Raw genomic sequence first — 54958 nt, forward strand, 5'->3', positions numbered from 1 at the left:
CGGTAGAAAGTCTCGTAGTCGGGCAGGTGGCGGGCGGCCATGAATTTCAGGCGGTTGAAGGCGACATGCGCGGGATTGAGATCGACGGCCTCGATGCGGGCGGGATCGGCGATCAGATAGGACATCGCGTTGCAGCCGCCCGAGGCGATGGTGACGATGGTGGTGCCCGGCGCGATGTTCAGCGCGGCCATGTCAACGTCGGGATCTTCCCAGATCTGTGCATAGACGAGATTGCGAAACAGCCGCGAGAAGACATATTCCGACAGGCCCGACGCCGATAGCAGCGAGTTGCGCCGCACCGCGCGGTTAAGGCGCTTGCCGACCGCCTCCTTGCGTGCTGCGACGGGGGAGAGGGCTGGAGAAGCGACCGTTTCGATCATCGGGCTTGGTTCCTGAGCTGGACTGTCCGTAACCACCGCGCGCTGTCACCAGACAGCGGCGCGTGTGCCTGTCATGCAACGGACATTCCCGGAACGGAGCTGTCACACTTGCCCGACGGCATGGGGCAGCGTTTCAACAGATTGCGATGACACGGGAATGACATCGGCCTTTCGATCCGCTGCCGTAGGCTTGGGATGGCCCACGCAGGGCGCTAGCCGAGCCGCACCCAGTCCATGGCCTCGAGCACATAGGGCGCGAAGAGGAAATCCCGGATCGCGGTGATTCGATCGTCCGACCATTCGATCAGGACAAAATGGGCGGGGCTCTCCATCGTGCCGGTGCCGTCGAAGACCAGCATGGCCGGCTGCCCTTCGATTGCACCCAAGGCGAAGCGCCATTTCGCCACTTCGGCATAGCGCGTGAAGTAGGGGGTAATTTTCTCGCGCCCCTGCAGGCGGAGGCGGTTGACCAGTTCGAGCTTCACGTCATCGGCAAGCATGGCGCGGATCGCGTCGAAGTCGCCGCTGCGGAAGAAATCGACATAGGCCGTGATCTTCCGCCGGTCGATATCGGACATCAGCGGTAGTCTTGTGTCCTCCGGTTCTGACGCCAGCAGCCTGAGCGCACCGCGCCCACGCTGGAGCGCCGATTTGGCTGCCGCCGGCGAACATTCGGCGATATCGGCGATCTCCTCTATCGAATGTCCGAGAACGTCCTTGAGGATGACCGCGCAACGCTGGAGTTCCGCCAGGCGCAGAAAGGTCTGGAAACTGACGGCGACGGTATCGACACCGGAAAGCGGTGCGGCTTCGATATCCTCCGTCAACGGCACGACCATGTTGCGGGCTCGGCTGCGCAGGAAATCGAGACTCGTATTGTGGGCAATGCGAAACAGCCAGCCCTCGATATTCTCCACCTCGATGCCCTGGCTTCGGGCGTTGAATGCCTTGAGCAGCGTGTCCTGCACCACATCCTCGCCGCTGACGGCCGATCCCGTCATGCGCGCGCAATAACGATGGAGGCGCGGACGCAGCGTCTTCAGGTGTTCCTCGAATTCTTCCATATCCATGTTTATCGTTCCTGCCTCTCCCTTGTCCGGTGGACCTGAAGTCAGAGCACCTTACTGTCGAAGAGGTAGATTTGAACGCCTGAATCGTCAGGCGCAAACAGCCGACGATCGGCCGCGGCTGCCCGCCCTTCAGGGCTTGCAAAGGCCGCCTGGAGGGCTGTGAGGTTATCGAAAGACAGCCTCCCGATGCGATAGACATCGTCGGAGCCCGCCGGTGCGGCGATGGGGCCGTCGCTGATCTCGTATTTCCGTAAGCCTGGAAGCGTCTTGGCAAGCGGCACGTGGATATCGAAATAGTGCCGGTCGAAGGCCGCGATATCCTGCGGCGTGCGATAGATCACGACCATCTGGGCCATGGTGTTCTCCTGCTTTGATTGCCTACCGTGCCGTTTGCGACGCGATTGCACCGAGAAGCGAATCCAGACTTGCCAGTTCCGATATCTTCGGGAAACAGGCCAGTATGCGCGGATCGCTCCGCATCGCCTCGACGGCCGCAGGCGTCTCCCATTCGGAATAGATGACGACGCCGGTGCCGTCGGATGCCCCGATCACGCGGGTCGCTTTCCAGCCGTCCAGCGTGCGGATGACGGTGTCGATGTTTTCGTTGAGAAGCGCGACAAGCGCATCCTGCTGTCCGGGTTTCACCCTGAGCAGGTTGATCAGGATAACGGGCGCATCGGCCATGGCATGTCTCCTTCAGGTTCGGATGCGCCAAGGACGATGCGGAGCATGAAAACGGATCGCGATTTAGAAGATTTTTTGATGGAGCAATCGAAAGGGGAAGGTGCTCCGCACGGCGCCTTCGTGATAGAAAGGGGATAATACGCCGCAGCCAATTGAGGCATGCAGGCGAAAGACTGCCCGATATTCGCCACAACCTGCGCCAGTATAAGGCCACCAAATCAAGGCTGGGCAGAACATGTCGGATGAGAGCAGTGCGGTCGTCGATGAAACCGGAGCGTCGCGGCTTGTCCGCCTGTTCCTGATCTACCGCCTTTATATTCTTGCCGTTGCGAGCCTCTTCGTCTTCGCCCTTGTCGCCTTCGGAATCTACCGGCTGACGGCGGAGGTGCGCTACGATGATGTGCTGGCCGCACTTTCGGCGACCTCCTGGAGCGCGATTGCGCTCGCGGCGGGGTTCACCCTGCTGAGTTTCCTGGCGCTGATCCTCTACGATGCCAATGCGCTCGACTATATCGGCCGCAAGGCGCCGTTCCCGTCCGTCGCGGTGACGGCCTTCATGGCCTATGCCGTCGGTAATACGGTGGGCTTCGGCCCCTTGAGTGGCGGGGCGATCCGGTTTCGCGCCTATTCCCGTCTCGGGTTGGCGCCGGGCGACATCGCCCGTGTCATTGCCTTTGTCACACTCTCTTTCGGGCTTGGCCTGCTTTCCGTCAGCGCGCTCGCGGCGCTCGCCGTCGCCCCGCGCGTCGCCGGCATTCTCGGTGTCGATGCGTTCTGGCTGCGCGCTGCCGCCCTTCTGATCCTCATCGTCCTGATCGGGCTGTTCTACAGCGGCCGCAACGGGCATGCGTTGCGCTTCAAGGGTTTTGAACTCCGGCTGCCGGACAGCCGCACCGCATCCCGCCAGTTCCTCGTCTCTGCCTTCGATATCGCCGCCGCCGCCTCCGTGCTCTATGTGCTGCTGCCCGACACCCAGGTCGGCTGGCCGACCTTCCTTGCGGTCTATGCGGTGGCGATCGGTTTTGGCGTGCTCAGCCACGTTCCGGCCGGTCTCGGTGTGTTCGAGGCGGTCATCATGGCGGGGCTTTCCAACGCCATCAGCATCGACCAGCTGCTCGGCAGCCTCGTGCTCTACCGCCTGATCTACTATGTGCTGCCGCTTCTGCTTGCCACCGTGCTGCTGTTGATCACCGAGATGCGGCAGCTCGTGTTGCGGCCCGGCGTTGCCGAGGCGGCGCAACTCGCCGGCAAACTGGCGCCTGCGCTGATCTCCACCCTCTCGCTGATACTTGGTGCCATGCTGATCTTTTCCAGCGTGGTGCCGACACCCGATTCGGACCTCGATTTCCTCGCAGGCTACCTGCCGCTGCCGATCGTCGAGGGCGCGCATTTCCTGTCGAGCCTCCTCGGCCTGCTGTTGATCGTCGCCGCCCGCGGGCTCGGGCAGCGGCTGGACGGCGCCTGGTGGGTGGCGCTGGCGGGCGCCTCGGTCGCCTTCGCCTTCGCCTTCCTCAAGGCCATCGCCGTTTTCGAGGCGGGCCTGCTTGCACTGTTCATCGTCGCGCTGCTTGCCAATGCCCGCGCCTTCGACCGGCATTCCTCGCTGCTGCGCCAGGCGCTCGGGCCATCCTGGCTTGCGGCGATCGCCGTCATCATCGTCACAGCGACGCTCATCCTGCTCTTCGTCTATCGCGATACGGACTATGCGCATGAACTATGGTGGCAGTTCGAATTCTCCGAGGAGGCGCCGCGCGGCCTGCGTGCTCTCTTGGGGCTTGCCATTGCGTCCTCGGCGCTCGCGCTGTTCAGCCTGCTGCGGCCGGCGCATTTCCGAACAGAAGGGCCGACGCCGGAAGAGCTGGAACAGGCGGTTGCCATCACCATGGGCCAGGATTTCGCCGATGCCAATCTCGTGCGCATGGGCGACAAGCGGCTTCTGTTCTCGCCGTCGGGCAAGTCCTACATCATGTATGGCATCCATGGCCGGTCCTGGATTGCGCTAGCCGATCCGATCGGCCTGGACGAGGAGTTTCCGGAACTCGTCTGGCAATTCGTCGGCGCGGCTCGGGCCGGCGGTGGGCGGGCGGCCTTCTACCAGATCTCGCCGATCCTGCTTTCGGCCTGCGCGGATGTGGGTCTGCGCGCCTTCAAGCTTGGCGAACTCGCCATCATCGATCTTCCGCAGTTCGAAATGAAGGGCAGCCGCTTCGCCAATCTCCGGCAATCGCACAATCGCGGCCTTCGCGACGGCCTCACCTTCACCGTGGTGCCGCCGCAGGATGTCGCCGCGATCCTGCCGGCGCTGCGCGCCGTCTCCGACGGCTGGCTTGCCCATCACGACGCCAAGGAGAAGACCTTCTCGCTCGGCGCTTTCGAGGACAGCTATGTGCTCGAGCAACCCGTCGCCGTCGTGCGGCTGGAAGACGATATCGTCGCCTTCGCCACGCTCATGGTGACCGATACGAAGGCCGAAGCGACCGTCGATCTCATGCGCTTTGCGCCCGAGGCGCCGAAGGGCACGATGGATTTCCTCTTCGCCAGCATTCTCGACTATCTCAAGGCCGAGGGATACCTGCAGTTCAATCTCGGCATGGCACCGCTGTCCGGAATGGCGCAGCGCGAGGCTGCCCCCGTGTGGGACCGCGTTGGCGGCGTGCTGTTCGAGCACGGCGAACGGTTTTATAACTTTAAAGGCCTGCGCGCCTTCAAATCGAAGTTCCATCCGCGCTGGGAGCCGCGCTATCTTGCGGTTTCGAATGCCACGGGTGCGGCGCTCGCCCTGATGGACGTGACCTTCCTCATCGGCGGCGGCGTCAAAGGAGTGATTTCAAAATGAAGGTTTTTCGCCCTCTCGCGCTTGCCGCCCTGCTTGCCTGCGCCGCGCCCCTCAGCGGTTTCGCGCAGGAGGCCGACAAGACCTTTGCGACCGGCATGATCCCTGCCGATCATATTCTCCTGCCGGACGATGCGCCGAGCGCCAGCGTCTTCCTGATTTCGGATGCGAACGGTTGGGGAGCGGACGAAGACAAAGAAGCTGACGCCCTCGTCGAAAAGGGAGCGGCCGTCGTCGGCATCGATTTCCCGTCCTATCTCAAGGCCTTGCAGGCCGATGATGGCGATTGCGTCTATATGATCTCCGACGTGGAATCGCTTGCCCATCAGGTCCAGCGGGCCGGCGGAGCGACGAGCTACAATCCGCCCGTCATCGCCGGCATCGGCGAGGGTGGTGCGCTGGCGCTGGCGATGATCGCCCAGAGCCCCGCCGCCACGATCGGCGAGGCGATCGCGGTGGATCCTCAGGCCGGCATTCCGCTCGACAAGGTTCTCTGCACGCCCGCGTCCAAGACGAAGCTTGACGGGCGCACCGTCTATGGCCTCACCGACGGCGCGCTGCCGGCGCCGGTGACGGTGCTCTTCACCGGCAACGCGCCGCAGGCGGGGCGCGATCACGTCGCGGCGCTGCAAAAGGCGCATGCCGATATCGATGTGCGGGATGAGACGGCCTCCGCCACGGATGTTCTGGCCCAGACGCTCGCCGACCATATCGATGCGGCCGGTGATGCGGACAGCCCGCTCGGCCTGCCGCTCGCCGTGCTCAAGGCGACGCCGGCCTTCGATACGATGGCGGTGGTCTATTCGGGCGATGGCGGCTGGCGCGACATCGACAAGCAGGTGGCCGGCGCCCTGCAGCAGCGCGGCATTCCCGTCGTCGGCGTGGATTCGCTGCGTTACTTCTGGTCGCAGCGCAAGCCGCAGGAGACGGCGGACGACCTGTCCCGCATCATCGAGGCTTTTCGCAAGGAATGGAACGTCAAGCACGTGCTGCTCGTCGGTTACTCCTTCGGCTCGGACATTCTGCCGGCAACCTATAATCTGCTTTCGCCCGAAGATCGCGCCCGCGTGCCGCAACTCACGCTCATGGCGCTTTCCCATCAGGTCGACTACGAAGTCTCCGTGACCGGCTGGCTTGGCGTCGCGGGGGAGGGTGCCGGCGGCGATCCCGTCAATGATATCGCCAAGATCGACCCCAAGCGCGTGCAGTGCATTTCCGGCACGGAGGAAGACGACGATCCGTGCCCGACGCTCAAGGCCTCCGGCGTGGAATCGATCGCCATCGAGGGCGGACATCATTTCGACAGCGACTACGAGGCTCTGGCCGACCGCATCGTCAACGGACTCAAGGCACGGCTTCCGGCGAATTGAGCCCGCGTTAACCGGCGCCCCGCAAAGATTACAAATCCTTCATGCGGGACGGATCGTCTCCGTCCGGCGCAGGTTTTTGCAAGCCCTTGAACGGACAGCCGTTTCGCGGAACTCCGCTTGGAAGAATTCCTCAATCCGGGCAATACTTTGGCAGAAACGCGGGCCGAAACTTTATTTAATTGTAACATGACCGGGGCCGATTAGTGGGCCTATAGATGGTGACAGGCTGGATGCCGCCGGCGGGAAGCAACCGCGACGCGACGACACCGGACAGCCTGCCGGGGACGGAAATATCCCCAATTCATCGAGGATACGCATCATGCGCTCGACATTCAAAACCATCGCCTTCGCCACCATCGCGCTCTCGCTTGCCACCGGTGGCGCCTTTGCCGCCAGCGGACATGAGAGACATGAAAACCCCGCCGTCGGCATGGGCGGACACGATTCCGAACCGCTCGTCCAGCCGACGCCCGCCATCGTCACGCCGATGCAGGTCCACAAGCCGCGTCTCAGCCAGGTCCTCGCCGAGGTCCGCGCGACCGACCGGAAGATCGCGCGGGACGAGGCCATGCACAAGCTTTCGGCCAGCGCCGCGCGCAAGTTCGAAGGCGAGGCCAGCAGCATTCGCAATCACGCCATGACCGTTGCCGACATGCACAATGGCGCGATCCCGAAGGCCACCTTCCTGCGCCTGAAGGGCGACATTCGCGAACTCAACCGGGATGTGCCCCGGATAGGCTGACGCTTCCAACCGGCGGGCGACACCGCGCCCGCCGGATAAATCCCGCCGCCTCCGCTCTAGGGGCCGGCGTCAAGGCCTGGCCTCGCGCTGGAGGCCGCCGCGATTTCCATCAACCATAAACGAGATCGGCCGCCCTGCACCTGCGGTCCGGTTTCGTGCGCTCCGGCGCCGGTGCAAAGGAAGACGACCATGACCAGAATTCTTGAAAAATATCGTGTCGCAGCGCTTCTCGGCGTTGCCCTGCTGGTGGTGCCCGTGGCCGCCTCCAGCCTTCTCGGCACGCAGGCCGCGCAAGCCGCCGCGCCGCAAAGTTTCGGTTCGGCCCTTGCGGACGGCTCGTTTGCAGCCATCGTCTCGGCCGACAAGCCCGCCGTCGTCACCATCACGACCACGCTGAAGGCCGAGAACGCTTCTGCCGACGGCACCTCGCCCTTCGGCGGCGACAGCCCCTTCGACCAGCAGTTCCGCGACTTCTTCGGCGAACGGCAGATGCCGGTGCCCGACCAGCGTCCGAGCGGCAAGGCCGAGGCGCTCGGCTCCGGCTTCGTTCTGACGCGCGACGGTTACATCGTCACCAACAACCACGTCATCGACAAGGCGAGCACGATCAAGGTGACGCTCGACGACGGCACGGAACTGCCCGCCAAGCTGGTCGGCGCCGATCCGAAATCCGACCTCGCCGTGGTGAAGATCGAGACGGACAAGCCGCTCGCCACCATCGGCTGGGGACAGTCGGACACGCTACGCGCCGGCGATCCGATCCTTGCCATCGGCAATCCGTTCGGCATCGGCACGACGGTGACGGCGGGCATCGTCTCGGCTCGTGGACGCGATTTGCACAGTGGGCCCTATGACGATTTCATCCAGATCGACGCGCCGATCAACCACGGCAATTCCGGCGGTCCGCTCGTCGGCATCGACGGCAAGGTGGTCGGCATCAACACGGCGATCTATTCACCGAACGGCGGTAGTGTCGGCGTCGGCTTCGCCATCCCCTCGGATCAGGCGCAGACCGTCGTCGCCAAGCTGATGAAGGACGGATCGATCGAACACGGCTTCATCGGCGTGCAGATCCAGCCCGTGACATCGGACATTGCCGATGCGATCGGCCTTGCCAAGCCGGCCGGCGCGCTGGTGGCGCGGGTCGATGACGGCACGCCTGCTGCCAAGGCCGGCATCCGCTCCGGCGACGTCGTCACGGCGCTTGGCGGCAAGGCGGTGAGCTCGCCGCGCGATCTCTCGCGCATGGTCGCCGATCTCTCGCCCGGCGAGAAGCAGGCGCTGACGGTTTGGCGTGACGGCGCCGACAAGGACCTGACGATCACCATCGGCACGAATGACGATAGCAGCGGACAGGTTCTGGCCGATGCCGGCGGCAAGTCGGGCGAGGCCGGCCAGCGCGTGCCGACCATCGGCGTCCAACTCGGCGATCTGACGGCGGACATGCGCCAGTCGCTCGGCCTGCCCAAGGGCGAGAACGGTGCCGTCGTCGAGGGCGTCAGCCCCGACAAACCGGCCGCCGATGCCGGCCTGCAACCCGGCGATGTCATTCTCTCGGTGAACCAGAAGCCGGTCGAATCGGCACGCGAGGCGAAGACCGCCGTAGCCGAGGCCGGCAAGGCCGGGCGCAAGGCCGTGCTGCTGCTCGTCCAGCGTCAGGACGAACAGACCTTCGTTACCGTGCCCTTCTCGGTCGGATAACAGGCCGCGATCACGATGCAACACCGTCCGGTTCCACCGGGCGGTGTTTTGTGTTCAGCGCCTGGAGCCGGCCGGATCGAGCACATCCGCCATCGTATAGGCGCCCGGTGGTTTGCCGGCGATCCAGCGGGCTGCCACCAGCGCACCACGGGCAAACATGCCGCGTCCCAGCGCCGAATGGGAGATCGTGATCACCTCTTCCTCGGCGGCGAACATCACGCTGTGCTCCCCGACGATGCCACCGCCACGAACGACCGAGAAACCAATCTCGCCATCCGGCCGCAGGCCCGTCATTCCTTCGCGGCCGCACCGTTCAACGCTCTCAAGCGAAACCGCACGCCCCTGCGCTGCCGCCTCGCCGAGCATGAGCGCCGTTCCCGAGGGGGCATCGACCTTGCGGCGGTGGTGGGCCTCGGTGATCTCGATATCCCAGGCGTCGGGCGGCAGGGTTGCGGAAATATGCGAGATCAGCCTCGTCAGGAGATTGAGGCCGATGGAGAAGTTGCCGGAGCGCAGGATGGGAATCTGGTGCGCCGCCGCTGCGATCCTGTCTTCCTCGTCCTGGTCGAAGCCCGTCGCGCCAATGACCAGCGCCGGGCCGCGTCGGCTGGCACATCGCTCGGCGAGTGTGGTGGCGGATGCCGCCGTTGAAAAATCGATGATGACGTCGGCGTTTTCGAACGCCTCTTCGATAGAGAGGAAGCCTGCTTCCTCGTGCCCAGACCGGCCAATCCCACCGATATAGTGAGAGGTCTTGTCTGCCTGTAGCGCGGCAACGATCGTCTGGCCCATCCGTCCCCGTGATCCTGCGACGGCAATTTTGATCGGCATTTTGGGCTCCCTAGGCGAGGACATGCGCACGGCCGGCAATGTCCAGCTGGACGATATCGCCGGGGCTGGGAAGGGCGATGCCGGATGTGCGGATCAGCACGGGCGGCAGGGATGTGTCGGGCAGGGCGACGGCGACCGTCGAGACGGCGCCGCCGAACTGGACATCGACCACGCGGGCACCGGTCTTCGGCGCGGCGTGGTCGATGGCGATGCTGATCTGTTCCGGCCGCAGCATGATATCCGCCTTGCCGGTGTGCATGCCGTCGATGGCCACGCGTCCGAGGGCGCAATCGGCAAAACCGTCGCCGACGATGGCCGGCAGGAGAACGGCATCGCCGAGGAAGAGTGCTGTTTCCCGGTCGCAGGGCTGCCTGTAAAGGGTCTGCGGCGAGCCGGCCTGGATGAGTTTTCCCTCCCGCAGCACGGCCACCTGATCGGCGAAGGAAAGCGCCTCGGTCTGGTCATGGGTGACGAGAATGGCGGTGATGCCGGCATTGTGCAGAACCCGCGCCACCGCCTTGCGCATGGCTTCGCGCAGGCCGGTATCGAGGGCGGAGAACGGCTCGTCGAGCAGCATCAGGTGTGGCTCGCGGCCGAGCGCGCGGGCGAGCGCCACACGCTGCTGCTGGCCGCCGGAGAGCTGGTGCGGCCGGCGGGTCGCCATGCTGCCGTCGAGTTCCACCATGTCGAGCAGATCGGCGACACGCTTCGCGCGGTCCGCCTTGCCGCGCTCGAAGCCGAAGGCGATGTTTTCGGCGACACTCAGATGCGGAAACAGCGCGCCGTCCTGCGAGACGATGCCGATGCCGCGCTTGTGGGCGGGCACGCCTGCCGGCCCTTCGGCCAGCAGCGCTCCATCGCAGGAGACACGGCCGCTGTCGGGGAACTCGAAGCCGGCGATGATGCGCAGCAGCGTCGATTTGCCCGATCCCGAGGGGCCGACCACGGCGGTGCGGCTGCCCGGCCTGACCGAGAGGCTGACGCCATCCAGGGCCTGGACCTCGCCGTAGCGCTTGCTGATGGCTTCAAGGGAGAGCAGCGTCATTGGCCGGCCGTCCGTTTCGATTGGGCATGGAGGAGAAGGGTCAGCGGCAGCGAGAGCACCACCATCATCGTCGCGTAGGGCGCGGCGGCGACATAGTCGATCTCGCTCGTCAGCGACCAGAAGCGCGTCGCCAGCGTCTCGACGCCGTTTGGCGCAAGCATCAGGGTGGCGGTCAGCTCGTTGGTGATGCCGAGCGCGACGAGGGCGACGCTGGCAGCCGCACCGGGTGCGGCAAGCCGCAGCGTGACCTGCCGCAGCGCCTGCACGGGCGTGCGCCCGAGCGCCATGGCGGCGCGCTCCAGCTCGACGGGCGCCTGCGCAATGCTGGCCCGGAGGCCGATCATGGCACGCGGCAGAAACAGCAGCACATAACCGGCCAGCAGCATGGCGAAGGTCTGGTAGAGCGGCAGCAGGAAGCGCACCGTGATCGAGACGAGCGCCAGCGCCACCACGACGCCCGGCAGCGAACCGACGTAATAATGGCAGGCCTCGAGAAGCCGCTGCAACCGTCCTGGCGCACGCACCGAAAGCCAGGCCATGGGAACGGCAACGACCGTCGCGAGCACGCCGCCGGCAAGCGCCAGGAGCAGGGTTTCGCTCACCGCGCCGGTGACTTCACTGTCCCAGATGCCGGTGCCGCCGAGCCATAGCCAGCGGCCCAGCGTTATCAGCGGCACGCCGAGGGTGAGGGCGGCGAGCCCCACCGGCAGGAGGAGGGCAGGCAAAGCGAGGCGGCCGAGCCGGCGTCGTTCGGCGGGTCGCGCGGCACCTGTGCCGACGCGCGCATAACGCTCATTGCCGCGCAGCAGGACTTCCAGCGCCAGCAGGAACAGGCAGCACCCGACGAGCACGCCGCCGATCATATTGGCGGCGGGGCTGTTATAGGAGGACTGGAACTGATCGACGATCGCGGTCGCCAGCGTGTCGAAGCGGATCATAGCGAAGAGGCCGTATTCCGACAGCAGATGCAGGCCGATCAGCAGCGAGCCGCCGCAGATGGCGAGCCTGAGCTGCGGCAGCACGACGCGGAAGAAGACGGCGACAGGTGCCAAGCCGAGCGAGGCGGCGGCGTCCTCAACGGCGGGATCGAGCCGCCGGAGCGCGGCGGCGACCGGAAGATACAGGAAAGGATAATAGGCGAGCACGGCGACGAAGGTGCCGCCGGCCAGGCCGCGCATGCTGGGCACGAGGCTGACCCAGGCATAACTGTGCACAAAGGCGGGCACGGCGAGCGGCGTGATCGCCAGCCATGCCCAGAGGCGGGCGCCGGGAATATCGGTGCGTTCGGTCAGCCATGCCATGGCGACGGCCAACGCAATCGACAGCGGGACCGTCAACAGTTCGAGGTAGAGCGTGCTGAGAACGAGTTCGCCGATACGCGGGCGGAAGACCAGCGTCTTCACCGTCTCCCAGCCGACATCGTAGGTCACCCAGCCGATGAAGCCGAGCGGCACGAGGCTGAACAAGGCCACCAGCCCGGCGAGCATCGTGACGGAGACATTCGGCAGCGATGCGCGTATGCGCTGGCGCGCCGGCCAAGGCCGGGCGAATGTCTGAACTGTACTATCCTGCAACAAGGCCCATGCCTTCATGCCATGAGAACGAGCGGACTGTTTCGCACTCTGCGGATCATCCGCTCCTGCCGTAAGGATTTCTTGAGTGAAAGGCAATGGTTTGCGCTGCCAAGATGTTTACCTGCGGCGTGGTGACACTGGCGCGCGACGCGAAGCGGCGATAAGTAGAGTGCGCTTGCCCAGTTTTGCGGGCGGTATCTCGGCCTTGTGAAGGAGACCATCATGACCCTGTCGATCCGATTGACCTTTGCCGCCCTGTCGCTCACGGCACTCGCTTCCGGCGCCAGAGCGCAGGATGCCGGCGAACTCGTCATCTACAATGCCCAGCACGAGGGGCTCGGCAAGGCGTGGATCGATGCGTTCACCAAGGAGACGGGCATCAAGGTCGTGGTCCGAAAGGGCAGCGACATGGAATTTGCCAATCTCATCCTGCAGGAGGGCGACCTGACGCCCGCCGATCTCTTCCTGACGGAAAACTCGCCTGCCATGGCGTTGCTCGATGCGGCCGGGCGTTTTGCGCCCGTCGACAAGGAAACACTCGACCAGGTGCCGGCGGACTATCGTCCGGCGAACGGCATGTGGACGGGCATCGCCGCGCGCTCGACGGTTTTTGCCTATGACAAGACGAAGCTCACCGAAGACAAACTGCCGAAATCGATGCTCGACCTTGCCGATCCCGCCTGGAAGGGGCGCTGGGGCGCGTCGCCGAACGGTGCGGATTTCCAGGCGATCGTCGGCGCGCTGCTCCAATTGAAGGGCGAGGATGCAACGGCGGCCTGGCTGACGGCGATGAAGGAAAATGCGACGCCCTACAAAGGCAACAGCGTGGCGATGAAGGCGGTCAATGCCGGGGAAGTCGAAGGGGCTGTGATCTATCACTATTACTGGTTCGGCGATCAAGCGAAGACTGGCGAAAACAGCGGCAATGTCGCCCTGCACTATTTCAAGAACCAGGATCCGGGCGCCTTCGTCAGCATTTCCGGCGGCGGTATCCTGAAGACCAGCACGCATCAAAAGAAGGCGCAGGCCTTCCTGAAGTGGATCACCGGCAAGGCCGGCCAGGCAATCCTGCGCGACGGCACGTCCTTCGAATATGCGATCGCCGGGGATGCCAATCCCAAGCTCGTTCCGCTCAAGGATCTGGATGCCCCGAAGGTCGAGGCCTCCACGCTCGAAAGCAAGAAGGTCGTCGAGTTGATGACGGCCGCCGGCCTGCTCTGAGACCCTTACGGCCGCGTGGCGGCGAGGCTTAAGCCCTGCGCGTCGAAGACGTGGGGCGAGCCGGTGCAGGAAAGCGGCAGGGCATTGCCGGGGCGCAGATCGGCGCGTCCCGACGTCGCCATGATCAGCGAGTTTCCGTCGCTCGTGCGGGCATGGACAAGCGTCGATCCGCCGAGATGTTCGGTGATTTCGACCGTCGCCGTCAGAACGGGATCGGCGGCGTCGATCCGGAAGGATTCCGGGCGCAGGCCGAGCGTGACGGTGCTGCCGACGTCCGGGAGATACGCGAAGGGGCCGGAGATCGTCTGCGGGCGAGCGAAGGCGGGGGAGGAGACGCGGATTTCCGCATCGCTTGCCGCCTCGATTCGACCGGGCAGAAAGGTCATGCGCGGCGAGCCGATGAAGCCGGCGACGAAGAGATTGGCGGGCCGGTCGTAGAGGTCTGCGGGTGAGCCCACCTGTTCCACCAGGCCGCCCCGCAGCACGACGATACGGTCGGCGAGCGTCATCGCCTCTATCTGGTCGTGGGTGACATAGATCATCGTCGCGCCGATCTCCTGATGGAGCTTGGCGATCTCCACGCGCATCTGCGTGCGCAGTTCGGCATCGAGATTGGACAGCGGCTCGTCGAACAGGAAGATTTTCGGCTTGCGCACGATGGCGCGGCCGATGGCGACGCGCTGGCGCTGGCCGCCGGAAAGCTGGCGCGGTTTGCGCTCGAGCAGGGCCTCGATCTGCAGGATGCGTGCCGCTTCCAGCACGCGGGCCCTGATCTCGGCCTTCGGCACCTTGTTGATCTGCATGCCGAAAGCGATGTTGTCGTAAACGGACATATGCGGAAACAGCGCGTAGGACTGAAACACCATCGCCACATGCCGGTCGGCGGGATCGGCGTGGGTCAGGTCCTCGCCGTCGATGGAGATCGTGCCTTCGGAGGTCTCCTCCAGGCCGGCGATCATGCGCAGCAGCGTCGACTTTCCGCAGCCGGACGGGCCGACGAAGACGATGAACTCGCCCTTTTCCGCTTCGATGGAGACGCCTTTGACGACCTGGAGGTTGCCGAACTGCTTAATGACATTGTCGATCGTCAGGAAGGACATGGTGTTTCGCCTGCTCTTGCCGGTTTTCACGTAGAGGAGACGGGCCGGATGCCGGCCCGTCGCGGGAAAGGTGGTCTCAGCCCCGCGCCCATTCAGGCAGCCACGCGCCGTGGGCGGCGGTCAGCTGGTCGACGAGGCTCCAGATCTGGTCGAGATCCAGCTCGGCGGCGGTGTGCGGATCCATCATCGCGGCGTGGTAGATGTGCTCGCGGTTTTCCGTCGTCAGTGCCTTCACCGTCAGCTCCTGCACGTTGATATTGGTGCGCATCAGAGCGGTGAGTTGGGTGGGCAGCTCGCCGATATAGGTCGGTTGGATGCCGTTCTCGTCGACGAGGCAAGGCACTTCGGCGGCGCAATTGGCCGGCAGCGAGGTGATGCAGCCATTGTTGCGCAGGTTGCCGTAGATGACCGAGGGCTCGCCGGTCCAGACCGAGTTCATGATGGAGGAGGCATATTCATGGCTCTCCTTCACCTCGATCGTGTCGCTGCCGGTGAGCGCGCGCGACTCTTCCTTCCAGCGGGCGATCTGCTCGACGCAGCGCTTGGGATATTCATCGAGCGGAATGCCGAACTTCTCGATCAGGTCCTCGCGGCCCTCCTTGATGAACCACGGCGTATATTCGGCGAAATGCTCCGAGCTTTCGGTCACGAAATAGCCTAGCCGGGTCATCATCTCGTAGCGCACCTTGTTGGGGCAGCGCGGGTTCCAGTGGCTGGGCTTGGGGAAGCGGCCGTCGCGGTAACCGGCGAGAAGGTCCGGATAGAGGTTGCGGTAGCTGCCGTCGGCCTGGCGATGCTCGAACTTCAGGAAGAACGCCATGTGGTTGATGCCGGCGGCGCGGTAGCGGATTTCGCTGACGGGAATGTCGAGGTCGCGCGACAGCTCATAGGCCGTTCCCTGTACCGAATGGCACAAGCCGACCTGGCGGATGGCGGGGAATTTTTCGGCGATCGCCCAGGTGTTGATCGCCATCGGGTTGACATATTGCAGCAGGATCGCGTTGGGGCAGACCTCCATCATGTCGGCGCAGATCGCCCAGAGATGCGGCACGGTCCTGAGGCCGCGCATGATGCCGCCGATGCCGAGCGTATCGGCGATCGTCTGGCGCAGGCCGAACTTTTTCGGGATTTCGAAATCCGTGACGGTGCAGGGCTCGTAGCCGCCGATCTGGAAGGCGACGACGACGAAATCCGCGCTGGCAAGGGCGGCGCGGCGATCCGTATGGGTCTCGATCGTGGCGCGCGCGCCGAGCGTCTTGATGAGCTTGCCGGCGACGATCTCGCTTTCGGCGAGGCGCTCGGGATTGATGTCCATCAGGGCGATGACGGCCTCCTTGAAGGCGGGACGATGCAGCACGTCGCCGATGATGTTCTTCATGAAAACGGTGGAGCCAGCGCCGATGAACGTAATTTTGGGGCGTCGCATGACGGATCCTCGAAAGATGATGTTTCGGTCAAGTGTGGAATGATCCACCGGCATCCGGGAGGATGATGCCGGTGGATGCGCCTGCCGCCGATGGCGCCAGGAGCGGGAGCGTGAACGCCGGGGGAGGCCAGCGCCAGTATTTTGGGCATCGTCGCATTGTCCGACGCCGAAGCGAGGCCGCTTCGGCTGAAAATGCTTTAGAACATGCCGTTGACCTGGTCGTTGGCGTCCTTCAGCAGGGTCGCCGGATCGCCCTTGTCGAGCAGCACGTTTTCCACCGCCGTGGTCAGAACAGTGGAGATTTCCGAAGCGTAGTCCGAGATCGGGAAGGGGAAGGTCGTCTCGGGTGTTGCCAGCATGACGAAGGCGGAAACGTCGAGATTTTTCGCCTTGTGCGCCTCTTCGGCCGCCGTCACGCCTTCCGGGCGCGCCGGGAAGACGACGCCGGCCTTGCCGACGATGGTCTGGCATTCCGAGCCGCTCAGATACTTCACCCACTTCCAGGCCTCGTCCTGATGCTGCGAGCCGGACCAGATGCTGTCGGCCAGACCGTTGAACATCGAGCGGCGGCCTTCCGGACCCTTCGGCACCGGCGCGAAGCCGATCTCCATCTTGGAGGCATCGCGATAGGTGCCGATGTTCCACGAACCATCCGGCACGATCGCCGCCTTGCCGGCCGCGAAGATGGCGGTGGCGTTCAGCTTGCCGGTCTGCTCCTGGCTCAGCGCAAAGCCCTTCTTCAGCGCGAGGTCGCGCTGCCAGGTCAGCGTTTCGGCAAGAGCCGGGCTGTCATAGCCGTATTGCGTGCCCCAGGCCTTGTCGATCGGCTTGAAACCATCGGAGACCGCGAGGAAGCTCCACTGGGTCTGGCCGTAGCCGTCCGTCCGGTCGGTCGCCCAGCCATAGACGGCGACCTTGGACTTGTCGAAGCCGGGCTCGTCGCCGCGCTTGCCGTTCTGGTCGAGCGTCAGATGAGCCAGCAGCTTCTCCAGCGAACCGCCATCCTTCGGGTTCCAGTCGAGGTTTTTCAGATCCTCTTCCTTGATACCGGCATCGGCGATCATCTTCTTGTTATAGACGAGCGCGATCGTGTCCCAGTCCTTCGGCATGCCCCATTGCTGGCCGTCCTTGGCCCAGACTTCGGCGAGGCCCGGCAGATAGACCTTCATGTCGACCTGATCGGCGGCGATGCGTTCGGACAGATCGACCATAACGCCGTTCGTCAGGAATTCCGGGAAGCGGCTCAGGTGGTTGACGAAGACGTCGGGGGCGGTGCCGGAGACGAAGGACGTTGTCAGCGTGGTCCAGTAATTGTCCCAGGCGTCCTGCGAGATCTTGATCTTGATGCCGGGATTGGCCGCCTCGAACTTGTCGGCGCACTGGCGATAGACGGGCGCCTGGTTGCCGTCCCACATCGTGTAGGTCAGCGTGATGTCCTCGGCATGTACCAAGGAAGGGCTGAGGCTGGTGAGGGCCGTCGTGGCGGCGATCGCGCCGATCAGGTATCGTTTCATTGGTGTCTCCTCCTTTTGATTGTCGACTTATTTCATGCCGCTCGTCTGGAGCGATTCCACGATCTGCCGGCCGAACACGACGAGCAGGGCGATGACCGGGATGATCGAGAGCACGATGGCCGCCATCAGCCCGCTCCAGTCGGGATTGCCGCGGCCGGTCTGGCTCATGAAGTCCGAGAGCGCGACGGCCATGACGCGCACGCTGGCATCGCGGCCGACGAGAAAGGGCCAGAAGAACTCGTTCCAGGACTGGATGGCGAGCAGGATGCCGAGTGTCGCAATCGGCCCTTTCTGGATCGGCAGCGCGATGCGCCAGAAGATCTGGAACTGCGAGGCGCCCTCCAGCCGCGCCGCCTCGTCCAACTCCTTCGGCGAGGACAGGAAGAACTGCCTGAGGAAGAAGACCGCGAAGGGCGTCATCAGGATGGTCGGCGCGACGAGGCCGGTGAAGGTGTTCAGAAGGCCAAGCTGCTTGACGAGAATGAAGTTCGGGATGAACAGCACCATGCTCGGGATCATGGTCGCGGCGAGAAAGGCGAAGAACAGCAGGTTGCGGCCCGGAAAGCTCATGCGGGCGAAGGCGTAAGCCGCAAGCGCCGAGAAGAAGATCTGCCCGGAGACCGTCAGCGCCGTGTAGATCACGCTGTTGCGCAGCGCGAGCATGAAGTCGATCGGCGAGGCACGGGAGGCCGTGAGCTCGATATCCGAGGGCAGGCCCATGACGCGCAGGAAATTGCCGAGCGTGAAGGTTTCGGGCGTCAGGCTCGCGGCGCTGGTATAGACGTCGCTGGGATAGGTCAGGGCGATCTTCAGCGCCATCCACAGCGGCAGCAGCGAAAGAAAGACGAAGACGGCGAGCACGAGATAGCCGAGTGCGGCCTGCGGGGTGATGGTCTTCATGGCCGCCTCCTCAGGTGAGATCCGACTGATCCGCCTTCAGCAGCCGCATCTGCAGCAGCGTGACGAGGATCAGGGTGACGAAAAGCACGACGGAGATTGCGGAGGCATATCCCATCTTGTTGAATTTGAAGGCGTTCTCGTAGATGTACCAGAGAATGACGCGCGTCGAGTTGGACGGTCCGCCGGCCGTTGCCACCGCGATGACGTCGAAGACCTGGAAGGAGCCGATGAGGCTGGTTACCAGCACGAAGGCGAGCACGGGGCGCAAAAGCGGCAGCGTGATGCGGCGGAACATCGTCCATTCGCCGGCCCCCTCCAGCCGCGCGGCCTCATAGAGATGGCGCGGGATGGCCTGCAGGCCGGCATAGAAGAGCAGCGCGGTCAGGCCCGTATGGCGCCAGGTCGAGATGGCGGCCACCGAGACCATCGCCTGGTCCGGCGAGGCAAGGAAACCCTGGCGGCCGATGCCGACCATTTCGAGGAAGCCGTTCACCAGGCCGAGGATCGGGTCCAGCATCATCAGCCAGACGAGGGCGGCGACGACATTGGAGATGAGATAGGGCGCGATGATCACGGCACGCAGCGATACAGCGCGGGCGAGCCTGTCGGACAGTACGGCGAGCAGCAGGCCGAGCACCGTCTGGATCGGAATGTTGTAGAGCACGTAAGCGAGCGTAACCCAGGCGGAATGCCAGAAATTCTCGTCGCCCAACAGCTTCGCATAGTTGGCAAGGCCGATGAATTTCGGTGCGCGCATGAGGTTCCAGTCGGTCAGGCTGATCTGGACCGCGCGGAGCGTCGGCAGGAGATAGAAAACGAGGAAGCCGACCAGCGCCGGGGCGACGAACAGGAGGCCCGTCAGGGTTTCCTTTCGCCGTCTCCGGGCGCGTGACATACCGGTGCCCGCCTTCGTCATGGTTTTCCTCCACTGACTGACACGTGTTACTCCTCAAGAAATTCATTACTAACACGTGTTAGCTTTGAATAGCTGGAGGATATTCCTGTTGTCAAGCACGCAGACAGGCGCTACCTCTCGGGAAGGGCGAAGAGATTGAAGGCGCTCGGAAAAAATTGCGCCTGGTGAGCTCGGGGAGTGGAATGGCAAGCAACCGCATGACCAGTCACGATGTGGCCCGTCTGGCCGGCGTGTCCCGTGCCACGGTCTCCCTCGTGCTCAACCGTTCGGAAAGCGTGACGCTGAGCAAGGAGACGCGCGAGCGTGTGATGCAGGCCGCCGCCGAGCTTGGCTACAAGCCGAATTCCGCCGGCCGTATGCTCGTCAGTGGACTGTCGGAAACGATCGGCCTCATCGTCTCCGACCCGTCGATCCTGCTCGTCGACCAGTTCATTCCGCAGGTCCTCTACGGCATCGAGAAGGCCAATCGGCAGATGGGCTTTCATGTGCTGGTCGAGGGGCTGGAGCCGAGCGGCGAGGCCGGGGCCTATGACAATCTGGTGGAATCGCGCCGCATCGACGGGCTGATCGTCGTCAACCCTCGTGCCGGCGACCGGGCGCTGGTCTCGCTGATCGAGAAGGATTTTCCGCTCGTGCTCGTCGGTTCGGTGCGCCATCCCGCCGAGGTTTCCGTTACCTTCACCACGCGCCGCGTCATCGGCGAGGCGATCGACCACGTGGTCGGTCTCGGCCATCGCCGCATCGGCGCCATCACTTTTTCGCCGCGGGATTTCGTATCGACCAATGCACGCCTGACGGCGCTGTCCGGCGGGCTGGCCCGACACGGGCTGACACTCGACGAGGACGCAATAGGCGACGGAAATTTCAGTCCCGAGAGCGGCTATCTCGCGGCAAAGGCCCTGCTCATCCGCCGGCCCGACCTGACGGTCCTCTTCGCCGGCAACGATACGATCGCGATCGGCGTGCTGAACGCCGCCCACGAACTCGGCCGCCGCGTGCCCGCCGACCTCTCCATCGTCGGCTTCGACGACCTGCCCTTCGCGCGCTGGCTGACGCCGCCGCTCACCACCATCCGCACGGATGGCGTCAGCCAGGGCAAGCTCGCCGCCGAAATGCTCTTCGCCCGCCTTCACCGCCGGCCGCTGGAAAACACGCGGGTGCGCATGGAGCCGCAATTGGTCGTGCGGGAATCGACGCAGGCGGCGCCCAAGGGCTGAATGCTCGCGATCAGCCCCGAGAGCCGAAATGCCGCTCGAAGGTGAAGAGGGATGTCGGCAGCGATGAGCCGCCATCCAGCGCGAGATCGGACAGGATTTCGCCGATCACGCTGGTGAATTTGAAGCCATGGCCGGAGCAGGCGGAGGACACCACGATATTGCGGTGGGCCGGGCTGAAATCGATCAGGAAATCCTCGCTCGGCAGCATCGTGTAGCGGCAGGTCGTGGCGCGCATGCGCGTGCTGGCCACCTTCGGCAGGCGTTTGCGGGCGAAACCGTCGAGCAGGGCGGTATCGGCCTCGTTGACCGGCGGATTGGCGGCCGTCGGATCGATCGGCTCGCGGAAATGTGCATGGCGGCCGATCTTGACGCCATCGATACCGATGGCCGGGAACCCGAAATAGGAACCGTTCTCGCCCTCGTCGCGCAGGAAGCAGGGCATGCGGCTCGGCTGGGCGGCAAAACCGTCCTCCGGCTGATACCAGGCGACGACCTGACGGATCGGCACGGCATGGGCGGCGAGCTCGGGGACGAGTTCGGCAATCCACGCACCGGTCGCGACGATCACTTTTCGCGCCCGGTATCGGCCGGTCGTGGTGAGGATATCGACACCGTCTTCGTACGGTTCGATCGCCGTCACCCGCTCGCCGAAATGCAGTTCCGCCCCGTCTTCCGCCGCAAGCTTGAGATAGCCCATGATCGCCGCCTCGGGCCTGATATAGCCGCCCTGCGGATCGAGCAGCCCGATCTCGCCGTCCTCCAGTGCGAAGGCTGGGTAGCGCCGCGCCATCTCGGTCTTGTCGAGAATTTCATGCGCCAGGCCGTGCAGGTCGCAGGAGGCCTTCGTGCCGCTGACGATCTTGCTGTCGGGCCGGCCGATCTGCAGCACGCCGGTGACGGTCAGGATGTCCGCCCGCAGCCGCGCTTCCAGCGACCGCCAGTTTTCATAGGCGCGCCGCAACAGCGGCACATAGGACGGATCCTCGAAATAGCCGAGCCGGATGAGCCGGCTGTCGCCATGCGAGGAACTGAGCGCATGGGCGGGAAAATGCGCTTCGATGCCAAGCACACGTGCACCGCGCGCGGCGGCAAAGGATGCCGCCGCACTTCCCATGGCGCCGAGGCCGATGACGGCGATGTCGGACTCTGCGGGCATGGGTCCCTCCCGGTCAGGCTGCCGGCTTTTCGTCTGCGATCAGGGCTCTCAGCGTCTCGATATCGGTGCCGAGCGGCCGGTCGTCCTCGTAATGCGCCACCCTTGCCCGGACCATGGCATGCAGCATCTCCGTGCCGGCGGCGCGGTTGCCCGTGCCGGTCAGGAAATCATGCGCCTGGGCCGCCGCCATCAACTCGATGGCCAGGATGTGTTCAGCATTGTCGATGATCGCGAGCAGTTTGTTGGCTGCCGCCGTCGGATGCGCGAGGAAGTCCTCCTGAAGGCCGGAGGTAATGCCGCCATCCATGGCAGCGGGCGCGGCCAGACGGCGGTTTTCATTGCTGAGTGCCGCTGCGGTATATTGCGCGATCATGAAGCCGGAATGGCTGCCGGCGTCGCTGGCGAGGAAGGGCGGCAGGCCGCTGACCAGCGGATTGACCAGCCGGTCCATGCGCCGCTCGCTCATCGCCGCGATCTGTGCAATCGCAATCGCCAGGCTATCGGCCGCCTGTCCCAGCGCGGGTGCCACGGCGTGGGCCTGCGAGGAGACGACGGGCTGTTCCGGCGTTCCGGAGACCGCAGGATTGTCGGTGACCGAGGCGAGTTCGCGATCGACGACCGCGCCGGTCTGCTCGAACACGTCCCAGGCTGCACCGTGCGCATGAGGAACCGCGCGCAGGCTGAGCGCATCCTGCGTGCGCTTGCCGATGGCCGCCGCGATCAGGCCGCTGCCGGCAAGCCGCGCCCGCAGCGTCGCACCGACCTTGGCAATCCCCGCGGACGGGCGAAGCGCCAGAACGGCCTCGTCGAAAGCCGCCATCTGGCAACCGACCGCTTCGAGCGTCAGCGCGGCGATCGCATCGGCCCATTCGAGCAGGTGCTCGGCACGCGACAAGGCGAGCGTGGAGAGACCCGTCGCGCAGGCCGTGCCGTTGACGAGGCTCAAACCATCCTTGGCCTCCAGCACCAGCGGCGCGAGGCCGATGGCGGCGAGCGCCTCGCGGCCCGTCATCCGCTTGCCGCGCACGACGGCATGGCCCTCGCCGATCAGCACGAGGGCGATGTGCGCATTGTGGCTGAGATATCCGGCCGACCCCCTGGAGGGCACTTCGGGAATGCAATCCTCAGCCAGAAAGGCCGCGAGGTGGCCGACGACAACAGGACGTATGCCCGAATGGCCATGGCTGAAATTGGCGATCTGGGCGGCGATGATCGACCGCACCGCGCGCGGCGGTAGAAGCGGGCCGACGCCGCAGGCATGGCTGAGCACGATGTTGCGCGACAGGCGGCTCTGCGAGGCCACATCGACGACCGTATCGGAAAGCGCGCCGACGCCCGTATTGACGCCGTAAGCGCGCATGCCGGCGGCCACAATGGCATCGACGATTTTTCGCGCGTGCGCGACGCGGGCGGTGGCCCGGTCGGAAAGGACAAGCGTGTCTCCCGTGCCGATCCGAGCGACCTCCCGCCAGGACAGTCCGCCGTCGAGAACGACGCTCATTGTTCACCGCCGAAGTGGCCGATGAACTGGCGGAAGGCCGGCGATGCGCCGCTGCCGAACATGTCATCCGGCGTGCCGCTGCTGTCGACAAGGCCCTGGCGCATGAAAACGACGCGGTTGGAAACGTTGCGCGCAAAACTCATTTCGTGCGTGACGACAAGCATCGTCATGCCCTCTTCGGCCAGCGCGCGCATGACGCGCAGCACTTCGCCGACCAGTTCCGGATCGAGCGCCGACGTCGGCTCGTCGAACAGCATGACCTTGGGCTTCATGGCGAGCGCGCGGGCAATGGCCGCGCGCTGCTGCTGGCCGCCGGAGAGATGGGCGGGATAGGCATGGCGCTTGTCGGCGATGCCCACCTTTTCGAGCAGCGCTTCCGCCTCGGCGATGCATTCGGCCTTCGGGCGCTTCAGCACATGGACGGGACCTTCGATGATGTTCTGCAGGATCGTCATATGGGACCAGAGATTGAAGCTCTGGAACACCATGCCGAGTTCGGAACGGATGTGGTCCACCTGCTTCTGGCTGGCCGGACGGCTCTGGCCGTTCTTGTGCACCATGCGGATCTGCTCGCCATCGACGAATATCTCGCCGTCGCTGGCCGTTTCCAAGAGGTTGATGCAGCGCAGGAAGGTCGATTTGCCGGAGCCGGAGGCGCCAAGCAGCGAAATCACGTCGCCGTCTTCGGCGTCGAGCGAAATGCCCTTCAGCACCTCGTGATTGCCGAAACTCTTGCGGATATTGCGGACGGAAAGGCGGGTCACACCAGGCATCGGGGGTCTCCCTCAGGCTTTGACGGCCGACGGCGAGGCCGCGCGGCGATGTTTGGAGAGCGAATATTCAAGCAGCGCCATGCCCTGCAGGATCAGGAAGTTCAGCACGAGATAGATGAGCGCCGCACAGAGGAAGACCTCCATCGTGCGGTAGGTCTGCGAAATCAGCCGTTGGGCGACGCCGGTGACTTCCCAGACGGTGACGAGGGAGGCGAGCGCCGTCGATTTCATCATCAGCACGATTTCCGTCGAATAGGCCGGAAGCGCATGGCGGAAGGCGATGGGCGCGATGATGCGGCGGACCAGCAGGAAACCCGACATGCCGATGGCGCGGGCCGCCTCGATCTCCTTCGGCGAGACGGCACGGATGCCGCTGCGGAAGATTTCCGCCGAATAGCCGGCCGTGCAGAGCGCGAGCGACAGGACGGCGCAGACAACGGGTTCACGCAGGAACGGCCACAGGAACGAATAGCGGATGACGCCGAACTGGCCGAGCCCGTAGAAGACGAGGAACATCTGGATCAGGAGCGGCGAGCCGCGGAAGACGAAGATATAGCCCTTGGCGAAACCGGACAGGATCCGGTTGCCGGAAACCCGCATCGTGACGATCACCAGCGCCAGAAGGCAGCCGAAGAACACCGAGAGCGAGAAGAGGAGAAGCGTCATGGGCACGGCCTTGAGGAGCGTGACCATCGCGGAGGAAAGGAAGGCGATATCCATCAGGCCTGTCCCATGGCTGCGGTCGGCATGCTGCGGTTGGCGCGCCGTTCGGCGCGGTTGAACACCCGGTCCGAAAAGCTGGTGAGCACCAGATAGAGAATGCCGCCGACGATGTAGAAGAGGAAATATTGCCGGGTCGAGCCGGCGGCCACCTGGCTGGTGCGCATCAACTCGGCAAGGCCGGTGACCGAGATCAGCGCCGAATCCTTCAGCGTGAGCTGCCAGACATTGCCGAGGCCGGGAATGGCGTAGCGCAGCACCTGGGGCATGACGACGCGCCGCAAGCGCAGCCCGCGGTTCATGCCGATCGCCGAGGCCGCTTCGAGCTCGCCCTTGGCGATGGCGAGATAGGCGCCGCGATAGACTTCGGCCTGGTAGGAGCCGGAGATGATGCCGACGGCAAGCGCCCCGGCCGCGAAGGACGGCAGGCCGAGAAAGCCCTCATAGCCGATCCACTGGCCGACGGCGGTGACCGCAGACGAGCCGCCGAAATAGATGAGATAGATGATCAGCAGTTCCGGCACGCCGCGAAACACGGTCGTATAGACATTGCCGAGGCCGACCAAAAGCGCATTGCCCGATAGTTTGGCGGTCGCCACCACGGTGCCGAGCACGGCCCCGATCAGAAGCGCGGTCGCCGTCACCGCCAGCGTCATCAGCGTGGCGACCAAAAGCAGCGCGCCCCACCCATTCTGGCCGAAGCCCAGCAGTTCCAAACTTGCCATGTCCGTTTCCCGTCGATTGCGGCATCAAGCAAATGCGATACGGACCTCCGGCAGCGTTGCCGGAGGCCGCGATCGCGACGACGTATTGCGCGGCTTATTCCGCCGGGCTGACGTCGACCTTGAACCACTTCATCGACAGGTCTTTCACGGTTCCATCGGCCAGCGCCGACTTGATGGCCTCGTTGAACTTGTCGCGCAGATCCGTATCCGCCTTGCGGATGCCGAGACCTTCGCCTTCGCCCCAGATCGGGCCGACGATTTCCGGACCGGTGAAGGCCAGCGCGCCGTTCGCCGCGGCAAAAGCGTTGCCGAAATAGACGGCATCGTCGAAGCCGAGATCGATACGGCCGTTCTGGAGGTCCAGATCGCGCTCTGCACCGGTCTTGTACTCACGGATTTCGGAGGTCGCGCCGAAATTGTCATAGATGAACTTCGCATAGACGGTCGCGGCCTGGATGCCTATCGTCTTGCCGGCGAAGGCTTCCTTCAGCGCGTCGATTTCCTTCACGCCGGTCTGGCCTGCCGTCATCTTGATAATGGCGCCCGTTCCGGCCGCCTTGGCCAGCGGGCTGTCGGCCGCCGTCGCAAAGGCCGCCGGGGTTGCGGCATAGGGAATGGTGAAGTCGATGATCTGCTTGCGCTCTTCGGTGATCGACAGCGCGTCCATGATCACGTCGAACTTGCCGGCGTTCAGGGCCGGGATCATGCCGTCCCAGTCGGAAGCGACTAGCGTGCATTCGATCTTGGCGCGTTCGCACAGCACCTTGGCGAGTTCCGGCTCGAAACCGCCCAGCGTGCCGTCGGCATTGGTGAGGTTCCAGGGCGCATAGGCGCCTTCGAGCGTGATCGTCGCCGTCTTCCAGTCCTTGGCGAGGGCCGGGGCGGAGAGCGCTGCCAAAGCAGCCGCGCCCGCAAGAATGATTTTCCGCAGTTCCATATGAAGACTCCTCTGAGGTTCGTTGATCGTCGTTGCCTGCCGATCTGCGCCGGCTTGCCGCCATCGCTTGCGCTCTGGGGAGGTTGTATATGGTACCATAAGAAAAAATTTGTGTTATGCAAGATGGAAGTTTAGATTTTTGGAAATTGAGCGGAATACCGAAGGGTGCGGCGATGAAGCGTGGCGGCGAAATGCGCAGGGAGTTGGCGGCGAACGACGCGACGCCCCTTTATGCCGGCGTCAAGCAGATCATCCTCGACCGCATCCACAGCGGTGAATGGCCGCCGAAATACCGCGTGCCCTCGGAAAACGAACTGGTGGCTGAACTCGGCGTCAGCAAAATGACCGCCAACCGGGCACTGCGGGAACTGGCAAATGAAGGCGAGCTCGTCCGCATCCAGGGCATCGGCTCGTTCGTCGCCGAGCGCAAGGGTGTGTCGGCACTGTTCGAGGTGCGCAACATCGCCGAAGAGATCGCGGAACGCGGCCATATCCACGAAGCCAAGGTGGTTGCGCTGGCAAAAGCCTCGGCGCCGCCGGATGTTGCGGACGCTTTGGGGTTGGAGATCGGCGCGCCGGTCTTTCACTCTCTCATCGTTCACAGCGAGGAGGGGGTGCCGGTCCAGATCGAGGATCGCTACGTTCATCCGGGTGTCGCGCCTGATTATCTCAGTCAGGATTTTTCCGTCATTACGCCCAATGCCTATCTTTCGGCCATCGCGCCGCTCAGCGGCTCTGAGCATGTCGTCGAGGCGACGGTGCCGCAGCCTTGGGAATGCAAGCTGCTGATGATCCTGAAAACCGAGCCCTGCCTGATGATTCGCCGCCGGACCTGGTCGGATCGCAACATCGTCTCGACCGCCCGGATCATTTATCCCGGCCAGCGCTATCGGCTGGAAAGCCGCAGCGGAACCATACCAGTTCCGTGATTGTATATGGAACATGGCGTTTTACACATAATTCGCGCGCCGGATAGCCGGCACGCGGCATGGCGGGGCGCGAAAGCGCCGGTTTGCCAGCTTTACCGCAATCCCAGGCCGATATTGACGATCGCCAGCAGGGTGACGACGACAAAGGCGGTGGCGAGGATCGTCGTCTGAATCCAGCGCCGGTGTTCGGCCGTGTCCGCGGGGGCGAGTTGCACGGCCATCTCGATCTTGCCCGGCGAGGCCATGAGCAGGAACGCGGCGGCGACATTGTGGATAGCCATGAACCATAGCACATCGACGCCGAGCGAGCGGGCGATTTCCGCCTGCGTGGCGGCGAACATGGCGTTGGCGCCGCTGTTCGAACCGGTGACGAACCCGCCGATCGCGCCGACGAACGGGGCGGCGGCGAGATAGAGCGGGCCGGCGCCGGCCAGGGTCTGCGCCAGAAAGGCCGCCATGCCCGAGATCGCCATCAGCACGCCCAGCAGGATGAACAGGCCCGTGACCGGCGCAACCTGCCGCCAGGCGGTCCATGCGCGCCGCACCGGCTGCGCGGCTGGTCGCCCTCGGGCAAACCATCCGGCCGCGATGAACAGCCAGAGGGCGGGCGATGCGATATAGCGCCAGCCTTCGGACAAACCGGCAAGCTTCACGATCAGGCCTGCGGCCAGCACCCCGCCAAGCAGGACGCCATAGGCGCCAAGCGACCTGCGGCCGGAAGGGCCCAGGGATAGGGTGTCCTGCTGGCGGCCGCGCAGCAGATGGAAGGTGATCATGACGAGCGCGCCGAGGGCGCCGGCGGGTGCCGTGCCGAACAGCGTGTTGGCCACCGTGACCGCGATCGTCAGGGCCATGCCGGAAAGCGCGCCTTGCAGGACGGCGGTGCCCCGGTTTACCGGTGGGCTGGCAAGCCATGCGGCGACGACGCCGGAGACGACGAACGGAATGAGGCTGATGACGCCGGAGACGACGCCCAGCGTGGGGAAGGGAACGCCGGCCATGGTGGCGGCGATCAGGGTTCCCGGACCCATCGAGCCCCAGGGGACGGCGCACAATCCGAGCAGGCCGATAACCACCACCTTGCGCGCCGGCAGGCCGAAGTAGGCCAGAAGCGGAATGCCGATGGTGACACCGATGCCGAACCCGGTGAGCGATTCGGCAAAGGGCGTGATGCCGTGCACGACGAGCAGGATAGCGCCGACGCCGTGCCCCGCCCGTCCACGGATCCACTTTGCGAGCGAAGACTGTCCGCCGGCATCGCGCAGTACCTCGGAGAGCAGCAGGCCGCCGGCGACGATCAGCAGGACCTCCGCCATGATGGGCAGCCACCGCATCGCGGCGGCGGCCATGCCGTCGGCGGGGATCGGGAAGGCAAGAAGGATCGCCAGAATGGCCGAGCCCGTGCCGAGAAGGGCGGCGTGCAGAGACCTCGCACCGAAGGAGAGGGCGAGGATGGTGGACAGAACCGGTAGTGCGCTTAGGATGAGGATCATGGGAAATACCAATATTGCATATATGCAAATTATTTTGCCTATATGCAAAAGTCAATGATCGAGGTGACTTTGGAAACGGAAACACAGGAGCAGGACATCCGCTTCGGCAATGCGGTGCGCACGCGCCGCACGCAGCTGGGCGTGACGCTCGATCAGCTTGCCGAAACCAGCGGCGTTTCGGCGGCGGCGCTCTCCCGCGTCGAGCGCGGTCTTCTCAGCCCGAGCCTGCGCAATGCGCTGGCAATCGCGCGGGGTCTCGGATGCGAGATTTCAGAGTTGGTCGAACGGGAGAGTGCCGAAATCATCCGGGCCGGCGAGAACCTTCGTTTCTACGATGAAGCGACGGGGATCGAGCGGCTCGCGCTGGCGCGGCCGAGCCCGGATATCGAGCTTCTGGCCTACACCGTCCCGCCCGGTGCCGTGTCGAGCCGGTTTGCTGCCCACAAACCGGGGAGCCGGGAGATTTTCCATATTCTGTCCGGCCGTCTCGAAATCCATGCACAGGAAACGGTGACGCTGGAAACCGGCGATACCGTCGTTCTGCGCGTGGATTGCGAACATTGGTTTGCCAATGTCGGAGATGATCCGGTGCGTCTCATCCTGACGATCCTCGGCCCTTGAAACAGCGCCCTCCGGGCACTGCCGAAACGGCCGGGTCGGGATCGGCTAGATCCCGGACCCATCGAGTTGCTGGACGTCCTCGCCTTCCCAGGGGGAGGGCGCGGCGGCGCGGCTGAGACTGGCCGAGGGCATCGGCATCCAACACTTCAGCTCCGGTTCGGCATATTCGATGATGCAGCCGGGGGCGGAATCGGAGGCGCGCCAGCCTTCCGCGCCGAACCGGTCGCCATGCGACCAGTATGCGACATCGACTTCGGCCGCACCCTGTTCCGACGAGCGGACCGTGACGAGAATCCGGCTGCCGTCCCTCGGCGCACTTGTCATATGACGCCACCGCTCTGGCTGATCCATCGTCTGTCCTCCTGCTTCACTGCGGGAAGTGTCGCGCTGCCGCCGAACCGGGTCAACCCAAACTTTGCACGACTTCGTTCCTTTCTTTCTGCCGGTCGTGCAGGCTTAAATATCTCCTTGTTGTGGTGCTGACCCGAGTAAGAACAATATCGGCGGAATCCGTTTGAACGCCGACTACAGGCTGTAATAGGCGGGTTCATCGAGGTCGCGAAGAAGGCGAGGGCCGGAAGGATGCCAGTCGAGCAGGGTGCGGGTCCGTGCGCTGGAAGCTGCCATATCAGCGCCCGCCATCGCCGCGAACCAGCCGAAATGTTCGCGCGGGCGCGCCTCGACGGCAAGGCCGAGCCGGCGGCCGATTGCGCTGGCGATTTCCTTGAACGGAACGGCCTCGTCGGCGACGGCGTGGTAGACGTCTTCCGTCACGCCCTGCTCCAGCGCGAGCCGGTAGACGCGGGCGGCGTCCAACCTGTGAACGCCCGACCAGCAGTTTTCTGTATCGTCGATATAGGCCGACACACCCGTCTCCCGCGCCAGCTTTATGAGGATCGGCACGAAGCCGTAGTCGCCGATCCCGTGGACCGATGGGGCAAGCCGCACGGTTGCCGCGTGCACGCCCCGTGCGGCGAGCGCTCTTGCGGCGGTTTCGGATTTGCGAGGAGCAGCGGGATTGGGGAGGTCTGTCTCGGTGGCGCCCCTTGGCAAGCCGGACAGGCCCGACGTGACCAGCAGCGGCCGTTCTGATCCTTCGAGAACGCCGCCGAGCGTTTTGATTACATGCTGATCCTGTGCGGAGTTTTGGAGAAACCTCGGAAAACCCTGATGATCCACGGAATGGATGAAGTCATGGTTGAAGGCCGTGTGGATGACGGCATCCGCTGCCGAAGCCGCCTGGCGCAGGATCTCGATGTCTTCGAGCGATCCTTGGACGACGTCGGCGCCGGCTGCGGCAAGAGGCGCTGCCTTTTCCGGGGAGCGGGCGAGCCCGGTGACGCGATGGCCGGCGCGCAGAAGGTCGCCGGCAATGGCCGAGCCGACCCAGCCGGTCACTCCCGTTATGAATACATGCATGGCGTTACTCCAGGTCTTGGGGGATTTGTAAGGGGAAGGCGGGTTCATCCGATCCGCATCGACAGTTCGACATCGTCCGCAAAGGGCACCGAGAGATAGCCCGAGGTGGCCGAGCGGACATGGGCGAGGTAGTCGGGGCTGTCATCGGCGTTGTCGGCGACGATAAGCGCGCCGGGCTTGAGGCGGTCTTCCACCAAAGTGAGAATATCGCGGTAGAGGGCCTTGGCGCCGTCGAGCAGCAGCAGGTCGATCGTCTCGGGAAGATCGGTGCTGAGGGTCTTGAGCGCATCGCCCTCGCGGATGTCGACGAGATCGGCAAGGCCGCCATCGACCAGGTTCTGGCGTGCCCGCTTGATTTTCGACGGCTCGAACTCGCTGGTGATCAGCCGCCCGCCGCCATTGTCCCGCAGGGCGGCGGCAAGGTGGAGCGTCGAAATGCCGAAGGATGTGCCAAACTCCACGATCGATTTGGCGCCGCTGCTGCGGGTCAGCATGTAGAGCAGCGTCCCCGTTTCGCGCGAAACCGGGAGCCAGAGGTCCTTCAGGCGCCCGTAGAGATCGAGATATTCGGTCTTGCTGCGGATGAGGCGTTCGCGCTCGGCGCGTGAAAACGATGCCATCGCCGGGCTGGTGGCCGCATCGGCCTCCACGAACAGGCGGTCGAGGAGGGAGGCGAGCGGTTCTATCGTCAGGGTGTTCATGAAAACTCCGTCAGGAAGGGGGCTTGTGCTGAAATCGAAAATACGAATAATTCGTCGCATTCGCTAATCGCATTCCCGGACGCCCCGATGACCGAACGGCCAACTGTCGGAATATCCTCAAGAAAACAGCCGAGGCAGGCGCGCTCGAACGAACTTGTTCAGGCCATTTTGCAGGCTGCTGTTCAGGTTCTGGCGGAGGAGGGGGCGCAGAGATTTACCACCGCGCGGGTGGCGGAAAGAGCCGGCGTCAGCATCGGATCGCTCTATCAGTACTTTCCCAACAAGGCTTCGATCCTGTTCCGCCTGCAGAGCGACGAGTGGAAGGAGACCACGGATCTCCTGGTCCGCATTCTGGATGACCGCGCACAGCCGCCGCTCCAGCGATTGCGAGACCTCGTCCATGCCTTCATCCGGTCCGAATGCGAGGAGGCGACGGTCCGTGTTGCGCTCGACGACGCCGCCCCGCTGTATCGCGATGCGCCGGAGGCTCGCGTGGCGAAGGAGGCCGGCGATCCGATCTTCGAACGGTTCCTGCTGGAGGTGCTTCCGAGCAGCAGCGCCGCCGCTCGGCAGACGGCTGCGGACCTGATTCTGAAGACGATGAGCACGGTCGGCAAGGAATTTTCAGAAACGCCGCGAAGCCAAGCGGAAATCGAGGCCTATGCCGATGCCATGGCCGATATGTTCTGCGCCTATATCGGCGGCATGGCTGACAAGGGGGCATGCTAAGATCGCGAGACAGGACCTAATGCACCATGAAGCGGGAGCTGAACGGCAGGCTGGCCGCACCGACAGCTTTTGGCGCCGCGGACGTTCGGCCGACGACGGCATTGACGGACGGAATTTCCTGCCGGACGAGATTGCATAGCGCGGTACAGATCTCGGGCGGAACGAAGGACGATAGCAGGACGGTCTTCAGTTCGATGAATTGCAGCAGCGCCTGCGTCGATTTGATGAGGCTTTCCGCGCAGGCCTGCTGCCAATCGGCGAGCGCCGGCCCCATTGGCGGCCACGAGGGGTGCTGTTCCCAAAGTCTCGCCGCAGCCGGATCGCCGGCCGGCAGGGCGCGCTCCAGCGCCAGCACGCCGACATCGTAGCTCAGCGGCGAATTGCCGTTATAGATCTGATGGTTGAGTACGAGGCGGCCATGCAGGCGGGCGCCGAGATAGAAGAACAGGAAGTCCTGCAATTGCCGCGCGGTGCCGAACAGGCTTTCGCCGCCGGCCGCCGCCGTGATGTCGTTCTGCACGAAGACGGGAAGGCCAAGCTCGGTTTCCAGATAGCGGTGCAGCACGTCATGATCCGGGCCGGAGCGGATCGGTGGGGTCGGCAGTGCAAGCCCGACGCCGGCGATGCGGCCCTGCCGGCTTTCCGAAAGGCCGGCGATGGCCTGGTGGATTTCGAGCGCCAGAGCCTCCGGCGCATCGAACGTGTCGGCCGTCTTGTGCGGCATGACGCGCTGATGCTGCACATTGCCGATGAAATCGACGACGACGATATGGGTGTTGCGATAACCGACGCTGACGCCGACGGAATAGGCGCCCTCGGAATTCAGCATCAGCGGCGTGGTGGGCGGGCCGACGCGGCCTTTCTGCGCCTCGCCGCGCACGACGAGGCCTTCCTGTTCGAGCGAGCGCACTATGACGGAAATCGTCTGCGCCGAAAGGCCGGTCTTTTCACCGATTTCGAGCCGGGTGGTTGCCTCGTTCTGCAGGAGCAGCGACAGGACCAGGCGCTCGTTGTGGCTGCGCACGCTCAGCGAATTAAGACCGCTGGCGCGATCGGCGATGCGAAGCGGGTTGGGCGGCGCGAAACGCATATCAGGCAAGGGCGCGCTCCTTCCCGGAAAGGGCGATGATCAGGGGGCAGGGCTTACGCATCGGCCCACCCGATGGCCAGAACTTCCTGTGCCAGCGCTTCGCCGAGCTGGCGATGGGCGGCCTCGTCGATATGGAAACCGTCGGCCGGCGAGCACTGGCATACTGTGCCGGCATCGAAGAAATGCGCCTCCAGCGAATCCGCCATGATCTCGAATTCCAGTGCCAGCTTGCGGGATTTTTCCTGCGCGCCGGAGAAGATCGATTCCCATTCGCGCAGGTCGTCCAGCATCGGCGGCGGGGCGACGATCATGATTTCCGGGTCGTGGCCGGCCGGTCCCGGCGAGAGTTCGCGGATATCGTGAACAAGGCAGCCGATACCCATGGCGACTTCCGACGGCGGCATGTTGAAGCGCCGCTTCAGGTCGTTGGTGCCGAGCATGATGATGATGAGATCGAGCGGCGTGTGGCTTTGCAGGCAGGGGCGCAGGTAGGTGCGGCCGTTTTTCAGCGCGCCCTCGATCGGGTCGTCATGCACGGTCGTGCGGCCGCTCAGGCCTTCCTCGATCACCTGCCAGCCGGGGCCGAGCAGGCTTTCCAGCACGCCGCCCCAGCGCTGCCCGCGGGCATAGCGTTCGAGCGGTCCGCGGCCAGGAATCTGGCCGTGCGTGTTGGAATCCCCGAAACAAAGAACGGTCCGCGTCACTGTCTCCTCCACCGGGCCGCATGCCCGCTTTTCGGGTTCAGACTTCGCATCCGAAAGGGCGATTTGCAAGGACGACCTATTATTCATTCAGTCTGAATAACTATTGACAGGCGAAAGCGCCAGTGCTTTTGTGACGCTCGGAGGAAAGTTTCAGGTCGTTTCAAAGGCTGTGCACGAGCACCGGACATGCGTCGCGGGCTGGCGATGCCGCATGCCTTTCGACGGACCTTCCCCCTCGTTGGACGCCTGCTTTGGAGGAGAAGTATGAGCAGCATCATCAGGAAAATTGGCCTGTCGGTTCTTTTGGCCGGCGTGGTCTTCGCCACGAACAGCTTTGCGCAGGAGGTGCCGCTGCTCGAGGGCGTCACGGTCCGTGCGGACAACAACCCGACGGTGGAAGAGGGCAAATACAAGAAGGACGCGCCCTGGGTCATCGGCATGAGCAGCTTCGGCGTCAACGCCAACACCTGGACCGTGCAGGTGGCGCATGAGGCACAGGCGGCCGCCGATCGCGACAAGCGCATCACGAAGTTCGTGCTGCTCGATGCCGGCTTCGACCAGAAGAAGCAGGTTGCTGACATCGAGGACCTGATCGCCCAGAAGGTGGATGCGATCATCGTCCAGCCGGTCACCTCGACCTCGGCCAATGCCAGCATCGAAAAGGCCATCGCGGCGGGCATCCCGGTCGTGCTGCATACCGGCCGCATCGAATCCGAGGCCTATACGACGGAAATCCAGGGCGGCGCCGAGCATTTCGGCAAGGTGATGGGCGACTTCCTCGTCAAGGAACTCGGCGGCAAGGGCAATATCTGGGTGCTGCGGGGTCTCGCCGGTCATCCGGAGGACACCAACCGCTACAACGGCCTGAAGCAGTCGCTCGAAGGCACCGAGATCAAGATCGCCGCCGAGGAGCATGGCGACTGGCAGTATGACAAGGCCAAGAAGGTCTGCGAGACGCTGTATCTCAACGATCCCAATGTCGATGGCATCTGGTCGTCGGGCGCGGACATGACGCGCGCCTGCGTCGACGTGTTCAAGCAGTTCGGCGCGCCCATCCCGACGATCTCGGGCGAAGGCAACAACGGCTTCTTCGGCCAGTGGATCGCGGACGGCTTCAAGTCGGTCTCGTCGGAATACAGCCCCGCCCAGGGCGCTGCCGGCATTCGCGCTGCGGTCGCCCTTCTCGAGGGCAAGGCGCTCCACAAGCACTATGACTATAACCCGCCGGGCTGGGACCTCGAAAAGGTCAAGAAATACTACCGCGACGACTTGTCGGCCAATGTCTGGTGGCCGTCGGAACTCTCTGAAGAGCAACTCAAAGAGTTCTACGCCAAGCAGTAAGGCGGACCACGCCGGGAGGCGGGCGCTCGCCTGCCTCCCGTCATCCGGACAGAGGAAATCCATGTCGCATCCTATTGAAATGGCCGGGATATCGAAGGCATTCGGCGGCAGCGTCGCGCTTCGCGATGTCTCGCTGGCGCTGACGCCGGGCACCGTGCACGCCCTGATGGGCGAAAATGGTGCCGGCAAATCGACGCTGATGAAGATTCTCGCCGGCGTGCACCAGCCGGATAGCGGCGAGATCCGCCGCGCGGGCCGTACCGTCAGCTTCGCCAATCCGCGCGCGGCTCTGGAGGCCGGCATATCCACCGTCTTCCAGGAGCTTTCGCTGCTTCCGAACATGACGATTGCGGAAAACATGTTTCTCGGCCGCGAACCCCTGGGGCGGTTTGGCGGTATCGACCGGCGGCGCATGCGCGAGGAGACGAAGGGTGCGCTCGCGCGTCTTGGCCTCACGCTTGATCCCGACACGCTGGTCTCGGACCTTTCCATCGCCGAGCGGCAATTCGTCGAGATTGCCCATGGCATCGACGCGGATGCTGACGTCTTCATTCTCGATGAGCCGACCGCGGCGCTCAATGCGGCTGATGTCGATGTGCTCAACCGGCATATCCGGGCATTGCGCGAAGCCGGCAAGGCCATCGTCTATATCTCCCACCGCATGGATGAGATTTTTGCTATCTGCGATGTGGTGACGGTGCTGAAGGACGGCCAATTGGTCGGGACGCGACCGCTCACCGAAATGACGCCGGCCTCGCTGATCGCGATGATGGTCGGGCGCGAGCTGGAGGCTCTTTTTCCAGAGCGTGGCGAGGGAGAGGGCGCGGCCGCACTCGCCGTATCCGGTCTCAGGCTTCACGCGGATGCAAAACCCTTCTCCTTCACGGTGAAGAAGGGCGAGATCGTCGGCTTTGCCGGGCTCGAAGGGCAAGGGCAGCAGAAGGCGCTGCGCGCGCTGGTCGGGCAGTTTTCGCCAGCCGAAGGCACCGTGTCACGCCGGGAAAACACCATCCGGCTTCCCGTGCCGAAGGAAAGCGGCGTGCGGCGCTGGCAGGCGCTCGGCGGTGCCTTCGTGCCGGAAGACCGCAAGGACGAGGGCCTGTTCCTCGATCACTCCGTCGGCCAGAACATCGTTGCCGCCTTGCATGCCGGCCGCCCGGCCCTGAAGGCGGCAAAGCGCTACGGCTCTATCATAGCGGAAACGATGCGCCGGCTGAACGTCAAGGCGTCGGGGCCATCCGCCACGGTCGGCGCGCTCTCCGGCGGCAACCAACAGAAGGTGCTGCTCGGACGCTATCTCGCCACTGATGCCGACCTGCTGCTCATCGAGGAACCGACGCGCGGCGTCGATGTCGGCGCCAAGGCGGAAATCTACCGGATCCTGCGGGACTTCGCGAAAGCGGGCGGTGCGGTGCTCGTCCTGTCGCGCGAGACGGTCGAGCTGATCGGCCTCTGCGACCGCCTCTACGTGATCCACCGCAACACGATCGTATCGGAAATGCGCGCTCAGGAAGCAACCGAGCACGGCATTCTCGATGCGGCGCTGAGCGCATGACGGACGGAAAAGCCTGATGACATCCTCTTCTTCCACCCTCGGAAAATTGCTCACCGGCCGCGGCAGTCGGCAGGGCCTGTGGCTTTTGCCCCTGATCATCACACTCGCCATGGCGCTATGGCTCGCCGCCACGACCAGCCAGTTCGGCCAGTGGAGCAATCTCGCCAATCTCGTTGCGCAGGGCATGCCGTTGCTGATCACGGCGGTCGGGCAAATGTTTGTCGTGCTCGTCGGCGGTCTCGATCTCTCGATCGGCTCGGTCGTCAGCTTCACGACGGCCATCCTCGCGCTGGATCTGCCGGGCACTGTCACCATTCCCGGCGTTTTCCTGCTCGCCGGCCTGATCGGTGCCACCAACGGCTACTGCATTACGCGGCTCAATGTGCATCCGATCGTCGCCACGCTCTCCATGCAATATGTCGTGCTCGGCATCACCCGCGTGTTGCGCCCGGTCTCCGGCGGGACCGTGCCGGATGGCGTGCGCTGGCTGGTCGAGGGCTCGATCTTCGGCCTGCCGCTGCCGGTCTTCTGGGGCATCGTCACGCTGCTCGCCGCCTGGAAGCTGCTCTACGGCTCGCGTTACGGCCTGCATCTCTTCGCCATCGGCGGCGGCGTTGCCTCGGGCTCGAACGATGCCGCGCGCAATTTCGGCATTCCCGCCAATCGCAACATCCTGCTCGCCTATGTGATCTGCTCATTGTTCGCCGCCCTTGCCGGCGTGTTCCTTGCCGGCCGCATCGTCTCCGGCGATCCGAATGTCGGCCTGCTGATGGAGCTCGATGCCATCACGGCGGTCGCGATCGGCGGCACGCAGCTTTCCGGCGGCGTCGGCAGCCTGCATGGCACGGTCATCGGCGTTGCGGTTCTCGCCTTGCTCTCCAACGGCATGAACCTGCTCAACATCACGCCTTTCGTGCAGACGGCGATCAAGGGCGTGCTGCTCATGGCCGTCGTGGCCCTCCAGTCGCGCAAGAAGATCGGACTCTGATCATGTCGGTTCTCGTCAATTCGACCCTCTTCCGGCGCGTCGCCAAGATCCCGCCATCCTACTATCTGCTCGGCGCGCTGCTGATTATCCTCTTCATCGCCCGTCCGCAGATGCTCAATGCCAATGTGCTCGGCGTCTTCGTGCGTCAGGTCGTGCCGCTCGGCATTCTGGTGCTCGGCCAGCTTCTGGTCATGCGGGTGAAGTCGATCGACCTCTCCGGCGGCGGCGTCATCCTGCTGATCAACTACTGCATCTCGTCCGGCATTTTTCCGGGCGCCTCGCTCGGCTTCTATATCGTGCTGGCGCTTGCAATAGGCCTTGCCATCGGTCTGTTCAACGGCGTGATGGTCGCCAAGCGCCGGGTCTCCGCCGTCATCGTCACGCTGGCGCTGTCCATCGTGCTCGTCGGCTTCGTGCAATATCTGTCGAGCGGCAAGCCGCCGGGCGATGTGCCGAAGATCTTCGCCGAGCTGTTCAACACGCGCTTGATCGGCCTGCCGAGCCCGGTCCTGTTCTGGATCGCGCTCACCGCGCTGATGGCGCTGCTCTTGTCGCAGACCGTCTTCGGCCGCTTCGTCGCCGCCGTCGGGGAAAGCATGCCGGCCGCGCATTTTTCCGGCGTGCCCGTGGAGCGCACGGTCATCCTCGCCCACACGCTCGCCGGCCTCATGGCGGCCATCGCAGCTCTCGTCCAGACGGCGTCCATCGCGGTCGGCAGCGTGCGCGTCGGGCTCGACCTGCCGATCCTGTCGGTCGCCGCGACCATTCTTGGCGGCGTGGTTTTCGGACGGGGCGAGGGTGGCGTCTGGGGGCCGTTCTTCGGCGTGCTCTGCTTCGCCTTCCTTTTCGTCGTGATGACGATGTTCGGCGTGGGGGACGCGGGAAAACTTGTCGCCCAGGGCCTGATCATCCTGTTTGCCGCCATCTTTTACGGCCTTCGCGCCGGCAAGTGACATCAACAGCCATTCAAGGAGGACCAAATGGCCGAAAAGCGCTCAATCCTGTGCTTTGGAGATTCTTTGACCTGGGGCTGGATCCCTGTGAAGGAATCCGCCCCCACTCTGCGCTATCCCTACGAGCAGCGCTGGACCGGCGCCATGGCCGCGAGGCTGGGCGACGGCTACCATATCATAGAAGAGGGGCTCAGCGCCCGCACCACCAGTCTCGACGATCCGAACGACCCGCGGCTGAACGGCAGCGCCTACCTGCCTGCCGCACTCGCCAGCCACCTGCCGCTCGATCTCGTCATCCTCATGCTCGGCACGAACGATACGAAATCCTATTTCCATCGCACGCCCTACGAGATCGCCAACGGCATGGGCAAGCTGGTCGGTCAGGTGCTGACCTCGGCCGGCGGCGTCGGCACGCCCTATCCGGCGCCGAAGGTGCTCGTCGTCGCTCCGCCGCCGCTCGCGCCGATGCCCGATCCCTGGTTCGAAGGCATGTTCGGCGGCGGCTACGAGAAGTCGAAACAGCTCGCCGGTCTCTACAAGGCGCTTGCCGACTTCACCAAGGTCGAGTTCCTGGCCGCCGGGGACCATGTCACGACCGACGGCGTGGACGGCATCCATTTCTCTGCCGACACCAACATCAAGCTCGGACAGGCCATCGCGGACAAGGTCTTGGCACTGTTCTGAGCAAAGCCACTCCGGCGCCTCCCTGCCGGAGTGGCATTTTTTCACCCTAGCCAAGGGACCTGCTGACGGCCTCGCTCTAGGCGGTGCGTATTTTCTTTGCCACGAGCGCATCCAGTGAAATGCACCCCGGTCCGCGGGCCGCGATGAACAACAGGCACGCGGCCCAGGTGCCGTGGGTCGGCCAGGCGGCGGGATAGACGAAGATCTCGATGACCAGCGTCATTGCCAGAAGCGCCAGCGCGGATAGCCGGCTGGCGAGGCCGATGACCAGCAGGATCGGGAAAAAGTGCTCGGCGAAGGCGGCGAGATGGGCGGCGAGCCAGGGATCGACGAGCGGCAGCTTGTATTCGTTCTCGAAGAGATAGAGCGCGCTGTCGGAGAGCCGCCAGCCCTCGACCTTCGTCTGTCCGGACTGCCAGAAGACGGCGGCGATGGAGAGGCGGGCGATAAGCGCTATGAGATCGTTTGGAAGGCCGTTCAGAGCTTTCAGGCCCTGTTCGACGATCCTGTAGGGCAGGGGCTGAACGAGGTCAGGCATGGTCTGGGTCTTCATCGGTCTTGTCCTGGCTGATGGCGGCAAAGGCTCCCGAGCGGAGCAGCACCGCGAGATTGTCTGAAAGATCGAAATCGGCGTGTCCGCTCATCGCGCTTTCCGCCGCGCTGGCGAGCGTCGCGCCGACGGCGAGCCGATGGAAAAACACCGCGCCGCCGGGCGACAACTCGATAACCTCGACGGTCAGATGCGGGCGGGCGATCAGGGCATGTTCGCTCTGCCGGACATCGATTGGAGCAAGCGGTCGCTCGCCGGCATTCATCGCCCAGATCGTCACCACGGGATAAGGCGAGGAGAGCACCGACAAAGCGGGATGCGGCGTGAAGACAAGCGCGCCGAGTCGGGCGGGATCGATCGCGGCGAGCGCCGCCGGATCGAGCGGCGAGATATCGGCCGCGTGATAGGCTCGCCCGCGGGCGATTTCGAGCCGCATCACATCGGGCAGATAGGCAAGCTCCCACGCTGGCGCGAAGGCTGCGACGAAATCGGGCAGATCGTCGCCATAGGCGAGCAAGACGGGCGAAGACGGCGGATGGGCCTCGATGAAGGCCCGCGCCATGGCCCGGAAGAAGTCCGGCCCGACGATGTTTTCTGCGGCGGGAAAACGGGAGGCGAGTGCCGCCGTCAGACTTGCCGTGACATTGTTGCGATAGACGCCGTAGCGTCGTTCCGGCGTCGGGGTGTTCCACGCCACGAGCCCGGCAGGTGCGGATCCCGTGCCGAAAAGGCCTGCGGCGAAAGCGCTCTGGAAGGTAGCGGACATGGCTCAGGCCGCCCTTCTGTGCGCCGCCGCGTCGAGCAGCTGCTGCGCCGAGATCGCCTCGGCGCGCAGCACCGGCCAGGCGGGCACGTCATTGTCCCATTCGATCAGGCTCGCGACCGGACCGATCCGGCCGAGGACGGTTTGATAGAGCGCCCAGACGGGATCCTTCACCGGCGTGTCGTGGCTGTCGATCAGCAGCGGCGCCCCGAGCTCGTCGATATTATCCGAATGGCCGCTCAAGTGGATTTCGCGTACGGCCGCCAGCGGGAAGCGGGCGATATAGTCATGGGGGTCGAGATTGTGGTTCGTCGCGGCGACGAAGACGTTGTTGACGTCGAGCAGCAGGCCGCAGCCGGTGCGTTGCGCGACCTCGGCCAGGAAAACGGTCTCCTCGATCGTGCTCTCCGCGAAAAGCAGGTAGGTGGCGGGGTTTTCGAGCAGCATCTGACGGCCCAGAACGGTCTGAACCCGATCGACATGCTGGACCACGCGGGCGAGCGTTTCCTCGGTGTAGGGCAGCGGCAGAAGGTCGTTCAGAAACACGCTGTCATGGGTCGACCAGGCAAGGTGTTCGGAAAAACTCTCCGGCTGGTAGCGGTCGCACAACACCCGCAGCCGGGCGAGGTGATCGCCGTCGAGCGGCTGCATCGAGCCGATCGACAGGCCGACGCCGTGGATGGAAAGCGCATAGTCCTCGCGCAGCCTGCCGAGCTGGGCATGCGGCGGGCCGCCGGCGCCCATGTAGTTTTCCGCATGGACCTCGAAGAAGCCGACGGGGTGCTGTTCGGTAAGAATATCGGTGAAATGCTCGGGCTTGAAACCGGCGCCGGCGCGGCGCGGGAGGGCGGAGGAAAACATGAGGCACCTCTCTGAAGGGAAGCGACGGCGCCCGGATGGCGCCGCCCGTTTGGCGGGGGCGGTGGCTATCAGGCCGGTGCCATGCCCTGCTCGAGCATGCCGTGGCCGGTGGGCGTCTTCATCGAAATGCAGGTGCCCTTCGGAACCAGCTTGAAGACATTCTGCTGGTAATCGATCTTCGACGTGCCGGCGCAGGTGGTGCCGGCGCCCGCGGCGCAGTCGTTCTGGCCCTTCATCGCGATGCCGTAGCACTTCTCCTTGCTGTCGTCGGCGGTGGCGGGCGTTGCGATGGCGGCCAGCGCGGAAGCGAGCGAACCGGCAAGGGCGAGGGTGGCGATCGTGGTTTTCATTCTCTGTCTCCGTTTTTGGGCAGCCGCGATTGGCTGTGCATGGACGGCTACGGTGAGGGATTGCGCTTCGTTACAGGGCCGGTCGGATTTTTCTGTACACCTCTTGCGAAGCGGCCCTTGGCGTAAGAAAAAGGCCTTGCGCATCAGGCTCTTGGGCGCGTTACAGGTTTCTTGTCGTGGGCACGGTAACAAAATCGTGTGGCCCGGCGTAGGGTAGGAAACGGTGAAACAGTCGACGCGCGAAGAGGAATGGGCAGCCTGGCTGCGCCTCGCCATCAAGGGCGATGCGCAGGCCTATAACCGTTTCCTCGTCGCCGTGACCCCGCAATTGCGCCGCATGGCGCGCCGGCGGTGCGATCAGTTCGGCGCCCCGGCAAGCGAGGCGGAGGATGTGGTGCAGGAAGTGCTGCTCGCCATCCATCTGAAGCGCGGCACCTGGGATCCGTCCCGGCCGCTCGGACCGTGGCTGACGACCATCGTGCGCAACAAGCTGGTCGACAGCCTGCGCCGCCGCGGCCGGCATGTGAATGTGCCGATCGAGGATGTCGCCGATTTCCTGGAGGCGGGCGACGAGACGCATGAGGCCGCCGACCGGCTCGACACGGAAACCATGCTGGCACGGTTGAGAGACCCGCAGCGCGATATCGTCCGGTCGATCTCGATCGAGGGGCAGGGTATCCGCGAAACGGCGGCGCGGTTGAAGATGACGGAGGTCGCGGTGCGCGTCGCCCTCCACCGGGCGCTGAAATCGCTGGCCGCCCTCTATCGGAGCGAATGAGATGAAGACGGACGACCTGATCACCCTGATGACGCACGACGCGCCCGTCGGCATACGTTATAGCCGTGCGCTGGCGCTTGCGCTCGGCGCCGGCATCGTCGTCTCGGCCGTGTTGCTCGTCGTCACCGTCGGCCTGCGGCACAACATGGCGAGCGTCTTCGAGACCGCGCGCGTGCTCTTCAAGATCGTCATCACGCTCGTTCTCGCCGTTCTTGCCGCCCGGCTTGCCATGCGCATCGGTCGGCCGGGGGCGGAGACGCGCTTTCCCGCGCTGTTGCTCGGCGTGCCTGTCGTCATGGTAGCCGCTGCCGTGATCATCGAGCTCTTTGCGCTGCCGAGTGATGTCTGGCGGGCGAGCCTCGTTGGGCGAAACGCGCTGTTCTGCCTGTTCTTCGTGCCGGTCCTTTCGCTTGCGCCCTTTGCTGGCCTGTTCTGGGCTCTTAAAAAAGGCGCACCCGACAATCCGACGGCGGCCGGTGCCGCCGCCGGCCTTGCCGCTGGCGCGATTGCCGCCGCGATCTACGCCTGGCATTGCCCGGATGATAGCCCGCTGTTCCTGGCCACCTGGTACACCATTGCCATTGCCGGCGTCACCGCCATGGGCGCGCTGCTTGGCCGGCGCTGGCTGCGTTGGTAGGCGGCTACCCTTTGATCCGGGCAAGAACGCGGTCGAGTGCCTTGGTCAACGCCTGACCACCGCCGTCCGCCTCGAAATCCCTGAAGACCTGCTCGTTCAGGCCGCCTTTGGTGGCGAATTCGTGGCTCATCTCCAGGAAGGCCACGTGGTTACCGGCGCGGAGTGCCGTATCGGAGAGGCTGGCGAAAAGCGGTGCGAGATAGGCGCGTCCCTTTTCTTCCGGCAGGCCGTTTGCCGCCAGCCATTCGCTCGCGCGGTGCATGACGCCGAAATAGGTGGCCATCAGGGCGCTGGCGGCGGCGAGCAGATCGTATTCGGCCTTGCTCTCGCATTCGACGGCGTTGCCCAGCACGTTGAAGAGTGCCGCAGTATTTGCATCCGGCGGAAAGACGGCTGTCACGCCCTTGCGGCGCGCGACGAAGGGCAGGGGGATCGCCTGGGAGAGGCGTACATCCGCGCCGATCCAGTCCAGAAGCGCGTCACGCGCGGTTGCCGCGACGACGCTGATCACGCGTTGCCCGTCGCGGAAGCGCAGGGGGCGGATGACGTCCTCCGCGATCTGCGGCCGGATCGCCAGAACGACCGTGTCGCAGCCATCGACGATCGCCTGATTGTCGCCGGAGACCAGAACCTGCGAAAAATCGGCGGCAAGTCCTGCCGAGATGTCCGCGCTGCGCAGGGACACCATGACATGCGGCACGGCGGCGGGCTTGGTCAGGAGGCCGCGCACCATCGCGTCCGTGATGGTGCCGGTTCCGATGAAGCCGATTTTCTGGGGCAGGGACATGATCATTCCGAGTTTCTGGGGGTAGAAGGAAGCAATCGGGAGAGAACCGCTGCCGCATTCCATGGCCATTGGGTCAGAAAAGGCAGGCCGCAGCAATCGTAAAATTTCCGCCGCCCGCATGCGATTGATGCGCGTGTCTGTTACGCAGGGGGCTGTTGAATCGCGAGGATCAAGCTTGAGGCAATCTCTGAGGAACAAGGCCGTTTCGGTCTGCAATGAAAAGATCGCCAAGAAAGGCGAGGCGGTCGGCCTGTCGTTCTATGCCTTCTTTGCGAACAGGAACGATGATCCGGACCTGCTGATGGAAGCGGCGGAGTGGTGGATCCGAAAGCACGCTCTCGACCACTTCGAGAAAGCGACAAAGATCCGCGAGATGATCACGTCAGGATTGTGAGGCGTTTCGCGCCAACGCCTTCGTCACCGAGGTCTGCGGTCTGGAAGGCGCGTCTTCCGGCGCCTTTCAGCTCCTGCGGCAGGTGCAGGCTTCGTAGCCGCCAGCGAACAGCCGGCCGGCCTTCATGCCGATCCTTGCGGGGACCTCCCGCACATGTGTCACGCGCAGTGAACGTGCCATCGAGATTGCCGCTTCGGCACAGATTGCGGCGTCCTCAGCCGCGTTGTGATGGGCGAAGGTGAGGCCGAGATATGAGGCCAGGATATTCAACTTGTGGGATCCGAGATCGGGCCAGACCTTCTGCGCCATTTTCACCGAGCAGAGATAGGACAGATCGGGATAACTCTGGCCGTACTGGTCGAGGCAGGCCCGCCAGACGCTGAAATCGAAGGCCGCATTGTGGGCAATCATTGTCGCGTCGCGAAAGTCGTCGGCGAACTCGTCCATGACCTCGGGGAATTCACCGGCATCTTCGACAGCCTCCGGCCGGATGCCGTGGATGGCGATGTTGAAGGAGGAGAAGCGCATTGTCTTAGGGCGAATCAACCGCTCCTCGACGCGTGTGACGCGACCGTCCTCGATCCACGCCAGCCCGACGGAACAGGCGCTTCCACGCTGTTCGTTGGCCGTTTCGAAATCAATCGCGATCGTCTTCAAATCAAGCTCCGGCAATTTTTGCACGGTTCTAACGGCGTGCGTGCCGTTTGGCAAAGTGATCGCCGCGAGCGGATAGTTTCCGCGCGCAAGCTCCGAGACGGTGCAACTGTGCTTTCGACCGAAGGCCACCTCCTCCGTCAATGTTGAAAAAATAACATCACTGTTGACGTTTGTGTTGAATCTAACATAGTCTCCCAGTGTGTCTGGCGGCACGCTGGATTTCGGGAGGAGAAAGCAATGACTTTTTGGAGCAGGCCCCCCATGCGGGCCAAAGGTTTGGCATTGAGTGGCGCGACCCTTCTGGCCGCGGGTCTGGTTGCCTTCGGGCCGGCCTCGGCGGCGGATGTCATTCGTGTCGTCTCGCCCTATCAGACGACCACGCTGGACCCGATGCGTTCGGCGGCGGCCGGCAATATCGAAACCTACGGCCAGCTCTATTCGCGCCTGCTGCGGCGCAATTCGGAGACCGGCGCGCTGGAGCCCGGCCTTGCCGAGAAATGGGATATTTCCGAGGACGGAAAGACTTATACGTTCCATCTGCGCGATGCGCAGTTCTCGGACGGCTCGGCGATTACGGCCGATGACGTGGCTTTCAGCCTTGAGCGTATCCGCAGCGACAAGAAGTCGGCTTATCCGGCGCCGCTCGGCGCGGTGGAATCGGTTAAGGCGGCTGATCCGAAGACCGTGGTGGTGACACTCAAGTCGGCCTTCGCGCCGTTCCTCGGCAATGCCGAGATCTGGAACATGGGCATCGTCTCCAAGGCCGATGTCGAGAAGCGGGGCGAAGAGGCGGCGTTCGCCACCGTCCCGGTCACATCCGGCCCCTACGAGGTCAAGCAGTGGAAGCCGAACGAAAGGCTCATCCTCGAGCCCAATCCGCACTACTGGCGCGAGGGTTATCCGAAGTCGGACGCGATGGTCGAACTGATCGAGGTTGCCTCGCCCGAAACCCGCATCGCCATGCTGAAGGCCGGCGAGATCGATGCCGTGCGGGCGGTGCCGTGGGCACAGATCGACGAGCTGAAGACGGCCGACGCCATCGATATGCGGCTCGAGCCCTCGACCACCATCTACATGACGCTGCTCAACCACAAGCGTGAGCCCTTCTCCAATCTGCAGGCCCGGCAGGCGGCCGGCATGGCCATCGACAACAAGGCGATGGCCAAGGCCATCACGCGCGGTTATGCCGAGCCGGCAAACACCACGCTGCCGGGCAGCGTCGATTTCCATGACAAGGATTATCCGGGCATTGCCTACGATCCCGCCAAGGCGAAGGAACTGCTGGCCGAATCCGGCATGGCGGGACACGAGGTGAAGATCCTTGCAACTGCCGATGCGCCTTCGCAGCAGACGGCGCTGCTCATCCAGGCACAGTGGCAGGCAATTGGCCTCAAGCCCGTCATCGTCAATGTCGATGGCGGCGCCTGGTGGGATGCCACCGGCAAGGGCGATTACGACGCTGCGGCCAACTGGTGGTACAACGAGACGCCCGATCCCGATCTCGCCGTGCGCTGGGCGGTGTGCGGAAGCTGCGGCTCGAATTCCTACAACACCTTCTATGAAAACCCGAAGGTCGACGAACTCGTCGAGCAGGGGACGAAGGAGGTCGACCTGACCAAGCGCGCGGAGATCTACAAGGAGATCCAGAAGATCACGACGGAAGAGGTCGCGCAGATCCCGCTCTATTACGCGCCGAATGCGGTCGCCTATTCGAAGCGTCTGCAAGGCCTCAAGCTGACGCCTTCGCTGCAATGGACCTTGGAAGAGACGTCCATCGGCCAGTGAGCCGTCTCAAGCGCGCCTCGAAAAAAGGGGCGCGCCCTTGATGCTCGAACCGGAGAACCGGATTGTCCCTCCTGCACCTCATTGCGCGGCGTCTGCTGCAATTGATCGGCGTGCTCGCCGGCATCAGCCTCGTGACGTTTCTCCTGGTTCACATGGCCCCCGGCGATCCCGCGCGGCTTCTGGCCGGGGATCGGGCGAGCCCCGAAACCATCGCGGCGATCCGCTCGCAATACGGGCTCGACCTGCCGCTCTGGCGCCAGTTCCTGACCTATCTCGTCAATCTCGTTTCGGGTGATATCGGCCTGTCGCTGCGCTTTCAGCGGCCTGTGAGCCAGCTGATCGAACAGTTCATGTGGCCGACGCTGTTCCTGACCGGTTATGTTCTGTGCCTCGCCATCCCGCCGACGGTAGTGCTCGCCATCCTCGGTGCCCGCCGTCCCGGCGGTATCGCTGACCAGATCATTCGCCTGGTCGGGATTGCCGGTCTTACGATCCCGGTATTCTGGCTGGGCATCATGATGTCGCGCTTCTTCGGCGTCAGCCTCGGCTGGTTTCCCGTCTCGGGTTACGGCACCGGCTTCACCGGCCATCTGCATCACCTCTTCCTGCCGGCGCTCTCGACGGCCATCTGGCTGGTGCCGGTTCTGACGCAAAGCCTGCGCGCAGCGCTCATCGAAAAGACGACGGCCGACTTCGTCACGGCCGCGCGGGCGCAGGGCGCCACGGAACGGCAGATTTTCTGGCAGACCATGCTGCCGAACGCCGTGCTGCCGACGCTCAACCTGCTCGGTGTCATGGTGGCCTTCATGATCGGCGGCGCCGTCATCGTCGAAACCGTCTATGCGGTGCCGGGCCTCGGCACGCTGATGGTCAATGCGCTGCTCGGCCGAGACTACTACGTCGTGCAGGGCCTGACGCTGATCTTTGCGGTCTCGACCGTGCTGATCACGCTGATGGTGGACCTGCTCACCGCCTTCATCGATCCGCGCGTCCGGCTCTGAGGAGATCGCCCATGGCTGACAGCCCCGTTCTGGCGCAGACCGCGCCGCGTGTCCGCATCATCACGCCGACCATGCTGATTGCGCTCGTCATCCTCGGCGGATGGCTGGTGACGGCGCTGACCGCCTCGGCGATCGCGCCCTATGATCCCGATGCCATCGACATCATGAACATGCTTTCGCCGCCGAGTGCCGCCCATTGGTTCGGCACGGACCAGGTCGGCCGCGACGTCTTCTCGCGGGTTCTCTTCGCAAGCCGGGTTGATCTTCTGCTCTGCGTGGCCGGGGTGCTTCCGCCCCTCCTGATCGGCACGACGATCGGGCTGTTGAGCGGCTATTTCGGCGGCGTGGTCGATAATGTGTTCATGCGGATCTATGACCTGACCGTCGCGTTCCCCTTCTTCGTGCTGGTGCTGGCCATTGTGGGTGTACTTGGGCCGGGGTTGCTCAACTTCATCCTGGCGCTGACGCTCGTCGGCTGGGTGAGTTATGCGCGGCTGGTGCGGGCGCAGGTGCTGACGATCCGCGAAAGTGAATATATCCAGGCGGCCAAATGCCTGGGCTATGGGCCGGTCGCGATTCTCAGCCGTCACGTGCTGCCGAATGCCATCGGACCAATCATCGCCTATGCGGTGAGCGATGCGGTGCTGGTCATGCTCGCCGGTGCGAGTTTCGGCTTCCTCGGCATGGGCGCGCAGCCGCCGCTCGCCGAATGGGGTGTGATGATCGCCGATGGGCAGGCCTTCGTGCAGCAGGCCTGGTGGATCTGCCTGTTCCCGGGCTTGGCCGCCATTTCGCTCGGCCTGGGTTTTGCTCTGCTCGGCGACGGATTGGGGCAGATACAGCGTAAGGGAGTGACGGCATGAGCGGGCTGGAAACGGGCAAGCCGCCTCTGCTTGAGGTCAAGGATCTCTCCGTCAATTTCGGCGGCTTCGCGGCGGTGAAGAACGTGTCGTTCACGCTCCAGCCGGGAGAAATCCTCGGCATCGTCGGCGAAAGCGGTTCGGGCAAATCCGTGACCTGCCGTGCCGTGATGCGGCTGTTGGCCGCCTCGGCCCACGCCGAAGGCACGGTGAGGCTCGATGGACGCGACCTGCTGACGCTCGGCGAGGACGAACTGTGCGCCATTCGCGGCCGCGACATCGGCATGATCTTCCAGAACCCGGCATCGCATCTCGATCCGCTGCGCCGCATCGGCCAGCAGGTCGCCGCACCGATGATCCGCCACCTCGGCCTTGGCAAGCGCGAAGGTCTCCAGCGCGCTGTCAAGCTGCTCGAAGATGTGGGAATCCGCGAGCCGGAAAAGCGTGCCCGCTCCTATCCGCACGAGTTTTCGGGAGGCATGAAGCAGCGTGCGATGATCGCCGCCGCCATCGGTTGCCAGCCGAAGCTGCTGATCGCCGACGAGCCGACCACCGCCCTCGACGTCACCGTGCAGGCCCGCATCCTTGAACTGCTCAAGGAGCTCAACCGCAAGACCGGACTGGCGATGATCCTCATTTCGCACGATCTCGGGGTCGTGGCGGATATCTGCTCGCGCGTCGTGGTCATGCGTCATGGCGAAGTGGTGGAACAGGGGCCGATCGACGAGGTCATCAATCGGCCGCGCCATCCCTATACGAAACTGCTGATCGAATCCCAGCCGGGCCGCAAGAGCTACGGTACGGCCGTTGGTCCGGATCAGGCAACACCGCTGCTTCGCGTCGAAAACCTCTCGGTGACGTTCCCCGCCGGACAGGGCCTGCTCGGCGGCTTCGGAGGCGGCAATGCCTTCCGCGCCCTCGACGGCGTCGATCTCGAGATCAAGACGGGCGAAACGGTCGGCATCGTCGGCGAAAGCGGTTCCGGCAAGAGCACGCTCGCCCGGTCGATCATTCGCCTGAACACGCCGAGCGGCGGCGCGATCCGCCTGGACGGGGAAGATGTCGGGGCGCTCGATGGCGCGGCCCTGACGGCGTTCCGCCGCCGCGTGCAGATGGTATTCCAGAACCCGTACGATTCGCTTAATCCGCGCCTGACCATCGCCGAGGCCGTCGCCGAGCCGATCTGGCGGCATGGTCTCGCGGACCGAAAAACGGCGCGGAAAGAAGCCGACACTCTGTTGGAGATGGTGGAATTGCCGAGCAGCCTGCGCGATCGCAAGCCGCAGCAGCTTTCCGGCGGGCAATGCCAGCGCGTCGGCCTTGCACGGGCGCTGGCGTTGAAGCCGCAACTGCTCATCGCGGATGAAATCACCTCGGCGCTCGACGTCACGACGCAGGCGCAGATCCTGGAACTGCTCGTGCGGCTCCAGCGCGAGCGCTCCCTGACGCTGCTCTACATCTCGCACGATCTCGCCGTGGTGAGCAGCCTTTGCCAGCGCGTCTATGTCTTCAAGGCGGGACGTATCGTGGAACAGGGCGTGGCCCAACACGTCCTGTCCACGCCGAAGGATCCCTATACGCAGACGCTGGTCGGTTCGATGGCCCGGCTGCCGTCCGCCCAGACAATCCCCCCTTCACAACCGGTAGCGACCCATGCGACTTGATGAATATGCAGCCCATGACGGAACCGGCCTCGCCCGCCTGCTGGCGAAAGGCGAGGTCACGCCGAGGGAACTCGGCCGATGCGTCGAACAGGCCGTCGCGGCAGTGAACCCGACGCTGAACGCCGTCATCGAACTTTATGCGGACGCGCTGGAAAGCCTGCCGGAGGAGGCGTCCGCCACCCCCTTCGGCGGCATTCCCACCCTGACTAAGGACTTTCCCATCGAGGCGGGCCGGCCCGCCGAATTCGGCAGCCGTCTGGCACAGGGTTTTCGCGCCGGCCACGACGCCGTTTATTGGACGCGTTTGCGCAAGGGCGGGCTGGTCAATGCCGGACGCACGACGAGCTCCGAATTCGGCGTGCCGGCGGCGACGGAATCGCCGCTCTACGGCGCAACGCGCAATCCGTGGAATCCGGAGCGCGGCGTTGCCGGCTCCAGCGGCGGTGCGGCAGCGTCCGTCGCCGCGGGCATCGTGCCTTTCGCGCAGGGCAGCGACGGTGGCGGATCGATCCGCAACCCGGCCGCGTTCTGCGGCCTGATCGGGCTGAAGCCGTCGCGCGGCCGGGTAACGGGGTCTCCGAATGCGAACGCCCCGCTTCTGGGGCTTGCGACGGCCTTCATGCTCACCCGCTCCGTGCGCGATACCGCAGCTCTGCTCGATCTGTGCCATGGCCCGGATGCCGGCGACGGCTATGAGATCGCGCCGCCAGCGGGCACCTATCTCGATGCCATCACACGCAAGCCGAAGGGGCTGCGCATTGCGCTGTGCCTGCAGTCGTGGTCCGGCGTGCGCATCGACCCGGAGGTCGCCGCCGCGACAAGGTCGGCCGCGGCGCGGTTCGCATCGCTTGGCCACGATGTCGAGGAAGCGTCGCCGGACTTTGACTATCCCGCCTTCCTCCATGCGCAGAAAGTCATCTGGGCCGCCGATGCTGCCGCGAACATGCCGGCCATGGGGCGACTTATGAACCGGTCAATGGATGAGGCGCTTGGCGCAAGCGTGCATGCGCTGTATCGCTGGGGGCTCGGCATCAGCGGTGCCGAGCTCATTCAGGCTCTTGCCGTCTATGACCGGACAACACGGCAGATCGGGCGGTTCCTGGCCGGATACGATCTGTTGCTGACGCCGACCAGCGCCATTCTGCCGGAACCGATCGGCACTTTCGATCCGAACCGCGCCGGCATCGACGCGGATGGCGTCTTCGACGATCTGGCGCCGAAGGAAACGTTCACCGCCCTGTTCAATGCCACCGGGCAGCCTGCGATATCCTTGCCGCTCGGTCGCAGCAGCGAGGGGTTGCCGATCGGCATCCAGCTTGTCGCCCGCTTCGGGCGGGAGGACCTGCTGCTTGCAGCCGCGCGGCAAATCGAGGAAGAGGTAGAGGGCGCTCCCGGCATCTGGGGGCAGGGGCGTCCGGCCATCCATGTCGGTAATTTCTAGGAGCTTGTCACTGTGGCGAAATCGCGAAGCGGCAAGGACGCCAATAGCGTCGAGGACAAGATCGACATCGACGCGATCCTGCGTGCCCGCATGCCCGATTTCTCGCCCTCGGAGCAGAGCCTGGCGGCCTATATCCTCGACAATATCCAGATACTGCCCTTCGAGACCGGGAGCAGCATTGCTCAGGCCGTGGGTGTCAGCGAAATGACCGTGACGCGGTTCGTTCGCGGCCTCGGCTTCGAGAACCTGCGCGACCTCAAGAAGCGCCTGCGTGTAGCGGTCGCGGAGAAGGACAGCGAAGTCGACGACTACATGGCCCGCTTCCAGATGCGAGAGGGTCGCCAGCAGATGTTGCAGGAGAGCCTGCGGCTCGAGCTCGACGCCATCGTGAAGGCCTATGCCCTGACCACCACCGACGTGTGGGACGAGGCCGCAAGCCTGCTCGTGAAGGCGCGCACCATCTATGTCGTTGGCTTCCAGGCTTCGAAGGGGCTGGCCATGGATTTCGCCAGCCGCCTGTTGTGGGCTCGCTCCAACGTCATCTTCATCGACAATGCCTCCGGGACCTTCGGCGAGATCATCAATGCGGATCCCAAGCAGAGCGCTGTCGTCCTGGTGGATACCGCCTCCTATGCGACGCGCGGCATCAAGCTGGCGGAAATGCTGAAGTCGATGGAGATGCCGCTGGTCATCGTCACCGACAAGTTCAGCCATTGGGCCTTCGCCTATACGCGCTTCGTTTTCGAGGCCCATACGCATGTGAAAACCTTCTGGGATTCCACGGCAAGCCTGAGTGTCGTGCTCAATCTGCTGATCGACGCCGTTGCCACCAAACTCGGCCCGAAGGCCAAGCGCAACTTCGCCATGATGAGCGACATGGGCAGCCTGTTCGGGGAATTCGTCGGCGGCAGTTACCTTCGCCGCAATGATTGAACGAGACAGCGTTCCAACCGCAAACGAGAGCATATCATGACCAGCACACCGTCCTTTCGTGATCCCGCCGCACCGGGAAACCCCGTCATTCCCCGGCAGGAATGGGACCGCGCGCCCTGGAACCGCTGGACCTTCCAGCATGTCCGCGACATGATGCCGACCACGCAGGTCTGGCGCGGCCCGGGTCCGGCGAGCCCGCTGCCGGTCAATCTGCAACCTGTCGATGCCATTCCCTTCGAGGCGGACGGCCAGTACCTCACCATCGGCAGTTTTCTGGAGACGGCCTATACTGACGGCCTGCTCGTGCTTCATCGCGGCAGCATCGTTGCCGAGCGCTACCTGAACGGCATGGCACCGCACACGCTGCATCTGTCGCAATCGGTCGCCAAGTCGATCGTCGGCACGCTCGCGGGCATTCTGATCGGCCAGGGCCTGGTCGACCCCACGGCCTTGCTGACCTATTATCTGCCGGAGCTGGAGGCGACGGCCTATCGCGGCGCGACCGTCCAGCATGTGCTGGACATGACCAGCGGCGTGCTGTTCGACGAGACCTATACCGCGCTCGATTCGCACATGGCGCAGCTGGATGCCGCCAGCGGCTGGAAGGATCGCTGGAACCCGACCTGGCCGCTGCATGTCTGGGACCTGATCCTGTCGCTGAAGGATCTGGAGTGCCCGCACGGGGCTTCCTTCCGCTATCGTTCGATCGAGACGGACGTGCTGGCCTTCGTGCTGCAACGCGCGACCGCCACGCCGCTTGCTGAACTGGTCAGCCGTGAATTGTGGGCGCCGATGGGGGCGGAGGAGGATGCCTGCTTCACCGTGGACGCCGCCGGTTATGCGCTGGGCGACGGCGGGTTCAACGCGACGCTGCGCGACTATGCCCGTTTCGCGCTGCTGCATCTTCGCGGCGGCGAGATCGGCGGCCGGCGCATCGTTCCGGCCGAATGGATCACTGGCACGCGCTTCGGCGCCGACCCGGCGCTCTTCGGCGGCATCTATCACGACGTGCTGCCGGTTGGCGCCTATCATAACCAGTTCTGGATCGAGGACACCGCACGCGGTGCCTATATGGCGCGCGGCGTTTTCGGCCAGCTGATCTATATCGACCCGCAGGCGGATTTCGCCGCGGTCATCCTGTCGAGCTGGCCGGAATTCGTCAACACAGTGCGCACGCGCACGGCGCTTGCGGCGGTCCGGGCCATCCGCGCGGCTTTGTCCGGCCCGGAGACCGTATCGGCGGCCCTGTAGCATTCGGCGGGACAGTTCTTTTCGACGCTTGATCGCCTTCGCAAAGCAGTCTCTACTCAACCTGCAATCGGGTGAGGATTTGTTGTGGCGACCTCAAAAACGAGGAAGACGGATTCGCGACGGCGTGGAGCTGGTGCGGCCAGCTCCACGCCGCAGGGTGTAACTCAAGATTTCGGGACGGATGCTTTGCGCAAGAATTCCACACGGGTTGGTCCCGGCTTTCCACAGGTCGTCGTGCTGTTTGGCGCGACGGGTGATCTCTCCCGTCGCAAGCTCCTTCCGGGGCTGTTTCATCTCATCAATGCCGGTTTCATTCCGGGTTGCCGGATCGTCGGCGTTTCGTTGGACGATATCGATGTCGACGGCTTCAGGACGATTGCCCGCGAGGCGCTCGACAAGTTCCTGACCCGCCAGTTCACGCAGGCCGAATGGGAGGCTTTCTCCGCATCGCTCGACTATGTGCCGCTCAATGCCGGGGCAGGGGCGCTGAGGCAGGCGGTCGAAAAGGCGGAGGAGGCGCTCGGCCCGGAAACGCGGCGCGTGCATTACCTGTCCGTGCCGCCGAAGGCCGCGCTGCCGGCCGTTCAGCTTCTGGCTGAGGCGGAACTGGTGGAGCGCTGCCGCATCATCATGGAAAAGCCGTTCGGCACGGACCTCGCAAGTGCGGTGGAGCTGAACAAGAAGCTCCACGAGGTCTTCGATG

At 64.3% G+C, this 54958-nt stretch carries 55 protein-coding genes (2 of these 55 cut by a window edge); 25 read left to right on the forward strand and 30 right to left on the reverse strand.

Annotation, left to right across the window (positions count from 1 at the left end; translation table 11 throughout):
* From AC27VQ_RS02610 to AC27VQ_RS02625, 4 genes are all read right to left on the reverse strand, one after another.
* Positions 1-380: the 5' portion of a BtaA family protein gene (locus tag AC27VQ_RS02610; RefSeq protein WP_488715088.1), read on the reverse strand. Its footprint begins 886 nt before the window's first position; 380 of the gene's 1266 nt are visible here — the first part of the coding sequence; it begins with the start codon at positions 378-380; its stop codon lies off the left edge, out of view.
* Positions 381-592: 212 nt separating this feature from the next.
* A complete protein-coding gene (locus AC27VQ_RS02615; protein WP_488715089.1) occupies positions 593-1450 on the reverse strand; it encodes a sigma-70 family RNA polymerase sigma factor in 858 nt (285 codons plus the stop codon).
* 41 nt (positions 1451-1491) lie between these two features.
* Positions 1492-1806 (reverse strand): EthD family reductase, encoded by a 315-nt coding sequence (locus AC27VQ_RS02620; RefSeq protein ID WP_488715090.1) that lies wholly within the window; start codon positions 1804-1806, stop codon positions 1492-1494.
* 22 nt (positions 1807-1828) lie between these two features.
* Entirely contained in the window at positions 1829-2134 is a 306-nt protein-coding gene (locus tag AC27VQ_RS02625) for a putative quinol monooxygenase (RefSeq protein ID WP_488715091.1), read from the reverse strand.
* Between the two features lie 235 nt (positions 2135-2369).
* Between AC27VQ_RS02625 and mprF the strand changes: the two genes are divergently transcribed.
* The 4 genes from mprF to AC27VQ_RS02645 all read left to right on the forward strand — a co-directional run bounded on the left by mprF (position 2370) and on the right by AC27VQ_RS02645 (position 8780).
* A complete protein-coding gene (gene mprF / locus AC27VQ_RS02630; protein ID WP_488715092.1) occupies positions 2370-4970 on the forward strand; it encodes a bifunctional lysylphosphatidylglycerol flippase/synthetase MprF in 2601 nt (866 codons plus the stop codon).
* The gene (locus tag AC27VQ_RS02635) at positions 4967-6337 is read left to right on the forward strand and encodes an AcvB/VirJ family lysyl-phosphatidylglycerol hydrolase (protein ID WP_488715093.1); all 1371 of its coding nucleotides are present in this window, start codon (positions 4967-4969) and stop codon (positions 6335-6337) included. Before mprF ends, AC27VQ_RS02635 begins: the two co-directional genes overlap by 4 nt.
* 319 nt (positions 6338-6656) lie before the next feature.
* Positions 6657-7079, forward strand: a complete 423-nt coding sequence (locus AC27VQ_RS02640) for a hypothetical protein (RefSeq protein WP_313528515.1) — start codon at positions 6657-6659, stop codon at positions 7077-7079.
* Between the two features lie 189 nt (positions 7080-7268).
* Complete coding sequence (locus AC27VQ_RS02645) at positions 7269-8780, forward strand: DegQ family serine endoprotease (protein WP_488715094.1); 1512 nt, start codon at positions 7269-7271, stop codon at positions 8778-8780.
* A gap of 54 nt (positions 8781-8834) precedes the next feature.
* Here the strand turns inward: AC27VQ_RS02645 and dapB are convergent, their stop codons facing one another.
* Genes dapB through AC27VQ_RS02660 form a run of 3 tightly spaced genes read right to left on the reverse strand, consistent with a single transcriptional unit; the run spans position 8835 to position 12143 of the window.
* Positions 8835-9611, reverse strand: a complete 777-nt coding sequence (gene dapB, locus AC27VQ_RS02650) for a 4-hydroxy-tetrahydrodipicolinate reductase (protein ID WP_488715095.1) — start codon at positions 9609-9611, stop codon at positions 8835-8837.
* Between the two features lie 10 nt (positions 9612-9621).
* Entirely contained in the window at positions 9622-10656 is a 1035-nt protein-coding gene (locus AC27VQ_RS02655) for an ABC transporter ATP-binding protein (RefSeq protein WP_488715096.1), read from the reverse strand.
* On the reverse strand, positions 10653-12143 hold the full coding sequence (locus AC27VQ_RS02660; RefSeq protein ID WP_488715247.1) for an ABC transporter permease: 1491 nt from the start codon (positions 12141-12143) through the stop codon (positions 10653-10655). Before AC27VQ_RS02660 ends, AC27VQ_RS02655 begins: the two co-directional genes overlap by 4 nt.
* Positions 12144-12452: 309 nt before the next feature.
* On the opposite strand from AC27VQ_RS02660, the gene AC27VQ_RS02665 reads away from it, so the two are divergent.
* The gene (locus tag AC27VQ_RS02665) at positions 12453-13451 is read left to right on the forward strand and encodes an iron ABC transporter substrate-binding protein (protein ID WP_488715097.1); all 999 of its coding nucleotides are present in this window, start codon (positions 12453-12455) and stop codon (positions 13449-13451) included.
* A 5-nt stretch (positions 13452-13456) separates the two neighbouring features.
* On the opposite strand, the gene AC27VQ_RS02670 is transcribed toward AC27VQ_RS02665, so the two are convergent.
* The 5 genes from AC27VQ_RS02670 to AC27VQ_RS02690 all read right to left on the reverse strand — a co-directional run bounded on the left by AC27VQ_RS02670 (position 13457) and on the right by AC27VQ_RS02690 (position 19307).
* On the reverse strand, positions 13457-14551 hold the full coding sequence (locus AC27VQ_RS02670) for an ABC transporter ATP-binding protein (protein WP_488715098.1): 1095 nt from the start codon (positions 14549-14551) through the stop codon (positions 13457-13459).
* 76 nt (positions 14552-14627) lie between these two features.
* Positions 14628-15977: an alpha-glucosidase/alpha-galactosidase gene (locus tag AC27VQ_RS02675; protein WP_488715099.1), complete on the reverse strand. Its 1350-nt coding sequence runs from the start codon at positions 15975-15977 to the stop codon at positions 14628-14630.
* A gap of 197 nt (positions 15978-16174) precedes the next feature.
* Positions 16175-17491 carry an ABC transporter substrate-binding protein gene (locus AC27VQ_RS02680; RefSeq protein WP_488715100.1) on the reverse strand — a complete coding sequence of 439 codons (1317 nt, stop codon included), beginning with the start codon at positions 17489-17491 and terminating at the stop codon, positions 16175-16177.
* 27 nt (positions 17492-17518) lie between these two features.
* Complete coding sequence (locus AC27VQ_RS02685) at positions 17519-18391, reverse strand: carbohydrate ABC transporter permease (RefSeq protein WP_421592768.1); 873 nt, start codon at positions 18389-18391, stop codon at positions 17519-17521.
* 10 nt (positions 18392-18401) lie between these two features.
* Positions 18402-19307: a carbohydrate ABC transporter permease gene (locus tag AC27VQ_RS02690; protein WP_488715101.1), complete on the reverse strand. Its 906-nt coding sequence runs from the start codon at positions 19305-19307 to the stop codon at positions 18402-18404.
* A 182-nt stretch (positions 19308-19489) separates the two neighbouring features.
* On the opposite strand from AC27VQ_RS02690, the gene AC27VQ_RS02695 reads away from it, so the two are divergent.
* Positions 19490-20524, forward strand: a complete 1035-nt coding sequence (locus tag AC27VQ_RS02695; protein WP_488715102.1) for a LacI family DNA-binding transcriptional regulator — start codon at positions 19490-19492, stop codon at positions 20522-20524.
* Between the two features lie 10 nt (positions 20525-20534).
* Here the strand turns inward: AC27VQ_RS02695 and solA are convergent, their stop codons facing one another.
* From solA to AC27VQ_RS02725, 6 genes are all read right to left on the reverse strand, one after another.
* Positions 20535-21680 (reverse strand): N-methyl-L-tryptophan oxidase, encoded by a 1146-nt coding sequence (gene solA, locus AC27VQ_RS02700; RefSeq protein WP_488715103.1) that lies wholly within the window; start codon positions 21678-21680, stop codon positions 20535-20537.
* 13 nt (positions 21681-21693) lie between these two features.
* On the reverse strand, positions 21694-23181 hold the full coding sequence (locus AC27VQ_RS02705) for an HAL/PAL/TAL family ammonia-lyase (RefSeq protein WP_488715104.1): 1488 nt from the start codon (positions 23179-23181) through the stop codon (positions 21694-21696).
* The gene (locus tag AC27VQ_RS02710; protein WP_488715105.1) at positions 23178-23954 is read right to left on the reverse strand and encodes an ABC transporter ATP-binding protein; all 777 of its coding nucleotides are present in this window, start codon (positions 23952-23954) and stop codon (positions 23178-23180) included. Before AC27VQ_RS02710 ends, AC27VQ_RS02705 begins: the two co-directional genes overlap by 4 nt.
* A 12-nt stretch (positions 23955-23966) precedes the next feature.
* Positions 23967-24674, reverse strand: coding sequence for an ABC transporter permease (locus AC27VQ_RS02715; protein ID WP_488715106.1), 708 nt, complete (start codon positions 24672-24674; stop codon positions 23967-23969).
* Positions 24674-25399: an ABC transporter permease gene (locus AC27VQ_RS02720; RefSeq protein ID WP_488715107.1), complete on the reverse strand. Its 726-nt coding sequence runs from the start codon at positions 25397-25399 to the stop codon at positions 24674-24676. Before AC27VQ_RS02720 ends, AC27VQ_RS02715 begins: the two co-directional genes overlap by 1 nt.
* 94 nt (positions 25400-25493) lie before the next feature.
* Positions 25494-26336 carry a transporter substrate-binding domain-containing protein gene (locus AC27VQ_RS02725; protein WP_488715108.1) on the reverse strand — a complete coding sequence of 281 codons (843 nt, stop codon included), beginning with the start codon at positions 26334-26336 and terminating at the stop codon, positions 25494-25496.
* A gap of 173 nt (positions 26337-26509) precedes the next feature.
* On the opposite strand from AC27VQ_RS02725, the gene hutC reads away from it, so the two are divergent.
* The gene (gene hutC / locus AC27VQ_RS02730; protein WP_488715109.1) at positions 26510-27265 is read left to right on the forward strand and encodes a histidine utilization transcriptional repressor HutC; all 756 of its coding nucleotides are present in this window, start codon (positions 26510-26512) and stop codon (positions 27263-27265) included.
* A 92-nt stretch (positions 27266-27357) separates the two neighbouring features.
* Here hutC and AC27VQ_RS02735 read toward each other — a convergent pair whose 3' ends face one another.
* Complete coding sequence (locus AC27VQ_RS02735) at positions 27358-28758, reverse strand: L-lactate permease (RefSeq protein WP_421592778.1); 1401 nt, start codon at positions 28756-28758, stop codon at positions 27358-27360.
* 54 nt (positions 28759-28812) lie between these two features.
* On the opposite strand from AC27VQ_RS02735, the gene AC27VQ_RS02740 reads away from it, so the two are divergent.
* Complete coding sequence (locus tag AC27VQ_RS02740) at positions 28813-29379, forward strand: helix-turn-helix domain-containing protein (protein WP_488715110.1); 567 nt, start codon at positions 28813-28815, stop codon at positions 29377-29379.
* A 45-nt stretch (positions 29380-29424) separates the two neighbouring features.
* On the opposite strand, the gene AC27VQ_RS02745 is transcribed toward AC27VQ_RS02740, so the two are convergent.
* From AC27VQ_RS02745 to AC27VQ_RS02755, 3 genes are all read right to left on the reverse strand, one after another.
* Complete coding sequence (locus tag AC27VQ_RS02745; protein WP_488715111.1) at positions 29425-29730, reverse strand: hypothetical protein; 306 nt, start codon at positions 29728-29730, stop codon at positions 29425-29427.
* 174 nt (positions 29731-29904) lie between these two features.
* The gene (locus AC27VQ_RS02750; RefSeq protein WP_488715112.1) at positions 29905-30798 is read right to left on the reverse strand and encodes an SDR family oxidoreductase; all 894 of its coding nucleotides are present in this window, start codon (positions 30796-30798) and stop codon (positions 29905-29907) included.
* Between the two features lie 44 nt (positions 30799-30842).
* Positions 30843-31499, reverse strand: a complete 657-nt coding sequence (locus AC27VQ_RS02755) for an O-methyltransferase (RefSeq protein WP_488715113.1) — start codon at positions 31497-31499, stop codon at positions 30843-30845.
* An 87-nt stretch (positions 31500-31586) separates the two neighbouring features.
* Between AC27VQ_RS02755 and AC27VQ_RS02760 the strand changes: the two genes are divergently transcribed.
* Positions 31587-32228: a TetR/AcrR family transcriptional regulator gene (locus tag AC27VQ_RS02760; protein ID WP_488715114.1), complete on the forward strand. Its 642-nt coding sequence runs from the start codon at positions 31587-31589 to the stop codon at positions 32226-32228.
* A gap of 16 nt (positions 32229-32244) precedes the next feature.
* Here AC27VQ_RS02760 and AC27VQ_RS02765 read toward each other — a convergent pair whose 3' ends face one another.
* Complete coding sequence (locus AC27VQ_RS02765) at positions 32245-33318, reverse strand: ROK family transcriptional regulator (RefSeq protein ID WP_488715248.1); 1074 nt, start codon at positions 33316-33318, stop codon at positions 32245-32247.
* Positions 33319-33371: 53 nt separating this feature from the next.
* Complete coding sequence (locus AC27VQ_RS02770; protein WP_313527643.1) at positions 33372-34022, reverse strand: SGNH/GDSL hydrolase family protein; 651 nt, start codon at positions 34020-34022, stop codon at positions 33372-33374.
* Positions 34023-34286: 264 nt separating this feature from the next.
* Between AC27VQ_RS02770 and AC27VQ_RS02775 the strand changes: the two genes are divergently transcribed.
* The 5 genes from AC27VQ_RS02775 to AC27VQ_RS02795 all read left to right on the forward strand — a co-directional run bounded on the left by AC27VQ_RS02775 (position 34287) and on the right by AC27VQ_RS02795 (position 39543).
* Entirely contained in the window at positions 34287-35363 is a 1077-nt protein-coding gene (locus tag AC27VQ_RS02775) for an ABC transporter substrate-binding protein (protein ID WP_488715115.1), read from the forward strand.
* Positions 35364-35424: 61 nt separating this feature from the next.
* Complete coding sequence (locus AC27VQ_RS02780; RefSeq protein ID WP_488715116.1) at positions 35425-36918, forward strand: sugar ABC transporter ATP-binding protein; 1494 nt, start codon at positions 35425-35427, stop codon at positions 36916-36918.
* A 16-nt stretch (positions 36919-36934) separates the two neighbouring features.
* A complete protein-coding gene (locus tag AC27VQ_RS02785; RefSeq protein WP_488715117.1) occupies positions 36935-37906 on the forward strand; it encodes an ABC transporter permease in 972 nt (323 codons plus the stop codon).
* Positions 37907-37908: 2 nt separating this feature from the next.
* Positions 37909-38859 carry an ABC transporter permease gene (locus AC27VQ_RS02790; RefSeq protein WP_488715118.1) on the forward strand — a complete coding sequence of 317 codons (951 nt, stop codon included), beginning with the start codon at positions 37909-37911 and terminating at the stop codon, positions 38857-38859.
* A 27-nt stretch (positions 38860-38886) separates the two neighbouring features.
* The gene (locus tag AC27VQ_RS02795) at positions 38887-39543 is read left to right on the forward strand and encodes an SGNH/GDSL hydrolase family protein (protein ID WP_488715119.1); all 657 of its coding nucleotides are present in this window, start codon (positions 38887-38889) and stop codon (positions 39541-39543) included.
* A gap of 76 nt (positions 39544-39619) precedes the next feature.
* Here the strand turns inward: AC27VQ_RS02795 and AC27VQ_RS02800 are convergent, their stop codons facing one another.
* The 4 genes from AC27VQ_RS02800 to AC27VQ_RS02815 form a co-directional block, all read right to left on the reverse strand.
* Positions 39620-40096 carry a DoxX family protein gene (locus AC27VQ_RS02800; RefSeq protein ID WP_313527655.1) on the reverse strand — a complete coding sequence of 159 codons (477 nt, stop codon included), beginning with the start codon at positions 40094-40096 and terminating at the stop codon, positions 39620-39622.
* Entirely contained in the window at positions 40074-40859 is a 786-nt protein-coding gene (locus AC27VQ_RS02805) for an HvfC/BufC N-terminal domain-containing protein (protein WP_488715120.1), read from the reverse strand. The genes AC27VQ_RS02800 and AC27VQ_RS02805 overlap by 23 nt, the downstream gene beginning before the upstream one ends.
* 3 nt (positions 40860-40862) lie before the next feature.
* Positions 40863-41717, reverse strand: a complete 855-nt coding sequence (gene bufB, locus AC27VQ_RS02810) for an MNIO family bufferin maturase (protein ID WP_488715121.1) — start codon at positions 41715-41717, stop codon at positions 40863-40865.
* 68 nt (positions 41718-41785) lie between these two features.
* Positions 41786-42067 (reverse strand): BufA1 family periplasmic bufferin-type metallophore, encoded by a 282-nt coding sequence (locus AC27VQ_RS02815; protein WP_488715122.1) that lies wholly within the window; start codon positions 42065-42067, stop codon positions 41786-41788.
* Between the two features lie 223 nt (positions 42068-42290).
* On the opposite strand from AC27VQ_RS02815, the gene AC27VQ_RS02820 reads away from it, so the two are divergent.
* Complete coding sequence (locus AC27VQ_RS02820; RefSeq protein WP_421592791.1) at positions 42291-42845, forward strand: sigma-70 family RNA polymerase sigma factor; 555 nt, start codon at positions 42291-42293, stop codon at positions 42843-42845.
* Between the two features lies 1 nt (position 42846).
* Complete coding sequence (locus AC27VQ_RS02825; protein ID WP_488715123.1) at positions 42847-43482, forward strand: NrsF family protein; 636 nt, start codon at positions 42847-42849, stop codon at positions 43480-43482.
* A gap of 4 nt (positions 43483-43486) precedes the next feature.
* Here AC27VQ_RS02825 and AC27VQ_RS02830 read toward each other — a convergent pair whose 3' ends face one another.
* Positions 43487-44269: a pyrroline-5-carboxylate reductase gene (locus tag AC27VQ_RS02830; protein ID WP_488715124.1), complete on the reverse strand. Its 783-nt coding sequence runs from the start codon at positions 44267-44269 to the stop codon at positions 43487-43489.
* A 175-nt stretch (positions 44270-44444) separates the two neighbouring features.
* On the opposite strand from AC27VQ_RS02830, the gene AC27VQ_RS02835 reads away from it, so the two are divergent.
* Positions 44445-44663, forward strand: coding sequence for a DUF6500 family protein (locus AC27VQ_RS02835; RefSeq protein WP_488715249.1), 219 nt, complete (start codon positions 44445-44447; stop codon positions 44661-44663).
* 66 nt (positions 44664-44729) lie between these two features.
* Here AC27VQ_RS02835 and AC27VQ_RS02840 read toward each other — a convergent pair whose 3' ends face one another.
* Positions 44730-45320: a 3'-5' exonuclease gene (locus tag AC27VQ_RS02840; RefSeq protein ID WP_421592794.1), complete on the reverse strand. Its 591-nt coding sequence runs from the start codon at positions 45318-45320 to the stop codon at positions 44730-44732.
* Between the two features lie 261 nt (positions 45321-45581).
* Here AC27VQ_RS02840 and AC27VQ_RS02845 point away from each other — a divergent pair, with 261 nt between their 5' ends.
* The 8 genes from AC27VQ_RS02845 to zwf form a co-directional block, all read left to right on the forward strand.
* A complete protein-coding gene (locus tag AC27VQ_RS02845; RefSeq protein ID WP_488715125.1) occupies positions 45582-47105 on the forward strand; it encodes an ABC transporter substrate-binding protein in 1524 nt (507 codons plus the stop codon).
* 62 nt (positions 47106-47167) lie between these two features.
* On the forward strand, positions 47168-48106 hold the full coding sequence (locus AC27VQ_RS02850) for an ABC transporter permease (RefSeq protein ID WP_313527671.1): 939 nt from the start codon (positions 47168-47170) through the stop codon (positions 48104-48106).
* A gap of 11 nt (positions 48107-48117) precedes the next feature.
* Positions 48118-48969, forward strand: coding sequence for an ABC transporter permease (locus AC27VQ_RS02855; protein ID WP_488715126.1), 852 nt, complete (start codon positions 48118-48120; stop codon positions 48967-48969).
* The gene (locus AC27VQ_RS02860) at positions 48966-50630 is read left to right on the forward strand and encodes an ABC transporter ATP-binding protein (RefSeq protein WP_488715127.1); all 1665 of its coding nucleotides are present in this window, start codon (positions 48966-48968) and stop codon (positions 50628-50630) included. The genes AC27VQ_RS02855 and AC27VQ_RS02860 overlap by 4 nt, the downstream gene beginning before the upstream one ends.
* On the forward strand, positions 50620-52071 hold the full coding sequence (locus AC27VQ_RS02865; protein ID WP_488715128.1) for an amidase: 1452 nt from the start codon (positions 50620-50622) through the stop codon (positions 52069-52071). Before AC27VQ_RS02860 ends, AC27VQ_RS02865 begins: the two co-directional genes overlap by 11 nt.
* 12 nt (positions 52072-52083) lie before the next feature.
* Positions 52084-53004 carry a MurR/RpiR family transcriptional regulator gene (locus tag AC27VQ_RS02870; RefSeq protein WP_488715129.1) on the forward strand — a complete coding sequence of 307 codons (921 nt, stop codon included), beginning with the start codon at positions 52084-52086 and terminating at the stop codon, positions 53002-53004.
* A 36-nt stretch (positions 53005-53040) separates the two neighbouring features.
* Positions 53041-54255, forward strand: a complete 1215-nt coding sequence (locus AC27VQ_RS02875) for a serine hydrolase domain-containing protein (protein WP_488715130.1) — start codon at positions 53041-53043, stop codon at positions 54253-54255.
* Between the two features lie 186 nt (positions 54256-54441).
* Positions 54442-54958 carry the 5' portion of a glucose-6-phosphate dehydrogenase gene (gene zwf / locus AC27VQ_RS02880; protein ID WP_488715131.1) on the forward strand. Its footprint extends 941 nt past the window's final position, so only the first 517 of its 1458 coding nucleotides appear in the window; the start codon lies at positions 54442-54444; the stop codon falls past the right edge of the window.

Source organism: Shinella sp. 20P9.1.1, from assembly GCF_057798995.1.

What these genes read in the sequence shown, in the direction of transcription:
- AC27VQ_RS02855 (WP_488715126.1), top strand. Translation starts at nt 48,118, where the DNA reads ATGGCTGACAGCCCCGTTCTGGCGCAGACCGCGCCGCGTGTCCGCATC.
- AC27VQ_RS02725 (WP_488715108.1), bottom strand. Translation starts at nt 26,336, where the DNA reads ATGGAACTGCGGAAAATCATTCTTGCGGGCGCGGCTGCTTTGGCAGCG.
- AC27VQ_RS02665 (WP_488715097.1), top strand. Translation starts at nt 12,453, where the DNA reads ATGACCCTGTCGATCCGATTGACCTTTGCCGCCCTGTCGCTCACGGCA.
- AC27VQ_RS02825 (WP_488715123.1), top strand. Translation starts at nt 42,847, where the DNA reads ATGAAGACGGACGACCTGATCACCCTGATGACGCACGACGCGCCCGTC.
- solA (WP_488715103.1), bottom strand. Translation starts at nt 21,680, where the DNA reads ATGCCCGCAGAGTCCGACATCGCCGTCATCGGCCTCGGCGCCATGGGA.
- AC27VQ_RS02780 (WP_488715116.1), top strand. Translation starts at nt 35,425, where the DNA reads ATGTCGCATCCTATTGAAATGGCCGGGATATCGAAGGCATTCGGCGGC.
- AC27VQ_RS02735 (WP_421592778.1), bottom strand. Translation starts at nt 28,758, where the DNA reads ATGATCCTCATCCTAAGCGCACTACCGGTTCTGTCCACCATCCTCGCC.
- AC27VQ_RS02795 (WP_488715119.1), top strand. Translation starts at nt 38,887, where the DNA reads ATGGCCGAAAAGCGCTCAATCCTGTGCTTTGGAGATTCTTTGACCTGG.
- AC27VQ_RS02765 (WP_488715248.1), bottom strand. Translation starts at nt 33,318, where the DNA reads ATGCGTTTCGCGCCGCCCAACCCGCTTCGCATCGCCGATCGCGCCAGC.
- AC27VQ_RS02705 (WP_488715104.1), bottom strand. Translation starts at nt 23,181, where the DNA reads ATGAGCGTCGTTCTCGACGGCGGACTGTCCTGGCGGGAGGTCGCTCGG.
- AC27VQ_RS02750 (WP_488715112.1), bottom strand. Translation starts at nt 30,798, where the DNA reads ATGCATGTATTCATAACGGGAGTGACCGGCTGGGTCGGCTCGGCCATT.
- AC27VQ_RS02790 (WP_488715118.1), top strand. Translation starts at nt 37,909, where the DNA reads ATGTCGGTTCTCGTCAATTCGACCCTCTTCCGGCGCGTCGCCAAGATC.
- AC27VQ_RS02865 (WP_488715128.1), top strand. Translation starts at nt 50,620, where the DNA reads ATGCGACTTGATGAATATGCAGCCCATGACGGAACCGGCCTCGCCCGC.
- bufB (WP_488715121.1), bottom strand. Translation starts at nt 41,717, where the DNA reads ATGTTTTCCTCCGCCCTCCCGCGCCGCGCCGGCGCCGGTTTCAAGCCC.
- AC27VQ_RS02740 (WP_488715110.1), top strand. Translation starts at nt 28,813, where the DNA reads ATGATCGAGGTGACTTTGGAAACGGAAACACAGGAGCAGGACATCCGC.
- AC27VQ_RS02660 (WP_488715247.1), bottom strand. Translation starts at nt 12,143, where the DNA reads ATGCTCGCCGGGCTGGTGGCCTTGTTCAGCCTCGTGCCGCTCGGCTTC.
- AC27VQ_RS02815 (WP_488715122.1), bottom strand. Translation starts at nt 42,067, where the DNA reads ATGAAAACCACGATCGCCACCCTCGCCCTTGCCGGTTCGCTCGCTTCC.
- AC27VQ_RS02760 (WP_488715114.1), top strand. Translation starts at nt 31,587, where the DNA reads ATGACCGAACGGCCAACTGTCGGAATATCCTCAAGAAAACAGCCGAGG.
- AC27VQ_RS02830 (WP_488715124.1), bottom strand. Translation starts at nt 44,269, where the DNA reads ATGTCCCTGCCCCAGAAAATCGGCTTCATCGGAACCGGCACCATCACG.
- AC27VQ_RS02845 (WP_488715125.1), top strand. Translation starts at nt 45,582, where the DNA reads ATGCGGGCCAAAGGTTTGGCATTGAGTGGCGCGACCCTTCTGGCCGCG.
- AC27VQ_RS02745 (WP_488715111.1), bottom strand. Translation starts at nt 29,730, where the DNA reads ATGGATCAGCCAGAGCGGTGGCGTCATATGACAAGTGCGCCGAGGGAC.
- AC27VQ_RS02655 (WP_488715096.1), bottom strand. Translation starts at nt 10,656, where the DNA reads ATGACGCTGCTCTCCCTTGAAGCCATCAGCAAGCGCTACGGCGAGGTC.
- AC27VQ_RS02860 (WP_488715127.1), top strand. Translation starts at nt 48,966, where the DNA reads ATGAGCGGGCTGGAAACGGGCAAGCCGCCTCTGCTTGAGGTCAAGGAT.
- AC27VQ_RS02680 (WP_488715100.1), bottom strand. Translation starts at nt 17,491, where the DNA reads ATGAAACGATACCTGATCGGCGCGATCGCCGCCACGACGGCCCTCACC.
- AC27VQ_RS02675 (WP_488715099.1), bottom strand. Translation starts at nt 15,977, where the DNA reads ATGCGACGCCCCAAAATTACGTTCATCGGCGCTGGCTCCACCGTTTTC.
- AC27VQ_RS02625 (WP_488715091.1), bottom strand. Translation starts at nt 2,134, where the DNA reads ATGGCCGATGCGCCCGTTATCCTGATCAACCTGCTCAGGGTGAAACCC.
- AC27VQ_RS02645 (WP_488715094.1), top strand. Translation starts at nt 7,269, where the DNA reads ATGACCAGAATTCTTGAAAAATATCGTGTCGCAGCGCTTCTCGGCGTT.
- AC27VQ_RS02615 (WP_488715089.1), bottom strand. Translation starts at nt 1,450, where the DNA reads ATGGATATGGAAGAATTCGAGGAACACCTGAAGACGCTGCGTCCGCGC.
- AC27VQ_RS02670 (WP_488715098.1), bottom strand. Translation starts at nt 14,551, where the DNA reads ATGTCCTTCCTGACGATCGACAATGTCATTAAGCAGTTCGGCAACCTC.
- AC27VQ_RS02635 (WP_488715093.1), top strand. Translation starts at nt 4,967, where the DNA reads ATGAAGGTTTTTCGCCCTCTCGCGCTTGCCGCCCTGCTTGCCTGCGCC.
- AC27VQ_RS02690 (WP_488715101.1), bottom strand. Translation starts at nt 19,307, where the DNA reads ATGACGAAGGCGGGCACCGGTATGTCACGCGCCCGGAGACGGCGAAAG.
- mprF (WP_488715092.1), top strand. Translation starts at nt 2,370, where the DNA reads ATGTCGGATGAGAGCAGTGCGGTCGTCGATGAAACCGGAGCGTCGCGG.
- AC27VQ_RS02805 (WP_488715120.1), bottom strand. Translation starts at nt 40,859, where the DNA reads ATGTCCGCTACCTTCCAGAGCGCTTTCGCCGCAGGCCTTTTCGGCACG.
- AC27VQ_RS02800 (WP_313527655.1), bottom strand. Translation starts at nt 40,096, where the DNA reads ATGAAGACCCAGACCATGCCTGACCTCGTTCAGCCCCTGCCCTACAGG.
- AC27VQ_RS02755 (WP_488715113.1), bottom strand. Translation starts at nt 31,499, where the DNA reads ATGAACACCCTGACGATAGAACCGCTCGCCTCCCTCCTCGACCGCCTG.
- AC27VQ_RS02685 (WP_421592768.1), bottom strand. Translation starts at nt 18,391, where the DNA reads ATGAAGACCATCACCCCGCAGGCCGCACTCGGCTATCTCGTGCTCGCC.
- hutC (WP_488715109.1), top strand. Translation starts at nt 26,510, where the DNA reads ATGAAGCGTGGCGGCGAAATGCGCAGGGAGTTGGCGGCGAACGACGCG.
- AC27VQ_RS02695 (WP_488715102.1), top strand. Translation starts at nt 19,490, where the DNA reads ATGGCAAGCAACCGCATGACCAGTCACGATGTGGCCCGTCTGGCCGGC.
- AC27VQ_RS02785 (WP_488715117.1), top strand. Translation starts at nt 36,935, where the DNA reads ATGACATCCTCTTCTTCCACCCTCGGAAAATTGCTCACCGGCCGCGGC.
- AC27VQ_RS02875 (WP_488715130.1), top strand. Translation starts at nt 53,041, where the DNA reads ATGACCAGCACACCGTCCTTTCGTGATCCCGCCGCACCGGGAAACCCC.
- AC27VQ_RS02710 (WP_488715105.1), bottom strand. Translation starts at nt 23,954, where the DNA reads ATGCCTGGTGTGACCCGCCTTTCCGTCCGCAATATCCGCAAGAGTTTC.
- dapB (WP_488715095.1), bottom strand. Translation starts at nt 9,611, where the DNA reads ATGCCGATCAAAATTGCCGTCGCAGGATCACGGGGACGGATGGGCCAG.
- AC27VQ_RS02715 (WP_488715106.1), bottom strand. Translation starts at nt 24,674, where the DNA reads ATGGATATCGCCTTCCTTTCCTCCGCGATGGTCACGCTCCTCAAGGCC.
- AC27VQ_RS02640 (WP_313528515.1), top strand. Translation starts at nt 6,657, where the DNA reads ATGCGCTCGACATTCAAAACCATCGCCTTCGCCACCATCGCGCTCTCG.
- AC27VQ_RS02775 (WP_488715115.1), top strand. Translation starts at nt 34,287, where the DNA reads ATGAGCAGCATCATCAGGAAAATTGGCCTGTCGGTTCTTTTGGCCGGC.
- AC27VQ_RS02720 (WP_488715107.1), bottom strand. Translation starts at nt 25,399, where the DNA reads ATGGCAAGTTTGGAACTGCTGGGCTTCGGCCAGAATGGGTGGGGCGCG.
- AC27VQ_RS02620 (WP_488715090.1), bottom strand. Translation starts at nt 1,806, where the DNA reads ATGGCCCAGATGGTCGTGATCTATCGCACGCCGCAGGATATCGCGGCC.